This is a genomic window from Pannonibacter sp. I15F10I1 (genome assembly GCF_900185665.1).
In the GTDB taxonomy this organism is placed as follows: Bacteria; Pseudomonadota; Alphaproteobacteria; order Rhizobiales; family Stappiaceae; genus Pannonibacter; species Pannonibacter indicus.
On the sequence record NZ_FYAN01000029.1, the window covers coordinates 169,484 to 225,785 of the forward strand.

The 56,302-nt window shown below is 63.9% G+C and carries 52 protein-coding genes (2 of these 52 cut by a window edge); 36 read left to right on the forward strand and 16 right to left on the reverse strand.

Going from position 1 to position 56,302, the window contains the following annotated elements; genetic code table 11:
• The 4 genes from IF10I1_RS21620 to IF10I1_RS21635 all read left to right on the forward strand — a co-directional run.
• Positions 1-336 carry the 3' portion of a YceI family protein gene (locus IF10I1_RS21620; protein ID WP_050472086.1) on the forward strand. It extends 240 nt beyond the left edge of the window, so the window shows 336 of its 576 coding nt (coding positions 241-576); its start codon lies beyond the left edge, outside the window; it ends in the stop codon at positions 334-336.
• A gap of 60 nt (positions 337-396) precedes the next feature.
• Complete coding sequence (locus IF10I1_RS21625; RefSeq protein WP_050472087.1) at positions 397-969, forward strand: cytochrome b; 573 nt, start codon at positions 397-399, stop codon at positions 967-969.
• Positions 970-1,012: 43 nt separating this feature from the next.
• Entirely contained in the window at positions 1,013-1,567 is a 555-nt protein-coding gene (locus IF10I1_RS21630) for a YceI family protein (protein ID WP_208977306.1), read from the forward strand.
• A 191-nt stretch (positions 1,568-1,758) separates the two neighbouring features.
• Complete coding sequence (locus IF10I1_RS21635; RefSeq protein ID WP_371328552.1) at positions 1,759-3,354, forward strand: fumarate hydratase; 1,596 nt, start codon at positions 1,759-1,761, stop codon at positions 3,352-3,354.
• A 302-nt stretch (positions 3,355-3,656) separates the two neighbouring features.
• Here the strand turns inward: IF10I1_RS21635 and IF10I1_RS21640 are convergent, their stop codons facing one another.
• Entirely contained in the window at positions 3,657-4,466 is an 810-nt protein-coding gene (locus tag IF10I1_RS21640; protein ID WP_256387919.1) for an IclR family transcriptional regulator, read from the reverse strand.
• 186 nt (positions 4,467-4,652) lie between these two features.
• Between IF10I1_RS21640 and IF10I1_RS21645 the strand changes: the two genes are divergently transcribed.
• From IF10I1_RS21645 to IF10I1_RS21655, 3 genes are all read left to right on the forward strand, one after another.
• Positions 4,653-5,813, forward strand: a complete 1,161-nt coding sequence (locus IF10I1_RS21645; protein WP_186424652.1) for an iron-containing alcohol dehydrogenase — start codon at positions 4,653-4,655, stop codon at positions 5,811-5,813.
• A 51-nt stretch (positions 5,814-5,864) separates the two neighbouring features.
• Positions 5,865-6,656, forward strand: coding sequence for an N-acyl homoserine lactonase AttM (gene attM, locus IF10I1_RS21650; protein ID WP_186424653.1), 792 nt, complete (start codon positions 5,865-5,867; stop codon positions 6,654-6,656).
• A 242-nt stretch (positions 6,657-6,898) separates the two neighbouring features.
• Entirely contained in the window at positions 6,899-7,495 is a 597-nt protein-coding gene (locus tag IF10I1_RS21655) for a L,D-transpeptidase (protein WP_186424654.1), read from the forward strand.
• A gap of 109 nt (positions 7,496-7,604) precedes the next feature.
• On the opposite strand, the gene IF10I1_RS21660 is transcribed toward IF10I1_RS21655, so the two are convergent.
• Positions 7,605-7,964, reverse strand: coding sequence for a gamma-butyrobetaine hydroxylase-like domain-containing protein (locus IF10I1_RS21660; protein ID WP_122519350.1), 360 nt, complete (start codon positions 7,962-7,964; stop codon positions 7,605-7,607).
• A gap of 276 nt (positions 7,965-8,240) precedes the next feature.
• Positions 8,241-9,704: a deoxyribodipyrimidine photo-lyase gene (locus IF10I1_RS21665; protein WP_186424655.1), complete on the reverse strand. Its 1,464-nt coding sequence runs from the start codon at positions 9,702-9,704 to the stop codon at positions 8,241-8,243.
• Positions 9,705-9,881: 177 nt separating this feature from the next.
• Here IF10I1_RS21665 and moaA point away from each other — a divergent pair, with 177 nt between their 5' ends.
• A complete protein-coding gene (gene moaA / locus IF10I1_RS21670) occupies positions 9,882-10,898 on the forward strand; it encodes a GTP 3',8-cyclase MoaA (protein WP_186424656.1) in 1,017 nt (338 codons plus the stop codon).
• Between the two features lie 38 nt (positions 10,899-10,936).
• Here the strand turns inward: moaA and IF10I1_RS21675 are convergent, their stop codons facing one another.
• The 3 genes from IF10I1_RS21675 to IF10I1_RS21685 form a co-directional block, all read right to left on the reverse strand.
• On the reverse strand, positions 10,937-12,178 hold the full coding sequence (locus IF10I1_RS21675; RefSeq protein WP_186424657.1) for a multidrug effflux MFS transporter: 1,242 nt from the start codon (positions 12,176-12,178) through the stop codon (positions 10,937-10,939).
• A 3-nt stretch (positions 12,179-12,181) separates the two neighbouring features.
• Positions 12,182-13,060, reverse strand: a complete 879-nt coding sequence (locus IF10I1_RS21680; RefSeq protein WP_244284655.1) for a DMT family transporter — start codon at positions 13,058-13,060, stop codon at positions 12,182-12,184.
• Between the two features lie 147 nt (positions 13,061-13,207).
• Positions 13,208-14,404, reverse strand: coding sequence for an Mrp/NBP35 family ATP-binding protein (locus IF10I1_RS21685; protein ID WP_186392102.1), 1,197 nt, complete (start codon positions 14,402-14,404; stop codon positions 13,208-13,210).
• 213 nt (positions 14,405-14,617) lie between these two features.
• Here IF10I1_RS21685 and IF10I1_RS21690 point away from each other — a divergent pair, with 213 nt between their 5' ends.
• From IF10I1_RS21690 to IF10I1_RS21715, 6 genes are all read left to right on the forward strand, one after another.
• On the forward strand, positions 14,618-16,597 hold the full coding sequence (locus IF10I1_RS21690; protein ID WP_186392103.1) for a bifunctional 2',3'-cyclic-nucleotide 2'-phosphodiesterase/3'-nucleotidase: 1,980 nt from the start codon (positions 14,618-14,620) through the stop codon (positions 16,595-16,597).
• Positions 16,598-16,728: 131 nt separating this feature from the next.
• Positions 16,729-17,028, forward strand: coding sequence for a type II toxin-antitoxin system ParD family antitoxin (locus IF10I1_RS21695; protein ID WP_123193574.1), 300 nt, complete (start codon positions 16,729-16,731; stop codon positions 17,026-17,028).
• Entirely contained in the window at positions 17,025-17,324 is a 300-nt protein-coding gene (locus tag IF10I1_RS21700; RefSeq protein ID WP_050472100.1) for a type II toxin-antitoxin system RelE/ParE family toxin, read from the forward strand. Before IF10I1_RS21695 ends, IF10I1_RS21700 begins: the two co-directional genes overlap by 4 nt.
• 149 nt (positions 17,325-17,473) lie before the next feature.
• Positions 17,474-18,160, forward strand: a complete 687-nt coding sequence (locus tag IF10I1_RS21705; protein ID WP_050472101.1) for an SDR family oxidoreductase — start codon at positions 17,474-17,476, stop codon at positions 18,158-18,160.
• A gap of 103 nt (positions 18,161-18,263) precedes the next feature.
• Complete coding sequence (locus tag IF10I1_RS21710) at positions 18,264-18,716, forward strand: BLUF domain-containing protein (protein ID WP_186392104.1); 453 nt, start codon at positions 18,264-18,266, stop codon at positions 18,714-18,716.
• 217 nt (positions 18,717-18,933) lie between these two features.
• Positions 18,934-19,392, forward strand: coding sequence for a BLUF domain-containing protein (locus IF10I1_RS21715; protein WP_082205849.1), 459 nt, complete (start codon positions 18,934-18,936; stop codon positions 19,390-19,392).
• Between the two features lie 128 nt (positions 19,393-19,520).
• Here the strand turns inward: IF10I1_RS21715 and IF10I1_RS21720 are convergent, their stop codons facing one another.
• Positions 19,521-19,700 (reverse strand): hypothetical protein, encoded by a 180-nt coding sequence (locus IF10I1_RS21720; protein WP_094462396.1) that lies wholly within the window; start codon positions 19,698-19,700, stop codon positions 19,521-19,523.
• Positions 19,701-19,935: 235 nt separating this feature from the next.
• Between IF10I1_RS21720 and IF10I1_RS21725 the strand changes: the two genes are divergently transcribed.
• From IF10I1_RS21725 to IF10I1_RS21735, 3 genes are read left to right on the forward strand one after another with little or no spacing between them, the layout of a single operon-like run.
• Positions 19,936-20,766, forward strand: coding sequence for a sulfite exporter TauE/SafE family protein (locus IF10I1_RS21725; RefSeq protein ID WP_186392105.1), 831 nt, complete (start codon positions 19,936-19,938; stop codon positions 20,764-20,766).
• Entirely contained in the window at positions 20,763-21,515 is a 753-nt protein-coding gene (locus IF10I1_RS21730) for an AzlC family ABC transporter permease (protein ID WP_208977307.1), read from the forward strand. The genes IF10I1_RS21725 and IF10I1_RS21730 overlap by 4 nt, the downstream gene beginning before the upstream one ends.
• On the forward strand, positions 21,508-21,828 hold the full coding sequence (locus tag IF10I1_RS21735) for an AzlD family protein (protein ID WP_094462399.1): 321 nt from the start codon (positions 21,508-21,510) through the stop codon (positions 21,826-21,828). The genes IF10I1_RS21730 and IF10I1_RS21735 overlap by 8 nt, the downstream gene beginning before the upstream one ends.
• Here IF10I1_RS21735 and IF10I1_RS21740 read toward each other — a convergent pair.
• Positions 21,817-23,376 (reverse strand): bifunctional aminoglycoside phosphotransferase/ATP-binding protein, encoded by a 1,560-nt coding sequence (locus IF10I1_RS21740; protein WP_208977308.1) that lies wholly within the window; start codon positions 23,374-23,376, stop codon positions 21,817-21,819. The two genes, IF10I1_RS21735 and IF10I1_RS21740, sit on opposite strands and share 12 nt — an antisense overlap.
• Positions 23,377-23,532: 156 nt before the next feature.
• Between IF10I1_RS21740 and IF10I1_RS21745 the strand changes: the two genes are divergently transcribed.
• From IF10I1_RS21745 to IF10I1_RS21760, 4 genes are all read left to right on the forward strand, one after another.
• Positions 23,533-23,913, forward strand: coding sequence for a hypothetical protein (locus tag IF10I1_RS21745; RefSeq protein WP_019963286.1), 381 nt, complete (start codon positions 23,533-23,535; stop codon positions 23,911-23,913).
• A gap of 174 nt (positions 23,914-24,087) precedes the next feature.
• Positions 24,088-25,758 carry a thiamine pyrophosphate-binding protein gene (locus tag IF10I1_RS21750; RefSeq protein ID WP_186392107.1) on the forward strand — a complete coding sequence of 557 codons (1,671 nt, stop codon included), beginning with the start codon at positions 24,088-24,090 and terminating at the stop codon, positions 25,756-25,758.
• Positions 25,759-25,949: 191 nt separating this feature from the next.
• Positions 25,950-26,780 carry a universal stress protein gene (locus IF10I1_RS21755; RefSeq protein ID WP_186424658.1) on the forward strand — a complete coding sequence of 277 codons (831 nt, stop codon included), beginning with the start codon at positions 25,950-25,952 and terminating at the stop codon, positions 26,778-26,780.
• A 472-nt stretch (positions 26,781-27,252) separates the two neighbouring features.
• Positions 27,253-29,979 (forward strand): bifunctional acetate--CoA ligase family protein/GNAT family N-acetyltransferase, encoded by a 2,727-nt coding sequence (locus IF10I1_RS21760; RefSeq protein WP_186392108.1) that lies wholly within the window; start codon positions 27,253-27,255, stop codon positions 29,977-29,979.
• Between the two features lie 184 nt (positions 29,980-30,163).
• Here IF10I1_RS21760 and IF10I1_RS21765 read toward each other — a convergent pair whose 3' ends face one another.
• From IF10I1_RS21765 to cysG, 5 genes are all read right to left on the reverse strand, one after another.
• Positions 30,164-30,724, reverse strand: a complete 561-nt coding sequence (locus IF10I1_RS21765) for a DUF934 domain-containing protein (protein ID WP_186392109.1) — start codon at positions 30,722-30,724, stop codon at positions 30,164-30,166.
• Positions 30,725-30,781: 57 nt separating this feature from the next.
• A complete protein-coding gene (locus IF10I1_RS21770; protein ID WP_094462401.1) occupies positions 30,782-31,528 on the reverse strand; it encodes a phosphoadenylyl-sulfate reductase in 747 nt (248 codons plus the stop codon).
• A complete protein-coding gene (locus IF10I1_RS21775) occupies positions 31,515-33,173 on the reverse strand; it encodes a nitrite/sulfite reductase (protein WP_186392110.1) in 1,659 nt (552 codons plus the stop codon). Before IF10I1_RS21775 ends, IF10I1_RS21770 begins: the two co-directional genes overlap by 14 nt.
• A 101-nt stretch (positions 33,174-33,274) precedes the next feature.
• The gene (locus IF10I1_RS21780) at positions 33,275-33,565 is read right to left on the reverse strand and encodes a DUF2849 domain-containing protein (RefSeq protein ID WP_050472113.1); all 291 of its coding nucleotides are present in this window, start codon (positions 33,563-33,565) and stop codon (positions 33,275-33,277) included.
• A gap of 60 nt (positions 33,566-33,625) precedes the next feature.
• Positions 33,626-35,092 (reverse strand): siroheme synthase CysG, encoded by a 1,467-nt coding sequence (gene cysG / locus IF10I1_RS21785; protein WP_186392111.1) that lies wholly within the window; start codon positions 35,090-35,092, stop codon positions 33,626-33,628.
• A gap of 310 nt (positions 35,093-35,402) precedes the next feature.
• On the opposite strand from cysG, the gene IF10I1_RS21790 reads away from it, so the two are divergent.
• Positions 35,403-37,334, forward strand: coding sequence for an alpha/beta hydrolase domain-containing protein (locus IF10I1_RS21790; RefSeq protein WP_186415276.1), 1,932 nt, complete (start codon positions 35,403-35,405; stop codon positions 37,332-37,334).
• 69 nt (positions 37,335-37,403) lie between these two features.
• On the opposite strand, the gene IF10I1_RS21795 is transcribed toward IF10I1_RS21790, so the two are convergent.
• From IF10I1_RS21795 to IF10I1_RS21805, 3 genes are all read right to left on the reverse strand, one after another.
• Positions 37,404-38,156 carry an SDR family oxidoreductase gene (locus IF10I1_RS21795; protein WP_186392113.1) on the reverse strand — a complete coding sequence of 251 codons (753 nt, stop codon included), beginning with the start codon at positions 38,154-38,156 and terminating at the stop codon, positions 37,404-37,406.
• Positions 38,157-38,197: 41 nt separating this feature from the next.
• On the reverse strand, positions 38,198-39,670 hold the full coding sequence (locus tag IF10I1_RS21800) for an aldehyde dehydrogenase family protein (protein ID WP_186392114.1): 1,473 nt from the start codon (positions 39,668-39,670) through the stop codon (positions 38,198-38,200).
• Between the two features lie 115 nt (positions 39,671-39,785).
• Positions 39,786-40,406, reverse strand: a complete 621-nt coding sequence (locus IF10I1_RS21805; protein WP_186415277.1) for an NUDIX domain-containing protein — start codon at positions 40,404-40,406, stop codon at positions 39,786-39,788.
• Positions 40,407-40,666: 260 nt separating this feature from the next.
• Here IF10I1_RS21805 and IF10I1_RS21810 point away from each other — a divergent pair, with 260 nt between their 5' ends.
• The 14 genes from IF10I1_RS21810 to IF10I1_RS21875 all read left to right on the forward strand — a co-directional run.
• Positions 40,667-42,310 carry a TIGR04028 family ABC transporter substrate-binding protein gene (locus tag IF10I1_RS21810; protein ID WP_186392116.1) on the forward strand — a complete coding sequence of 548 codons (1,644 nt, stop codon included), beginning with the start codon at positions 40,667-40,669 and terminating at the stop codon, positions 42,308-42,310.
• Between the two features lie 66 nt (positions 42,311-42,376).
• Positions 42,377-43,330, forward strand: coding sequence for an ABC transporter permease (locus IF10I1_RS21815; RefSeq protein WP_058897931.1), 954 nt, complete (start codon positions 42,377-42,379; stop codon positions 43,328-43,330).
• Entirely contained in the window at positions 43,327-44,172 is an 846-nt protein-coding gene (locus IF10I1_RS21820) for an ABC transporter permease (RefSeq protein WP_186392117.1), read from the forward strand. The genes IF10I1_RS21815 and IF10I1_RS21820 overlap by 4 nt, the downstream gene beginning before the upstream one ends.
• Positions 44,169-45,863, forward strand: coding sequence for an ABC transporter ATP-binding protein (locus tag IF10I1_RS21825; RefSeq protein ID WP_186392118.1), 1,695 nt, complete (start codon positions 44,169-44,171; stop codon positions 45,861-45,863). Before IF10I1_RS21820 ends, IF10I1_RS21825 begins: the two co-directional genes overlap by 4 nt.
• On the forward strand, positions 45,860-46,909 hold the full coding sequence (locus IF10I1_RS21830) for a putative FMN-dependent luciferase-like monooxygenase (RefSeq protein ID WP_186392119.1): 1,050 nt from the start codon (positions 45,860-45,862) through the stop codon (positions 46,907-46,909). Before IF10I1_RS21825 ends, IF10I1_RS21830 begins: the two co-directional genes overlap by 4 nt.
• 27 nt (positions 46,910-46,936) lie before the next feature.
• The gene (locus tag IF10I1_RS21835) at positions 46,937-47,575 is read left to right on the forward strand and encodes a CMD domain protein (RefSeq protein ID WP_186415278.1); all 639 of its coding nucleotides are present in this window, start codon (positions 46,937-46,939) and stop codon (positions 47,573-47,575) included.
• 14 nt (positions 47,576-47,589) lie between these two features.
• Positions 47,590-48,189 carry an alkylhydroperoxidase domain protein gene (locus IF10I1_RS21840; RefSeq protein WP_186392121.1) on the forward strand — a complete coding sequence of 200 codons (600 nt, stop codon included), beginning with the start codon at positions 47,590-47,592 and terminating at the stop codon, positions 48,187-48,189.
• Positions 48,190-48,473: 284 nt separating this feature from the next.
• Positions 48,474-49,472: an MsnO8 family LLM class oxidoreductase gene (locus IF10I1_RS21845; protein WP_122519323.1), complete on the forward strand. Its 999-nt coding sequence runs from the start codon at positions 48,474-48,476 to the stop codon at positions 49,470-49,472.
• A 13-nt stretch (positions 49,473-49,485) separates the two neighbouring features.
• Positions 49,486-50,826: an LLM class flavin-dependent oxidoreductase gene (locus IF10I1_RS21850; protein ID WP_186392122.1), complete on the forward strand. Its 1,341-nt coding sequence runs from the start codon at positions 49,486-49,488 to the stop codon at positions 50,824-50,826.
• A gap of 10 nt (positions 50,827-50,836) precedes the next feature.
• A complete protein-coding gene (locus IF10I1_RS21855; RefSeq protein WP_186392123.1) occupies positions 50,837-52,036 on the forward strand; it encodes a M20 aminoacylase family protein in 1,200 nt (399 codons plus the stop codon).
• Positions 52,033-52,641, forward strand: a complete 609-nt coding sequence (locus tag IF10I1_RS21860) for a GNAT family N-acetyltransferase (protein WP_019963308.1) — start codon at positions 52,033-52,035, stop codon at positions 52,639-52,641. Before IF10I1_RS21855 ends, IF10I1_RS21860 begins: the two co-directional genes overlap by 4 nt.
• Positions 52,628-54,451, forward strand: a complete 1,824-nt coding sequence (locus IF10I1_RS23120; protein ID WP_186392124.1) for an amino acid ABC transporter permease/ATP-binding protein — start codon at positions 52,628-52,630, stop codon at positions 54,449-54,451. The genes IF10I1_RS21860 and IF10I1_RS23120 overlap by 14 nt, the downstream gene beginning before the upstream one ends.
• Positions 54,452-54,589: 138 nt before the next feature.
• A complete protein-coding gene (locus tag IF10I1_RS21870; protein WP_186392125.1) occupies positions 54,590-55,525 on the forward strand; it encodes an ABC transporter substrate-binding protein in 936 nt (311 codons plus the stop codon).
• Between the two features lie 69 nt (positions 55,526-55,594).
• Positions 55,595-56,302, forward strand: partial view of an ABC transporter substrate-binding protein gene (locus IF10I1_RS21875; protein WP_186392126.1) — the 5' portion only. It continues 210 nt past the right edge of the window; only the first 708 of its 918 coding nucleotides appear in the window; its start codon is at positions 55,595-55,597; its stop codon lies beyond the right edge, outside the window.

Sequence of the window (56,302 nt, forward strand, 5' to 3'; positions counted from 1 at the left end):
TTCTGGGCTGACCGTGACACCCACTTCAAGAGCGCCGATTTCTTCGACGTCGCCCAGTTCCCGGAAGCCACCTTCAAGAGCACCAAGGTGACCAAGACCGGTGAGCAGACGCTGCAGATCGAAGGCGACCTGACCATCAAGGGCATCACCAAGCCGGCCACGCTGGACGTGACCGTGACCGCCATGGGCGAACACCCGATGGAAAAGAAGCCGTGGGTTGGCTTTGCCGCCACCACCACCATCAAGCGTTCGGACTTCGGCATGGACATGTACACCCCGTATGTGGGTGACGACGTGTCCATCGTGCTGCACGCTGAAGCCGCTATCGCTCAGTAAGCATTGAAAACGCGGGGCGGTGACGTGCCGTCCCGCGCGCATGCTGCAGGGAGAATTTCCATGATACGCAACAGCACCGCAGGCTACGGCTGGGTGGCCATTGCATTCCACTGGACCATGGCCGTGCTCATCATCGGCATGATCGGTCTGGGGCTCTACATGGATGGCCTGCCGATGTCCGATCCTTCGACCTTCGCCATTTTCCAGCTGCACAAGTCCATCGGCTTCGTGGTGCTCGCCCTTGCCGTGCTGCGGCTTGTCTGGCGGTTCATGAACCCCACCCCGGCCCTGCCGGACAGCATGGCGGCCTGGGAAAAGGCTGCCGCGCATCTTGGCCACATCGGGCTCTATGCGCTGATCCTCGCCATTCCGCTCAGCGGCTGGCTGATGGTATCCGCGTCGCCCTGGAACATCCCGACCATTCTCTTCAACACCGTGAACGTGCCGCATCTGCCAGTGCCGGCCGCCCTTGGCACCAAGGAAGAGGCCGAAGGTCTGTTCAAGGCCCTGCACAGCCTGTTTGCCTGGGCGCTCGTCGCTCTGCTCGCCGCCCATATCGGCGCGGCCCTCAAGCATCATTTCATCGCCCGGGACGGCGTGCTCAAGCGCATCGTCCATCCGGTCAGGGGCTGAGCAGAGGCTCACCGCCCCGCATTCTGTCCTCATGGAGTTTCCCATGCGCAAGACTTTTGCAGCCGCCTTTACCGCCGCCAGTCTGATCCTCGCGTCCGGCGCGGCATATGCCGCCGAGTGGACGGTGGATCCGGCCAACAGCAGCATCGGCTTTACCGTCGAGCAGGGCGGCGCGCCGGTCTCCGGCAGCTTCGGTACATGGACCGCGCAGATCGACTTCGACCCGGAGAATGTCTCCGCCGCAAAGATCGAGGCCACCATTGCCACCGGCAGCGCCCAGATGGCCAATGCCCAGTTTGCCGGCATGCTGCCGGGCGCGGACTGGCTGGCCACGGAAGCCTTCCCGGAAGCCCGCTTCACCTCCACCTCCGTCACGGCCAAGGGCGGGAACGCCTATGAGGCGGAAGGCACCCTGTCGCTGCGCGGCGAGGAAAAGCCGGTAACGCTGGCCTTCACCCTCGACATCACCGGCGATACCGCCGTTGCCAAGGGCACGGCCAGCCTGTCGCGCAGCGCCTATGGCATCGGCGCCAGTGTCGGACAGGACAATCTGAAGGACGCCGTCGCGGTCACGATCGACCTCACCGCCACGCGCTGAGCCTCATCCAAAATTGCGATGCGTGAAGGGGCCGGGGCGCTTGTTGCCACCGGCCCTTTTGCCGTAAAGAAGAGCCAGCCAAAGACAGAGCTGCCCGGAGCCATGCCCACGGGTGGCCGTTTTCCAAGACCCTGATGCGAGAGACCGCCATGAATGCTCCCGTCACGCCGCCGGACTACCAGCACAGCGCCATGTTCCCGCTGGGCGAGGACAAGACGCCGTACCGCAAGCTGACGTCCGATTACGTCTCCACCACCACCTTCAACGGCCAGGAGATGCTGATGGTGGAGCCCGAGGGCTTGCGCCTTCTGGCGGAACAGGCCTTCATCGACATCAACCACTATCTGCGCCCGGGCCATCTCGCCCAGCTGCGCGCCATTCTCGATGACCCGGAAGCGACCGAAAACGACAAGTTCGTTGCCTTCGACCTCTTGAAGAACGCCAGCATCGCTGCAGGCGGCGTGCTGCCCATGTGCCAGGACACCGGCACCGCCATCGTCATGGGCAAGAAGGGCCGCCGCGTGTGGACCGACGGTTCCGATGAGAAGGCCCTCGGCGAAGGCGCGCGCGACGCCTATTTCAAGCGCAACCTGCGCTATTCCCAGCTGGCGCCGATCTCCATGTTCCAGGAGAAGAACACCTCCAACAACATGCCCGCGCAGATCGAGCTCTATGCGGAAGGCGATGACGCCTACAAGTTCCTGTTCATGGCCAAAGGCGGCGGTTCGGCCAACAAGACCTTCCTGTTCCAGGGCACGCCCTCGCTGCTGACCCATGACCGCATGATCGATTTCCTCAAGGAAAAGATCCTGACGCTCGGCACCGCCGCCTGCCCGCCCTATCACCTTGCCATCGTCATCGGCGGCACCTCGGCGGAAATGTGCCTCAAGGCCGTGAAGCTCGCCTCCGCCCGCTATCTCGACAACCTGCCCACGCAGGGTTCCGAGCTTGGCCACGCCTTCCGTGACCTTGAAATGGAAGCCGAGATCCACAAGCTGACCCAGGCCACCGGCGTCGGCGCCCAGTTCGGCGGCAAGTATTTCTGCCACGACGTGCGCGTCATCCGCCTGCCGCGCCACGGCGCGTCGCTGCCCATCGGCCTTGGCGTCTCCTGCTCGGCTGACCGTCAGGCCACCGGCAAGATCACGAAGGACGGCATCTACCTTGAGCAGCTGGAGATGCATCCGGAAACCTATATGCCGGAAGTCACGGATGAGAACCTCTCGGACAACGTGGTCAAAATCGACCTGACCCGTCCGATGCCGGAGATTCTGGCCGAACTGTCGCGCCACCCGATCAAGACCCGCCTGTCGCTGACCGGCCCGCTGATCGTGGCCCGCGACCTTGCCCACGCCAAGCTGCGCGAGCGGCTGGAAGCGGGCGAGCCGCTGCCGGACTATTTCAAGAACCACCCGATCTATTACGCCGGCCCCGCCAAGACCCCGGAAGGCATGCCCTCCGGCTCCTTCGGCCCCACCACGGCCGGGCGCATGGATGCCTATGTGGACCAGTTCCAGGCCGTGGGCGGTTCCATGGTGATGCTGGCGAAGGGCAACCGCTCCCCGGCGGTGCGCCGCGCCTGCCAGGCCCATGGCGGCTTCTACCTCGGCTCCATCGGCGGCCCGGCTGCCCGCCTCGCACAGGACTGCATCAAGAAGGTGGAAGTGGTTGCCTATCCGGAACTCGGCATGGAAGCCATCTGGAAGATCGAAGTCGAAGACTTCCCCGCCTTCATCGTCGTGGACGACAAGGGCAACGACTTCTTCCAGGAACTGAACCTGGGGTAATCCGGACCACCACCGGCACAGGCCTACAAATAACGCGGGCGGCTCAAACGGGCCGCCCGTACCTTTTTGGCAAACACTCTCCATCGTCATCCCCGACGCAGCGAAGCGGAGATCGGGGACCGGTGAGCCAAGGTGCATCGGCCCCATGTCTTGATGCCAAACAACTCGCACCCCGGCTCACCGGTGCCGGCTCTCGCGCTACTCGGCCGGGATGACGATGGAGGGGTTCTCAAACGATCAGCAGCACGGCTGCGCCAGCCGCTCCAGCCAAAATTATGTGACCGCTGGCTAAATGGTGCCCCTCACCTGCCGTGATGGCCGAGATGGCGGGAGACGTCTGCCGCGGTGGTGCGGATGCGCTCGCCGAGATCTGCGATGGCTTCCGCCGTTGCTTCGCTGCGCAGCAGACTGATGGCAATGCCCGCGATGGCCTCGCCCGAGTGATCGCGCAAGGCGGCGCCAAGGCAGATCATGCCCTCGCGGATCTGACCGTCGTCAATCGAGTAGCCGCGTGCCGCGGTTTCGGCCAGCTCCTGCCGCAGGCTGGCAAGGTCCTTCACGCTGTGCTGCGTCATCGGCTCCGGGAAGCCAGATCCGAACAGACGCTGCAACTCTTCGGGAGAAAGCTCGGACAGCAGCATCTTGCCCGTGGCCGTGAAGGGCGCGGGCAGGCGCATGCCGATGCGGAACGTGTGGCCCAGCGGCTGGTCGGAGTTGCGGCAGCCGATATAGACGACCTCCCGCCCGTCCAGCACCGTCAGGGTCAGCGTGTAGCTGGCAAAGGCCGTATCTTTCTCGAAATAGGACCGGAAGACGGACAAAACATCCAGCTCTGACAGGAAACTATTGGCCCAGCGCAGCGGATGCGGGCCCAGCCGGAACGTGCCATCCGGCTTTTTCACCAGAAGGTTCAGCTCCTGCATCACGGCAAAAAGCCCGTGCGCCGTGCTTTTCGGCAGCTTCAGGGCGCGGGTGATATCGGCTGCGGTCAAGGGCTCTGTGGAGCTTGCGACGAGATCCATCACCATCACGGTCCGGCGCAGCGCAGGCACCGTGTCGGCGGAGGGCTGGTCTGAGATGGCCTCAGCAGCTGCATTTAACGGCCTTGACAATTTTCAGCACATCCCGCCATCATAAGTTCAACACATTGATACAGGTTCAATATATTGAACTTACTGCAGGGAGGAGCAAATGGTCAATCTGAATCTTCAGCCCTCCGGCTGCAGCAAAGACCATTCTGAAAGCAAAAATATGTCCCGGCCTGCCCGGCAGCCGTCAGGGGCAATGGAGGAAACCAGATGACCATGAACCCCTTTGAATTCCGGACGGTTCCGGCCATGGAAGTGGCCTGGGGCGGTGCGCAGCGGCTGGGCGAGATCCTGAAGGCCCGCTTCTCCGCGCAGAACGTGCTGCTGGTCACCGATGCCGGGCTGGTGAAGGCCGGGCTGATCGCGCCGATTGCTGAGAACATCAAGGCCGCCGGGCTCGGCGTCACCATCTTCGACAAGGTGGTCGCCGATCCGCCGGAGCATGTGGTGCACGGCTGCGTCGATGAGGCCCGGAAGGCCGGCGTCAACATCGTCGTGGGTCTTGGCGGCGGCTCGTCGCTCGACATTGCCAAGCTGGTGGCGGTGCTGCTGCAGTCCGATCAGCCGCTGCCGGAGATGTATGGCATCGGCAACGTCAAGGGCAGCCGCCTGCCTCTGGTTCTGGTGCCGACGACGGCCGGAACCGGCTCGGAAGTGACCAACATTTCCATCATCACCACGGGCGAGACCACCAAGATGGGCGTCGTCTCCCCGCAGCTTTACGCCGACTATGTGCTGCTGGATGCGGAAACGACCGTAGGCCTGCCGAAGGTGCATACGGCAGCGACCGGCATTGATGCCATGGTGCATGCCATCGAGGCCTACACCAGCCGCCACAAGAAGAACCCGCTGTCCGATGCGCTCGCCCGCGAGGCGCTGCGCCTGCTCGGCGCCAATCTCATTGCCGCCTGCGAAGACGGCAGCAACCGCGCCGCGCGCGAAGGCATGCTGCTGGGCGCGACACTTGCCGGTCAGGCCTTCGCCAACTCGCCGGTGGCCGCCGTTCACGCCCTCGCCTATCCGCTGGGCGGGCACTATCACGTGCCGCATGGCCTTTCCAATGCGCTGATGCTCGGACCGGTCCTGCGCTTCAACGCCAAGGCCGCCGCGCCGCTCTATGCGGAACTGGCTGATGTGCTGGGTGTTGCAGGCACAGGCGATGCGGAGAAGCGCTCGGCTGACTTCGTCGCCCATATGGAGAAGCTGATGGATGCCAGCGGCGCCCCCCGCCGTTTGCGCGATGTGGGCGTCACGGACAACAGCCTCGCCATGCTGGCTGCCGACGCCATGAAGCAGACGCGCCTTCTGGTCAACAATCCCGTCGAAGTCCGCGAGGAAGACGCGCTCGCCCTCTACCGCGAGGCCTACTGATCCGCGCTGATCATTTCCTGTCAATCAGTCACAACCCATGGGAGGACCCACGTGACCGACATCAGACTGTACATGCTCCAGTCCGGCACCCTGAAGTGCAAGGTGCACAACATCAAGATGAACCAGGGCGATGGCGCGGATTACGAGATCCCCGTGCCCTTTTTCCTGATCACCCACCCGCAGGGCCACACCATCATCGACGGCGGCAATGCCATCGAAGTGGCGACCGACCCGCGCGGTTACTGGGGCTCGATCTGCGACGTCTACACGCCGGTTCTGGACAAGGACAAGGGTTGCGTCGATCAGGTGAAAGCGCTCGGCTTCGATCCGGCGGATGTGAAATACGTGGTGCAGTCGCACCTGCATCTCGACCACACCGGTGCCATCGGCCGCTTCCCCAATGCCACGCACATCGTGCAGCGCTGCGAGTATGAATATGCCTTCACGCCGGACTGGTTTGCCGGCGGCGGCTACATCCGCAAGGACTTCGACCGTCCGGGCCTGAAGTGGCAGTTCCTCAACGGCACTCAGGACGACTATTACGACATCTACGGCGATGGCACGCTGACCACGGTGTTCACGCCGGGCCATGCGCCGGGGCACCAGTCCTTCCTCGTGCGCCTGCCGAACAGCAAGCCGATCCTCCTGACCATTGATGCCGCCTATACGGTGGATCACTGGGAAGAGAAGGCGCTGCCGGGCTTCCTCGCCTCCACCGTCGACACGGTGCGCTCGGTGCAGAAGCTGCGCACCCTTGCGGAGCGCACCGGCGCCCTGGTTGTCACCGGCCATGATCCGGACGCCTGGGCCAGCTTCAAGAAGGCCCCGGAGTTCTACTCCTGAGCCTGCGGCACCACCGCACAGACACAGGAAAAGGGGCCCCTGCGGCCCCTTTTTCAGTTCCGGAACAATCCCGTCCGCACAACCGTCAAGGGTGTGATGGGCGGCACATCCCCTGCCCAAGTCTTCTCTATGGTTTTCTCATGTCTTCGCTGCGGCGTTAAGCGCGCGGAAATGTGATGTGACATAGCGTCATCACCGGAGTGGAGTGATGAACCGGCCAGAACGGGACGGAGGGGATAGAAATGAAGAGAGTTTCAAGCGCTCTGGCGGCGCTGATGATTGTGGCAGCCGCCAGTTCTGCGGCAGCGCAGGCGGGACGTTTTTTTGATCCTGCGACCAAGAGCTGGGTGGAATACGGTCCGACACAATACAACAGCGGCAAGTCACCCATCGAACGTCAGATGGTGCGCTATGACGGCCCGCACAAGCCGGGCACGATCATCGTGGATACCACCGAGCGCCGCCTCTACCACGTGCGCGAGGGGGGCAAGGCGATGAAATACGGCGTTGGCGTTGGCCAGGAAGGCATGCAGTGGGCGGGCACCCACCGCATCACCCGCAAGGCCGAATGGCCGGGCTGGACCCCGCCGCCGCAGATGCGCGTGCGCGAGCGCGCCAAGGGCCGCATTCTGCCGGTGCATATGGAAGGCGGGCCGAACAACCCGCTGGGCGCAAGGGCGCTCTACATTGGCTCCACGCTCTACCGCATTCACGGCACCAACCAGCCCTGGACCATCGGCACCGCCGTCTCATCCGGCTGCATCCGCCTTGCCAATGACGATGTGACCCACCTCTATGAAAACGTGGATGTTGGTGCGACGGTGGTCGTGAAGCGCTGAGGGGGGACATTCTCCCACCCTGTACTCAACCCAGGCGTCATTCCCGCGAAGGCGGGAATGACAGCAGAATCTGGGCCGTGTTCATTGCCCCAACACGGAGAGATGGGCCTCACCGGTCGCGGCTGAGGCCTTTTTCTTCGAGTTCGCGCAGGTACTTGCCCCAGTGGCGGTCTTCCTCGTGGGCAAGTTCGAGGAAATAGGGCCAGGTGAAGATGCCGGTGTCATGCATGTCGTCGAAATGCAGGCGGACTGCGTAGTTGCCGACCGGCTCCACCTGATAGATCAGCACGTTCCGCTTGCCCGGCACGGTCTTCTTCTGTCCCGGCCCGTGGCCCTGCACCTCCGCCGAGGGCGAGCAGACGCGCAGGTATTCCGCCGGAAAGGCATGCGTCTCGCCATTATCAAAACTGACGGTGAGGGTGCGCTTGTCGCTGGAAAGGCGCAGTTCGGTGGGCCACACGGCGGTCATTCGGGCTTGTCCTGATGGATGACGGTTCGCGCCGGACGATAGCCTTGTGGCCATAAAGGTCAAGGCTGGTGGCTAGGCACCTGCTGCGGCATGACCGCATGTTGCCCCTCCTTCGTCATACCGGACGAGAGCGAAGCCGAGATCCGGTACCGGTGAGCCAAGGTCTTTCGGCCCGCTTCCCTCTTTCACCCAACGTACACCCCGGCCCTCCGGTCCCGGCTCGCGCTGCGCTTGGCCGGGATGACTAAGGGAGAGGGACGGACTTGCTGAACCACCTCACCCCACCGCCTCAAGCCCCGCCTGCTTCACCGCGTCGTACCCCGCCAATGCCGCATTGCGGGCAGCCGTGTGATCGACGATGGGGCGGGGATAGGTGCGGCCCAGAGTGACGCCGGCCGCCTTCAGGATGCGCTCGGGCGCTTCGTGCGGGCAGTGGAGGAATTCGTCCGGCAGCTTTGCCAGCTCCGGGCACCAGCGGCGCACATAGGCGCCATCGGGATCAAATTTCTGCCCCTGCCCCACCGGGTTGAAGATGCGGAAATAGGGTGCGGCATCGGCGCCGCTGCCCGTCACCCACTGCCAGCTGGCGGAGTTGTTGGCGAGATCCGCATCCAAAAGCGTGTCGCGGAACCACTCCTCCCCATGATGCCAGTGCAGGCGCAGATGCTTGACGAGGAAGGACGCCACCAGCATCCGCACCCGGTTGTGCATGTAGCCCGTGGCCCACAGCTCGCGCATGCCCGCATCCACCATGGGGTAGCCGGTCAGCCCCTTCTGCCAGGCCTTCAGCGCCGCATCATCCCCGGCCCAGGGATAGGCATCGAAGGCGGGCTTCCAGTTGCGCTCGGGCAGATGCGGGAAATGGTAGAGAAGGTGATAGGAGAACTCCCGCCAGCCGATTTCCGACAGGAACTTGTCGCCATCCTTCTGCAGGTGCCCATGCTGCTCCGTGTGGAAGCGGGTGGCCGTCCAGATCTGCCGGGGGGAGATTTCACCGAAATGCAGATGCGGCGACAGGCGCGAGACATTGGGCAGGTCCGGCCGGTTGCGCAGCTCGCCATAACCATCGAGCCCTTCCGCAAGAAAGGCTGTCAGCCGGGCCGCCGCGCCCTTTTCGCCCGGCTGCCAGAGGTCCAGCCAGCCCGCTGCCCAGTCCGGCTTCACCGGCAGCAGCGCGAAGTCTGAAAGCGGGAGAGACAGGCTGACCTGCGGAATGTCCAGCACCTCCGGCACCGGCAAAGGCGCCGCCACGGCTTTGGCGAGCGCCGCCCGCCAGAAGGGCGAATAGACCTTGAAGGGACCGCCGGTCTTCGTCTCCAGCTCCCAGGGCTCATGCAGCAGCGAACCGTTGAAGCTGCGCACCTCGACGCCGGCAGCCATGAGATCCGCCTTCAGCCGCTTGTCGCGGGCAATCGCATGCGGCTCGTAGCAGCGGTTCCAGTGAACGGCAGAGGCCCCCGTTTCCTTGACCAGCGCATCCAGCGCCTTGCCGGCGGGCCCGCGCATCAGCACCAGCCTGCCGCCCAGGCTTTCGTCGAGTGCCGCGAGCGCATGATGCAGCCACCAGCGGCTGGCGCCGCCCATCGGGTGCGTTTCGCCGCAGTCCTTCGGGTCTTCCAGAATGAACACCGGCACCACGGCGCCTGCCTTTGCCGCCTCGAACAGGGCCGGATTGTCGGCAACGCGCAGGTCTTGGCGGAACCAGACGATCGTCGTGCGGTCACGTGGCTGAGAGGGCATGGCAAGGCTGTCCGGGATAAATATCAAGTGGTTGTTTGTACGTCATTCCCCGTCTGTGAGATCACATTGCCGGATGCCATCTTGCCCTGACGGAAAAACCGTCTACGTTATTCCCCAACAAACAGAACGAGACATCGTCGCAGACACGGCCAGAGATTGCTGATGAGGGAGAGACAGATGAATGACGCCGCGGCTTTTCCGCGCATGACCGATCCGTTCGGCCGCGACATTTCCTATCTGCGCGTCTCGGTGACAGACCGCTGCGATTTCCGCTGTGTCTATTGCATGGCGGAGGACATGACCTTTCTGCCCAAGCGCGAGGTGCTGTCGCTGGAGGAACTGGACCGCCTGTGCAGCGCCTTCATCGGAAAGGGTGTGCGCCGCCTGCGGCTGACCGGCGGCGAGCCGCTGGTTCGCAAGGGCATCATGGGGCTGATCCGCTCCCTCTCCCGCCATCTTCAATCAGGCGCGCTGGACGAACTGACGCTGACGACCAATGGCTCGCAGCTCGCCCGCTATGCCTCCGAACTGGCAGATGCAGGCGTGCGCCGCCTCAATGTCTCCGTCGATACGCTGGATGCAGACCGGTTCCGCGCCATCACCCGCTGGGGCGATCTGCCCAAGGTGATGGAGGGCATCAAGGCTGCCAAGGCGGCAGGCCTGTCGATCAAGATCAACATGGTGGCACTGAAGGGCATCAACGAGGACGAAATTGTCCCGATGCTGGAATGGGCCCATGGCGAAGGCCATGACCTGACGCTGATCGAGACCATGCCCATGGGCGAGATCGACGGCGACCGCACGGACCAGTATCTGCCCTTGAGCGAAGTGCGGGCGCGGCTCGCGGAGCGTTTCACACTCACCGGCATTCCCTACAAGACCGGCGGCCCGGCCCGCTACATGCAGATCGAGGAAACCGGCGGGCGCATCGGTTTCATCACGCCGATGACGCATAACTTCTGCGAAAGCTGCAACCGGGTGCGCATCACCTGCACGGGCATGCTCTACATGTGCCTCGGCCAGGACGACAGCGCCGACCTGCGCGCGCCCTTGCGTGCCTCGGAAGGCGATGAGCTACTGTCACGCGCCATTGATGAGGCCATCGGCCGCAAGCCGAAGGGGCACGATTTCATCATCGACCGGCGCACCAACCGCCCCTCCGTCTCCCGCCACATGAGCGTGACCGGCGGCTGAGCGGAGGCTCTTCCGCCCCCGCCTCTCCCTGCCCCGTCCTAGACCCGTTCGCTGCGGTAGCAGGCGATGACGGACGCGAGCGTCAGCGTCACGCAGCCGCCCATGACCACCAGCAGCGGCCAGACCGTGCCGGGATACATGCTCTGAGACAGCATCCAGGCCACCAGCGCCGAAACACCGGCGCCAAGGCCGATCTGCATGCTGCCGGCAAGACCTGAGGCCGCGCCAGCCAGATCCGGGCGCACGCTGATGGCACCGGACAGGGCACTGGGCAGACAGATACCGTTGCCGAGGCCCAGAATGCACATGGGCAGGAACAGCGAGAAGGGGTGATAGATACCCGCCCCAAAGAGAGCCGCAGCCAGCAGAACGGTAATCACCGGCATCAGCGAGCCGATGGTGACCATGCGCAGGACGCCGATACGTGCCGCAAAGCGGCCCGACAGGCCATTGCCGGCAATATAGCCGCCAGCCACCATCATGAAATAGAGGCCCATGGTCAGCGGCGTCATCCCCAGCACCTGCGAGGCGATGAAAGGAGCCCCGCCGAGGAAGGCGAAATAGACGGCCGAGGTAAACATGGAGGTGCAGGCATAGGCCCAGAACAGCCGCTCCCGGCTCAGCTCCCTGTAGCTGGCCAGAAGGCTGGTGATGCTGGCGGACTGGCTGCGGTCGTGATGGGTTTCATGCAGGCAGGCCCAGGCCGCGAGCGTGACCGCAATGCCGATGGCCAGCATCAGATAGAAGCCCCCCTTCCACCCGGCCACCCCATCCAGCGCCCCGCCCATGGCGGGGGCGAGCATGGGGCCCACCGCAAGGCCCATGGTGACGTAGCCGATCATGCTGGCGGCCTGTTCGCGCTCATAAAGATCGCGCACGATGGCCCGCCCGAGCACCAGCCCGGCACAGCCGCCCGCAGCCTGCACGATGCGGCCGAAAATGACGGTTTCGACCGTCGTCGCCGCAAGGCAGATGAGCGTGCCGATCACAAAGACGGCCATGCCGGTCACCACCACCGGGCGGCGGCCATAGCGGTCGGATATGGGCCCCAGCACAAGCTGCGACAGGCCCACCGCCGCCAGATAAAGCGACATGGTGAGCTGCACCTCGGCGGCCGTGCTCTCCAGCGCCTTGATCATGCCCGGCAGGGACGGCAGATAGATGTTCATCGCCAGCGGGCTGATCGTGGAGATCGCAATCAGGATCGCCACCGGAGGACGGCGCCCGCCGGAGGGCGTCTGCCCGGCACCTTGCACCTGCGCGTTCGCGGCCGCATCCATGGTTCAGCCCTGCCCCTGCTGCGCCAGCTTGCGCTCGCGGATAAAGGTGTAGACGCCCGTTGCCACCACGATGGATGTGCCAAACAGCGTCAGCGCATCCGGCACTTCGCTCCAGACCATGTAGCCAATCAGAATGGCCCAGAGAATGCTGGAGTAGCGGAAGGGGGACACAACAGCGATATCCCCCAGCCGCATGGCGATAATGATGAAGATGTAACCGGCGAGCAGGAACAGGGAGCCAGCGGCAATGATGCCGAGCTGGCGGACCGTCATCGGCTCCCATCCCTCGAAGATCACCATCACCCCGCCCAGCGCCATGACACCGAAGCAAGTGACGAGTGTGACGCCGAATGTGGGAATGGCCTGCGGCATCCGCCGTGTCGAAAGATCGCGCAGCACCATGCAGAACACGCCGCACAGGGCGACGAGCGACCATTCGTTGAAGCCGGAGACACCGGGCCGGATGATGATCAGCACACCGGCAAAGCCGATGCCGATGGCCGTCCAGCGCCGCCAGCCGACCGCCGCACCGAGGAAGATGGCAGCCGCCGCTGTCACCAGCAGCGGCAGGGACTGCAGAACCGCGGTGATGTTGGCAATCGGCAGATGGATGAGAGCCACCAGATAGAAGAAGGTTGCCCCCAGCTCGCCCAGTGTCCGCCAGCCCACGGTGGGATGCGCCAGATGCCGGAATTCCCGGTGCACCCCAGTGGCAACCGATGCGGCATAAATCAGTACGCAGGCAAAGACACTGCGCATGACGATGATCTGGCCGAGCGGCAGCTCGTCATGAATGAATTTGACGATGGCATCATTGGTGAGGAATGCAGCCATAGCCAGCAACATTGCCGTGATGGCCTTGCTGTTTTCTCGAAGATCCACGTGACAATCCTGATCCGGGAGCGCCGGGCACGGAACAGGTGCCACAAGCGGAAGACGTGGGAAATCTTTCCCGCCTTTATATGCAAAGGTCAACCATCCACCTGTGCCGCAGTGCGGGAAGCACGACAGCACAGGCGGAAAACGGCGTCAGTCGATGACGATGCGCGGCGGGGCGCGGCGGACCTCGCCTGTTTCTCCCGTCACACTGGCCCAGACCTTCGCGGCAATGTCCCGGTAGACGGCGGCATGTGCACCTTGCGGGTCTGCCACAACAATCGGCGTGCCTGCGTCGGAGTTGATGCGGATGTCCATGTCGAGCGGCACTTCGCCAAGGAACGGCAGGTTCAGCCGCTCCGCCTCCGCCTTGGCGCCGCCATGGCCGAAGATGTCGTAGCGCTTGCCTGTATCCGGGGCGACGAAATAGCTCATGTTCTCGATGATGCCGAGCACCGGCACATCGACGCGGCGGAACATGTTGAGCCCCTTGCGCGCATCGATCAGCGCCAGATCCTGCGGCGTGGAGACAATGACAGCGCCCGACAGCGGCACCTGCTGGGCCATGGTCAGCTGGGCATCGCCCGTGCCGGGGGGCATGTCCACCACCAGCACGTCCAGCTCGCCCCAGGCCACTTCCCGCAGCATCTGGGTCAGCGCCGACATGACCATCGGCCCGCGCCAGATCATGGGCGTATCTTCCTCGACCATGAAGCCGATGGACATGACCTTGAGCCCATGGCCCTCAAGCGGCTTGATGATGCGCCCGCTCACCGGCTCCGGCCGGCCGGAAACGCCGAAGAGGCGCGGCACGGAAGGGCCGTAGATATCGGCATCCAGCACGCCAACCTTCAGGCCATTGGCCTTCATCGCCAGCGCAAGATTGGCCGTGGTGGTCGACTTGCCGACGCCGCCCTTGCCGGAAGCCACGGCAATGATATGCGCCACGCCCGGCACACCTGCCTTGGCAGGCCCTGCGCCTTGCGGCTGCGGCGCGCGCGGCTGAGCAGCCGGCTGGGCATGGGAGTGGCCATGAGAGTGACCGTGAGCATGGCTGTGCGGCTGCGGCGCCGGAGCAGAGGCAGAAGCTGAACCGGAGGTGCGCTCAGCCGTCAGCGCCACCATCGCCTTCTCGACACCCGGCACGGCCCTCACCGCGGTCTCGGCCGCCTGGCGCAGCGGCTCCAGCTGGCGGGCCTTTTCGGCCGGCACCGTGATGGAAAAGGCCACGCGGCCATCGGACACAAACACATCGGACACAAGGCCAAGCGATACGATGTCACTGGTTCCGTCCGGGCCGGGAATGCGCGACAGCGCCTGATGCACTGCCGCCTTGATCTGTTCGCTCATGCTGAAGGCGTCCTGTCTGCTTGCGGGCTTGTGCGAAGCACCCCGCTCTCCTTGTGCCGTAACTTAGCCTCTCACCCGCCCCCGTCAATCGCGCCCGATGCCGCTACCGTCATTGCACCGACAAGATTGCGGGCCTACAACTTGGCCCTGCAGGCACTGAGCGGCCTGCCCTTCCCCGTTCCACAGGCTTCGGCCTTGCGAAGAGATTACGGCATGAACGAGTTGCTTTCCCCCCGTCTCACCCGGCGCGGCCTGCTGCTGGGTGCAGCTGCCACCGGCTTTGCCGCCGCCCTTCATCCCTATTCCCTGCGTGCGCAGGAAGGCACGGCGCACCTGCGCCTGATGGAGACGACCGACCTGCATGTCCACGTCTTTCCTTACGACTATTACGCCGACAAGCCGGTGGACACCGCAGGCCTTGCCCGCACGGCCTCTCTGATCCGCGCCATCCGCAATGAAGCCACCAACTCTGTACTGGTCGACAATGGCGACTTCCTGCAGGGCAATCCGATGGGCGACTACATTGCCTATGAGCGCGGCATGAAGGCCGGTGATCTGCATCCGGTGATCCAGGGCATGAATGTGCTGGATTATGACGCGGCGACCTTGGGCAACCACGAGTTCAACTACGGCCTCGAGTTCCTCGACAAGGTTCTGGCCGGTGCCAATTTCCCGGTCGTCTGCGCCAACCTTGCCAAGGGTCAGCTTTCCGCCGGTCCGCGCACCGACACCACGCTGCTGAAGCCCTATGTCATCGTCGACAAGACCATCCGGGACGGCTCGGGCAAGGACTATCCGATCCGCATCGGCTTCATCGGCTTCGTGCCGCCCCAGGTCATGAACTGGGACCGCAAGCATCTGGAAGGCAATGTCAACGCCCGCGACATCGTGGAGACGGCCAAGGCCTTCGTGCCGGAAATGCGCGAGCAGGGCTGCGACATCGTGATCGCCCTCTCTCACTCCGGCATCTCGGCGGAAACCTATGCCGGTGGCATGGAAAACGCCTCGCTGCACCTGGCCGCTGTCGAGGGCATCGACGCCATCTTCACCGGCCACCAGCATCTCGTCTTCCCCGGCACCGCCTTTGACGGCCAGGAAGGTGTCGACACGGCCAAGGGCACGCTCTTCGGCAAGCCCGCTGCCATGGGAGGCTTCTGGGGCTCGCATCTGGGCGTCATCGACCTGATGCTGGCGCGGGACGGCAACAGCTGGCGCATCACCGGCTTCAGCACCGAAGCGCGGCCGATCTACACGAAGGAAGGCCGCACGGTCACCCCAACCGTGGACAGCCAGGACGACGTGCTGGACGCCGTGAAGGCCGAGCATGAGGCGACCCTCGCCTATGTGCGCCGCCCGGTCGGCAAGACCGACGCACCGCTGCATTCCTATTTCGCGCTGGTGGCCGATGATCCCAGCGTGCAGATCGTCTCGCAGGCGCAGATCTGGTACATCACCGAAATGCTCAAGGGCACCGAATGGGAAAGCCTGCCGGTCCTCTCCGCAGCCGCCCCCTTCAAGGCAGGCGGACGCGGCGGCCCCGAATACTACACCGATGTGCCGGTGGGCGATGTGGCCATCAAGAACGTCGCCGACCTCTACCTCTATCCCAACACGGTTCAGGCCGTGGCGATCACCGGCAAGGATGTGAAGGAGTGGCTGGAGCGCTCTGCCGGCATCTTCCGCCAGATCACGCCGGGCGCGAGCGACGAGATGCTGATCGAGCCCACCTTCCCGAGCTACAACTTCGACATCATCGATGGCGTCACCTATCAGGTGGACCTGTCGCAGCCGTCGAAATATGGCGAAAAAGGCGAGGTGCTCAATGCGGAAGCGAACCGCATCGTCAACCTCGCCTATAACGGCGCACCGGTTGACCCGGAGCAGAAGTTCGTTGTCGTGACCAACAACTACCGTGCCAGCGGCGGCGGCAGCTTCCCGGGCATCAACGACAGCGTCGTCATCTTCGCCGGTCCCGACACCAACCGCGATGCGCTGGTCCGCTACATCGTCGAGAAGGGCACGATCAGCCCCAGCGCCGATGACAACTGGACCTTCAAGCCCATGCCCGGCACCACGGTCCTGTTCGACACCGGCCCCGGCGGCAAGGCCCATGCGGCTTCCGTCAAGGGCGTGAAGATCGAACCGGCAGGCGACGGCGCCGACGGCTTCGCCCGCTACCGCATCACGCTCTGAGCGGCGGCAAGAAATCCGCATCACTCCGGACGGCAAGGTGTATCGCGCCCCTTGCCGTCCGGGCTTCCTCCGCTACGTTGATAACTGTTATCAGCCCATGATATGGTCCGGGATCATGTGAAGGAACCGGCATGGCAAGCAGCGCAAATCTTGGTGACAGGCTGGAAGCCTATGTCACGAGCCTCGTGAAGCAGGGCCGCTACAACTCGCGCAGCGAGGTTCTGCGTGAAGGCGTGCGCCTCGTTGAAGAGCGGGAAAAGAAACTGGCCGCCCTTGATGCCGCCCTCAACCGCGGTCTTTCCGATGCCGATGCCGGGCGCAGCCAGCCGGTGGACGAGGTCGAGCGTGACCTTCTGGCGAAATATCAGCGCATGACGGAAGTCCAGGCAGAAGACCAAGCCGAAGACCGGGCAGAAGACCGGGGCAAGTGATCGTCCTCATCACCAATGAGGCACGGGAAGACCTTGACCGGATCGCGGGCTACATCGCGCAGGACAACCCGGTCCGCGCTGTCAGCTTCGTACAGGAGCTTCTGGAAGGCTGCCGCTCTCTCTCCGCCATGCCGCACGCCTTTCCGCTCGTGCCGCGCCATGCCGCAAGCGGCATACGCCGCCGCCCGCATGGGCGTTACCTGATTTTCTACCGGGTTGCGGCAGAGCGGATCGATGTTCTTCACATCCTCAACGGAGCGCAGGACTATGAGGACATCCTGTTTCCCGGAGACTGACGCCGGCCATCTCAGCGGCAGAGCTGACAGATCCAGATTTGATCTGTGCCGTTGCCGGGTGGCCTGGGCCGCCCTAGGTTGACATGCAACGGATCGCCGCCGGTCATTTCCGGCGGCGTTTTCTTTCACGTGCAGGAGATGTTTTGCCCATGCCGGTCATGCTCATCACAGGTGCCAACAGAGGGATCGGCCTGGCTGTTGCACGGGTTGCCCTCGCGCGCGGCTGGACGGTGCTCGGCAGCATGCGGCGGGAAGAGGATGCCGACCGGCTTGCCGCAGAACTCGGGCCTCTGTTCCGCCCTCAACTGTTTGATGTGGCGGACCGGGACGCCCTTGCCGCATCGGCCGCCTCCAGCCCGCAGGCGATTGACGTTCTGCTCAACAACGCCGGGATCATAGGGCCGGACGGGCAGGATCAAAGCTCCCTCCACATGGATTTTGACGGTTTCCTGCGCACGCTGGAGATCAACACCCTCGCCCCTCTCGCCGTGGCGCAGGCTTTTCTGCCGCGCCTGCGCAAGGCGGCCCAGCCGCGGATCCTGACCATCTCCAGCCAGATGTCCTGGATGGGCTATGCCAAGTCCGACCGGGTTGCCTACCGGGCGTCCAAGGCAGCGGTGAACAAGGTGATGCAATGCCTTGCCACCGATCTGGAGCCCGAGAACATCGCCGTCGGCCTGATCGATCCGGGCTGGGTGCGTACGGACATGGGCGGCGGCGAGGCTGACCTGACGGCGGAAGAAGTGGCCAGCGGCATTGTTGGCCTCATCGAGAATTTTGATATTACACGAACGGGACGGTTCTTCCGCTGGACCGGCGAGGCGCGCGAATTCTGAAATCTTCCGCAAAGAAAATTCCTTAAATTTTATCTGAAAGCTTAATCGAAGAAGAGAGACCTGCGTGTAAGCTCCTGATGTCGACGGGAACACGGAGGTTTCCATGCCGGGGCTCTATCACATCTGCTATCTGAGCGTTGCAAAGCTGTCTGCCCTTCAGCCCACTCCTGAACAGGGCTTCGAGGCCATCACGGCAGCAGCGCTCAAGGCCAATGCCGCTTCGGGACTAACGGGTTGCATCATCTTTACGGGGCAGCATTTCCTTCAGGTTCTCGAAGGATTGCAGGACAACGTGGAAGACACATTCGGCCGGATTTCGCGCGATACCCGGCATACGGATGTCCGTGTTCTCAGCGAGGGGCCCATTGAGGCGCGCGAGTTCCCCGAGATGGCCGTCAGCTGCGATGGCGGCCAGAGCCTGACGGCTGAGGCGCTTACGGAAATCAGTGCCGTGCTGGATTTCCCCCAGCACCAGCTCCATATCCGCGAGATCCGCACGCTGCTGTCCGTCATCACCCAGACGAGCCGCAAGCAGGACGCGCTTCTGGCGGGGTAAACCGGGAGGCGACCCCGCCTCTCCGCAGGCGGGGCTCCGCCCGGGACGGCGCCCTAGCAGGACTCTGCGCTTTACAGCACCTTCTAGTCTTAGCTGTATATAGGTTGCATTATTCCGAAATACATCTTTCGCGAAAATTTAAGTTTTAGTTCCACAGTTAACTCAGGCTGAATTTCCCCTGCGTAAGTTTCGCTCACGATTGAGCGGAGGGGATAGCATGCCGCAGCTTTATCACATCTCTTACATGAGTGACGCCAAGCCTCAAGCACTTGGCCCCGATGTATGCGGAAGCATTCGTGCGATCGGGCAGCAATGCCTCAGAAACAACGCAAGGCTTGGGCTCACAGGATGCTTGTTCTTCACAGGCGGGAAATTCTTCCAGACCCTCGAAGGTGAAACGGAAGACGTTGAGGATACGTTCGGCCGTATTTCCAGGGACAGCCGGCACAAGAACCTGCGCGTTCTGAGCGAGGGTTATATTCCGGAAAGAGCCTTCGCCGGAACAACCGTCACCGCCCCTGACTGCTGTCTTCAGCTCGCCTCCGAAGTGCTGCAGGAACTCAGCCACGCCGTTGACACGCTGGCCCTGCTCCATCTTCACACCCGCGAACTGGAAACTCTGCTGGCGGTGGTTACCCAGCCCTCCCGGCGGCACGACTTCCTGCTGAACGCCTGAGCGGCCGGGACAGCGTCCGGCCGCACGCAAAGGCCCCAAGGCTGCTGCGGCGGCCCTTGCGGCGTATCCTGCGGTCCGTGAGCGTCAAACCGCCCGCACCCGCACGGTGAAGCGGGCCACTTCCATCCTCAGCATCTCCGCACCGCGGGCAGAACCACCCGCCAACACCAGAACCCGCGCGGCTGCACCTCTGTCGCTTCCGCCGCCCGGCGGAAGCCGGTGATGCTGGCGGAGACTTCGGCTGTACCGGCCAAAACCTGCTGCACATCGCGCGCAATCTCCAGGGTGGCAGCATTCTGCTTCTCCATCACAGCTCTGCTGGCTGCGGATTGAAATCCGGTCATCTGACCGGAGACCTTCTGGCGCGCGCGATTTTCAGCAGTCCGGGGAGATCGCGCCGGACATTCCCAGCCACATTTCGAGGCCATGGAAAAAAGGGATGACGGCGCCCCAATATTGTATACAATAATGTCATATCAATTGGAATTGCCGACAAGACGGACGCGGCCAGGCATGCTTTTTTTTCAATCGGACAGAACACTCATGGACAATGCGAATATCATGGAACTGGCGTCCCTGGCCGCCGCCCTGCTGGCAACAGGCGGCATTGCAGGCATTGCGGCAGGCCTGCTCGGGGTCGGCGGCGGCATCGTCATCGTGCCGGTGCTCTACTATGTCTTCCCGCTGGTGGGCGTGGAGCGGGAAGTCGTGATGCATCTGGCGGTGGGCACCTCGCTCGCCACCATCGTTGCCACCGGCTACTCCTCCGCACGGGCGCACTGGCTGCGCGGCAGCGTTGACATGGACCTGCTGAAGCGCTGGTGGCTGCCGATTTCGGCCGGCGTGATCGCTGGCGCAACGCTGGCCGGCAACCTCAGCGGCGGTGCTCTGTCGCTCGTCTTCGGCACCGTGGCGCTGCTGGTTTCGGCCAATATGGTGCTGCGCAAGGAAGGCAGCGGCATTGCGGACAAGCTGCCCGGCACGCCCATCCGCGAGATGCTGGGTGCGATCATCGGCGGGGTTTCAGTGATGATGGGCATTGGCGGCGGCACGCTGGGTGTGCCGATCCTGACGCTGTTCTCCTATCCGATCCGCAAGGCTGTCGGCACGGCGGCAGCCATCGGCCTCATCATCGCGGTGCCCGGCACGCTCAGCTCCATCTATTTCGGCTATGGCAATCCGGACTTGCCGCCGTTTTCACTCGGCTATATCAATCTGCTTGGCTTTATTCTGATCATCCCAGGCTCGCTTCTCATGGCCCCCGTGGGCGCGAAGCTGGCGCACACCTTGCCGCCAGCTAAGCTGAGGCTCGTCTTCGCCGCGTTTCTTGCCTTCACCGGAGCCAGGATGATCTACAGCGTACTGGCAGGATGACGGACAACAGCGCCCCCATTACCCAAAGCGGCATGATGCTCGGCGTGCGGCAGACATTGCCGCTCGTTCCGGGCGTCGTCACATTTGCCGCCGTGTTCGGCACGGTCTGCGCCCAGAAGGGGCTGACGCTGGCTGAAACGCTGCTGATCAACGCCTTCGTCTTTGCCGGGGCCTCACAGTTCGTGGCGATGGAGCTTTACCGCGACCCGGTGACACCCGCCGTGCTGCTGGCGATGACGGGCATTGCCGCTGCGGTCAACCTGCGCATGCTGCTGCTGGGCGCCTCGCTGCGGCCCTGGCTGGGGGCAGCACCCGCCTGGCAGGTCTATCCTTCTCTCTATTTCCTCACCGACATGAACTGGCTTCTCGCCCTGCGCTACCGGGCAGGCGGCGGCAGCGACTGGGGCATTTATCTGGGCAGCGGGCTGCTGCTCTGGGTGCTGTGGGCGGTGGCCGTCATTCCGGGCTATTTCCTCGGCCAGCTGTTTGCCGAGCCGCAGCGTTGGGGCCTTGATCTGGTGATGCCGGCCCTCTTCATCACCATGCTGGTACCCTTATGGAAGGGACGCCGCCAGACGCTGAGCTGGGGCGTTGCCGCCGTGGTCGCCCTTGCCAGCTGGCAGCTGATCGGCGGCTACTGGTTCGTGCTGACGGGTGCCATTGCGGGCGCCATCGCCGGGGCCTATGCCAGCGACCCGAATGCCGCTGACGCTGCACCGGCAAAGGAAACGGAAAAATCCGATGGCTGAGAGCCCTTTCTCCGTCGATTTCCTGTTCTTCCTGACGGTCGTGGCCATGACCGGCGCCACCTACATGATGCGTGCCGCAGGCTACTGGATCATGGGGCAAGTGCCGCTGACCCCGCGCATCCGCCGGGGGCTGGAGGCCTTGCCGGGGGCGATCATCGTTTCCACCATCCTGCCCATCGCGCTGAAGGGCGGCGTGCCTGCCGCCCTGTGCCTCATGGTTGCCGCCGCCGTCATGGCCGTGCTGCGCAAGGATATCGTCGCCGTGGTGCTGGCCATAGCCGCAGCTGCGGGCGCTCGCGCTTTAGGGCTCTAGACCCAACACCTTGAGCGCTGCGGCCAATGTGTCCTCAAGGGCTGCGCCCGCCCCGATCACCTGCCAGTCCACCGGCCCCAGATCATAGGCAAGCTGGCGGGACACGACCTCAACTGTTGCATCCGACGCATCCCCCTTGCGGGTGCTGACGCGGGCCTTGAGCGTGGCTTCCTCTGCTTCCAGCCAGAGCCCGGTGAAAGGCAGTTCCATCACCGCCGCCAGATCCGCCACCGCCTGCCGCTCGCCCGGCCTGGCGTGGACGGCATCGAGAATGACGCTGTGCCCGGCGGCAAGCGCTGCCCGCGCCTCTGCCATCATCGCCGCATAGACCGCATCACTCGCCTCCGGCGTATAGGCGCAGGCAGGGGCGCGGCTCGTTTCCTCAAGGCCCAGCATGCGCTTGCGCAGCACGTCGCTGCGCAGCACCCGTGCCCCCGGCAGCGGCAGCAGATGCGGCGCAATCAGCCCCGCCAGCGTAGACTTGCCCGTGCCGGAGAGCCCGCCGATGGCAACAAGGCGGGGCGTGGCCGGCTCCAGCGCCCGGCAGGCCAGCGCGAAATAGGCCCGCGCCGCCTCGCGCTGCGCATCGGCCAGTGCAGCATCCTGCTGGGTGGCGATGCTGGCCGCGGCGATCTTGGCCCGGATGGCAGCGCGCATGGAGATGTAAAGCGGCAGCGCCGCCAGCCCCTCGCCCATCTCCGGCAGCTGCGTCAGATCGAGATAGCGGTTGAGCAGATGGCAGGCGGCAGGCGTCTGGCCGCGTTCGATCAGATCCATCAGCGCAAACCCCAGATCATAGAGCACGTCGCCGGTGGCAATGCCGTCATCAAATTCCACCGCATCGAAGAGCACCGGCGCGCCGTCAATCAGCACCACATTGGCAAGGTGCGCATCCCCATGCGCCAGCCGCACCAGCCCCTTGCGACCGCGCTGGAGCACCAGATCCTCGATGCGGGCCAGCGCGGCACGGGTGGCGGAGACCAGCGCCTCAACCTCATGGGCAGGAAACAATTCTGGCGCGGCGCGGAAGGCAGCTTCGTTCTGCACGGTGTAGCTGGAAAGCCCGGCAAACCACACCGCCGCATCCCGCACCGGCGCCACCGCATGGGCAGCAGAGAACGTTTTCGCCAGTGCCGAGGTGAGGCACTGCGGCAGCGGTCCTCTGGCCGCCACATGGTCCAGCGTGGCGCTTTCATCAAAGCGGCGCATGTGCACCAGCGGCTCCACAAGCTCGCCGTCTCCGCCCAGCGCCAGCGTTCCATCCGCGCGCCGCATCACCGCTGTCTCGCCCGGATAAAGCTCCGGCGCAAACAGGCGGTTGCGGGTCAGTTCCGCCGTCACCGCCCGGCGGCGCAGGGGAAGCGCGGAATAATCCAGAAACGGAAAACGCACGGCGCGCTTCATCTTGTAGGCGTCACCGCCAATCAGGAACACGGTGTTGGCGTGGGTGTCGATCCGCCGCGATCCGGGCTCCGCCCGCACCAGCGCATCGAGAAAGGCGTAGGCTTCGCTCTGATCACCGGGGTGATGGTTTTCGGACGGGGGCATGTGCATCTCCCATTTTCCGCTGCGGCAGCAGCTTTCACCATGCGGCAGATACCGGTCTGCCGAATTGATCCTGCTCAATGACCCGCCGCCGTCCTGTGCCAGTCTGGGGCCAGAAGAACCGGCAGAACGCCGGGGGAAGCAAGGAGGGACCCGCCCATGACCGCAAGCCACGGCCTGAAGAAGATAAGACTGAACCTCGCCCGGACCAAAGAGTTCCCCAATGGCTCGGCACATCATGGCTATGAATTCACCGCCCCGCTGGACGGCACGGGCCATATCGATGCCGTGGCATGGAAAGCCGCGCGCGACCATTGCCGTGTCCGCCGCTTCTGGGGCAGCGAGGAAGACGAGATCGGCCATCTGGTCCACCGCCCCGGCGGCTCCTGGGCTTTCCGCTATGACATTGACGGCGATGATGACGATGAAGCCGGTTACCGCTTCGGCTCCCATGCCTTCGAGCCCGGAGAATATGTGTCGATCCGCGACGAGGATGGTGAATTGCACACATTCCAGGTGGTCACCGTTCTTCCCGTCTGATCCTTGATGAAATTCCGGCTCCGCGCGGCTCTTCATTCTGATACGGAATGAAGTCATTGCAAAAAGCCGTGCGGGGCCGGTGTCATGTCCGGTGCCAATCACCGCTCACCTGCGCTATAGAGCAGGCAGGCTCGCGCAGTATTGCGCATCTGCACCAACAGCGGGAAAACGGATATGGCACAGAAGACCGGCGGTCAGCTCCTCGTGGAAGCTCTGGAAACCCATGGGGCGGAACGCGTGTTCTGCGTGCCGGGCGAGAGCTATCTCGCCGTTCTCGATGCCCTGCATGATGCCAATATCCCGGTCACCGTCTGCCGTCAGGAGGGCGGTGCGGCGATGATGGCCGAGGCCCATGGCAAGCTGACGGGCCGCCCCGGCATCTGCATGGTCACCCGTGGCCCGGGCGCCACCAATGCTTCGGCGGGCGTGCATGTGGCGGCGCAGGATTCCACCCCGATGATCCTCTTCATCGGCCAGATCGAGCGCGGCATGCGCGAGCGTGAGGCCTTTCAGGAAGTCGATTACCGGCAGATGTTCGGCGGCATCGCCAAGTGGGTGGCGGAAATCGACCACGCGGACCGGGTGCCGGAGTTCATCTCCCGCGCCTATCACGTGGCCACCTCCGGCCGCCCCGGCCCCGTGGTTCTCGCCCTGCCGGAGGACACGCTGGTGGAGCTTGCGGATGTGGCCCAGCCCGAGCCGTGGAAGCAGGTGGAGACCCATCCGGGCCTGACCCAGATGGCCGATCTGCAGAAGCGCCTGTGGGCGGCAGAGCGCCCCATCGCCATTCTCGGCGGCAGCCGCTGGACGGCGGAGGCTGTCGCCGCCTTCACCCGCTTTGCCGAGCGCTTCGAGCTGCCGGTCGCCTGTTCCTTCCGCCGCCAGATGCTCTTCGACAACCTGCATCCCAATTACGCAGGCGACGTTGGCATTGGCGCCAATCCAAAGCTGCTGGCCCGCATCAAGGCCAGCGACCTCGTGCTGCTGGTGGGCGGGCGCCTGTCCGAAATGCCGAGCCAGTCCTACACGCTGCTGGACATTCCCCAGCCCTCGCAGCAGTTCATTCATGTCTATCCGGATCCGGACGAGCTGGGCCGCGTCTACCGCCCCAGCCTTGCCATCAACGCCTCCCCCACCGCCTTCTGCAAGGCAGCCGAAGGGCTGCAGCCGCCGGTGAGCAACAAATGCGCAGGCACCGCTTCCGAAGCTCACGCGGATTACCTCGCATGGTCGGGCGCAAGGCCGCAGACGCCGGGCGCCCTGCAGATGGCAGGCGTCATGGACTATCTGGAGGCCAACGCCGCGCCGGGCACCATCTTCACCAATGGCGCGGGCAATTATGCCACCTGGCTGCACCGCTTCCACCGTTTCCGCCAGTTCGGCACGCAGGCCGCTCCCACCTCCGGCTCCATGGGCTATGGCCTGCCGGGCGCCATTGCCGCCAAGCTCGCCTTCCCGCAGCAGGATGTGGTCTGCTTTGCCGGTGACGGCTGCCTGCAGATGACCATTCAGGAACTGGGCACCGCCGCGCAGGAAGGGGCGTCTGTCATCGTGCTCGTCATCGACAACGGCATGTATGGCACCATCCGCATGCATCAGGAGCGGCACTATCCGGGCCGCATCTCGGCCACGAAGCTGGAGAACCCGGATTTCGCCGCCCTCGCCCGCGCCTATGGCGCCCATGCGGAAACCGTGACGGCAACGGAGGAGTTCGGCCCGGCCTTCGAGCGGGCACGGGCCAGCGGCAGGCTGTCGCTGCTGCATCTGAAGCTTGATCCGGAGGCCTTGACGCCTGCGGCCTCGCTCAGCCAGATCCGCGCCGCCGCAGAGGCCGCAAAGGGCTGAGACATTTCGTCTCTGCGTATTGCCGCACCATGGAACAATCGCCCGTTGAACGGCATTTTCATTTTGGGGCAGCAACACCTGACCAGGCGTTGACAAGACCGGAATTGACCCGTGTCAATGTCCGGTCATGCTTGCCGGCCTAGCTTGTGAGCTGAAGGGCTCATGAGGGGCCAAGCGACGGGAGACTTGAAATGGCTTTGAGAGACATTCTGATGGTGACCGATCTGTCGGGCGAACAGCAGGCCGTGAAATACGGCATCGAGCTTGCTGCCCGCTGCGACGCCCATGCGACCGGCCTTGCCCTTTCCTATGAACCCGTGGTGCCTGCCTTTGCCGCAGCGCCCGTTCCGGTCGACTTCATCGAGCAGAGCCGCCAGCACGCGCTCGCCGCTGCCCAGAAGTCTCTGGAAACCTTCAACGAGCTGGCCCGCCTTGGCGGAGTGAAGGCGGAAGGCCGGCTGGCCGAAGTCATCACCGGCGGCCCGATGGAACCGGTGCTGCGCCACTGCCGCCTGACGGACCTGATCGTCGTCGGCCAGGACAACCCGGACCAGCCGGAGCCGATGCGCGAACTGCTGATCGAAACGGCCCTGTTTGAAAGCGGCGTGCCGGTGCTGATCATCCCCTACATCGGCGCCCCCGCACCGAAATTCGAAAATGTGCTGGTTGCCTGGGATGGCAGCTCCACTGCCACCCGCGCCGTTCAGGCGGCCCTGCCGATCCTCGCGCTCGCCAAGAAGGTGACCGTGCTGATCATCAACAAGGGCTCGAAGATGGCCGGTGAGCCGGGCGCCGACATGGCCACGTATCTGGCCCGCCACAGTCTCAACGTCACCGTGGACGTGATCACCAACACCCAGACCACCGTCGCCGAAACGCTGCTCAACTATGTCAGCGACAACGGCAAGGATCTGGTGGTGATGGGCGGCTACGGCCACAGCCGCGTGCGCGAATTCCTCTTCGGCGGCGCCACCCGCGACATCCTCGCCGCCATGACCGTGCCGGTGCTGATGGCGCATTGAGGGGGCTATGCCGGATTGAAAGGTTCCGGCACGCACCAGCCTTGAACTGGAATCGGACAGGCCAAGTCCTTCTGGCATCGCCTCTCAGCCCACTCCCCCACGAGGGGCAGCGTTCATAACGGACTGTCAGCCAGGCTCCAACTCTTCTCCCCCCTTGAGGGGGAGATGCCCCCGGCAGGGGGCAGAGGGGGGTAACGGACTGTCCGCTTGTGAGAGAAGTTCTGCCGTACTGAGGCGCTGTCACCCCCCTCTGTCAGCTTGCGCTGACATCTCCCCCTCAAGGGGGGAGAGGGGCGCTGCGGCAAAACGAAGGTCCGGTCCTCTTCCGAGCGCCCGATGTAAACACTGTCCCACGAGGGGGAGAGGGAACTGAAAGGCTGTGCCTGCGACTGGCACTGTTGACTGTTGAGGCCGCACCCGGCACCCTTCGGCCGCGCAGCCCGATCACACGTCCTGCCGGAGTGTTCAGACCATGACCATCCGTAATCTGGAAGGCCTCTTCGCACCCGGCAGTCTTGCCATCCACGGGCCCAATGCCCAGGCCGCCGGATTGCCCGGCCTGATCATCAGCCGCTTGCAGGCCTCAGGCTTCCGGGGCCGCACCGCGCTGATCAATCTGGAAGCCCCGGATGAGGCCGACAGCTGGCCCATGTTTGCCAGCATTGCAGACCTGACATTCACGCCGGACCTGCTGATCTATCTCGGACCGGCAGAAGCAGCCCCGGCCACGATCGCCGAAGCGGCGGCACGCGGGATAAAGGCCGTGGCGCTGCAGTCGGCAGGCTATGAATCCTGGCCCGACGCAACGGTTTCCGCCGCCATGCAGGCAGCCCGCAGCCATGCGGTACGCCTCATCGGTCCCGGCAGCCTCGGCGTTGCCGCCCCTCACTCCGGGCTCAATCTTCTGGCCACCCGCGAGGCGCCGCAGGCCGGGGACCTGGCGCTGATCGCCCGCTCCGGTGCCGTGGTCAACAGCATCCTGTCCTGGGCCTCGTCCCGTAAGATCGGGTTTTCCGGGGTTGCCTCGCTCGGCCAGCGCAGCGACGTGGATGGCGGCGACCTGATCGACTATTTCGCCTCCGACTACCGCACCCGCGCCATCCTGCTGCATGTGGAAGCGGTGTCCAATCCGCGCAAGTTTCTCTCTGCCGCAAGGGCTGCGGCGCGCAGCAAGCCGATCATCCTCATCCGCTCGGGGCGCAGCCGCGATGCGGTGGCCAGCGGCAACACCCATGCGGGGCGGCTGACGCGCGCCGATGCGGTTTATGAAAGCGCCCTGCGCCGCGCCGGCATCCTGCGCATTGCCGACCTTGACGAGTTGTTCGAAGCGGTCGAGACCCTGACCCGTTTGAAGGTGCCGAAATGCCAGAGGCTCGGCGTCATCGCCAATGGCCGCAGCCTTGCGACTCTTGCCGCTGACAAGCTGCAGGACGGGCGGGCGGAACTGGCCGAACTGGACGGCGAAACCCTGGCCAGCCTTCAGCCGCTGATCCGTCCGGGCACCCAGCCCGGCAACCCGCTGACCCTGCCCGAAGGCGCCGCGCCCGAGGCCGTGGAACAGGCGGTCACCGCCATGCTGGCAAGCACGGCGGTGGACGGCGTTCTGGTTCTGGCGGCGCCCAATCCCTTTGTGCCGGGGGAGGATGTGGCCCGCGCCATTGCCAATGCCGCTGACAAGGACAAGCGCCGCCTTGGCCGCCGCAAGGCCGTTGTCGCCGCCATGGTGGGCGAAGATCCGCTGCCGCGTGCGGCGCTCGATTTCGCCCGGGTGCCGGTTTATGGCAGTCCGGCGGAAGCCGTGCGCAGCATCCTTTACCTGAAGCGCAGCGCGGAGGCACAGGAAGCCCTGATGGCCGCCCCGCCGAGCCTGCCGTCCGACTTCTCGCCCGATGTGGAGGACGCCCGCGCCATTGTCACCGCCGCCCTGAAGGAAGGACGCAGCATGCTGGACCCGGCGGAAACGGCCGCCCTGCTCTTTGCCTACCGGGTGCCAATGATCGAAACCCATCTCGCCCGCACCATCGATCAGGTGCGGCAGATGGCGGGCAGCCTGCTGGAGCGCTACCCCGCCTGCGTGGTCAAGGCCTGGTCCACTGCCCTGCCCTTCAAGTCCGATATTGACGGCGTGCGCCTTGGCATCGAAAGCGCTGATGCCGCGGCGCAATCGGCACAGGAACTGATTGATCTGGTCGCCCGCACCCATCCCAAGGCACGGATCGAAGGCTTCACCCTGCAGCCGATGCTGGAGGCCAAGCATGGGCTGGAGCTGTTTGCAGGGCTTGGCGATGATCCTTCCTTCGGGCCGGTGATCGCCTTCGGACAGGGCGGAACGTCCGTGGAAGTCTCCGGCGATGTGTCGCTGGAACTGCCGCCGCTGGATCTCAATCTTGCCAACCAGCTCATCCGCCGCACCCGCGTATCGCGCCTGTTCCAGGCGTTCCGCGGGCATCCTGAGCGGGACATGCAGGCCGTTGCGCTCACCCTGATGAAGCTGTCGCAGATCACCATCGACCTGCCGCAGGTGCGGGAGCTGGACATCAATCCGCTGGTGGCCCTGCCGCAGGGCGTGCTGGCGCTGGATGCGCGCATCGTGGTGGGTGAAGCGCCGGTGAAGGCCGGACGCACAGGCTCTTCCCGCCTTGCCATCGCGCCCTATCCGCAGGAGTGGGAACAGACGCTGACGCTTAGAGAGGGCGAGAAGGTTTTCGTCCGCCCCGTCCGCCCGGAAGACGAGGATCTGTTCCGCGCCTTCTTCGAACAGGTGTCGCCGGAAGACCTGCGCCTGCGCTTCTTTGCACCGGTGAAGGACTTCGACCACCGCTTCCTGTCGCGGCTGACCCAGCTCGACTATGCCCGTGCCATGGCGCTGGCGGCGATTGATCCGGAGACGGGCGATCTTCTCGGCGTCGTGCGCCTGCATGCGGACCCGGACCACAAGACCGGCGAATATGCGGTGATGGTGCGCTCGGACCTGAAGGGCCGGGGACTTGGCTGGGCGCTGATGAAGCTGATCATCCGCTATGCGGAGGTGGATGGCATCGACACCATCAAGGGCGAGGTGCTGAAGGAAAACACCAGCATGCTGACCATGTGCGAAGACCTCGGCTTCACCATGTCCACCTCCCCCGACGACCCCGCCATCGCCCTCGTCACCCTCTCCGTCAAATCGGCAGCTGCGACGATGGATAGGCCGGGGTGAGGGAACGGGAAAACCTCAATCTGGTCATCCCGGACGCAGCGGAGCGGAGATCCGGGACCGGTGAGCCAAGGTCTCTCTGGAGGTGATCCATTCAAACATTCTGCACCCCGGCTCACCGGTCCCGGATCGCGCGAGGCGCGTCCGGGATGACATCGGAGAAGTTGGGATGCGGGACTGAAAGCCCTCACTCCACCACGGCGCCCGTGGTGAGCTTGCGCTCGCTGTTGGGGCGGCGGGCCCAGGGGCGGGTGCCTGCGGGGATTTCGGTGACGGTGCCGACCGGCTGCAGGTAGTGGGTCACTTCCGGCCAGATGCCTGCCTTGAGCGCGGCTTCCACATGCGGCTTGGTGATCTCGAAGCTGGAGACGCCGCAGCGGAGCATCAGGGGGATCTGGTCGAGGATGAAGTCGCCGATGGCGCGGATGTCGCCCTCGTATCCCATCTGCTCGCGCAGAATGCGGGCGGAGGAAAAGCCCCGGCCATCGCTGAACTTGGGGAACTCCACGGCAATGCGCGGCAGGCGCGCGGCGAAGGGCGCCAGCGCCTCAACGTCATCACCCGGGCTCACCAGAACGGCGATATCACCGGCCAGCGCCAGAAAGGCATCGGGACCGGCCAGAAAGCGCGCCTGCGGCACCAGCAGCTTCACGCCCTCCGCAAAGGGATGGGCCGACAGCCCGGCGTCCTTGTCGAGGCGTTCCCAGCTTTCCTGCGTGAAGCCGCCGTTGGCGTAGATCGAGGTCATCAATTGCGTCCTTCGCAAAATTCATCAGGCATCCGGTTCCGGCAGCCTCATCAAGCCTTACAGGCCGGAGGAGCCGAGAGACAGGTGAATGCCGCATTCGGTCTTGTCCATGCCGCGCCAGCGGCCCGAGCGCGGGTCCTCGCCCGGCGCCACCTTGCTGGTGCAGGGCAGGCAGCCGATGGAAGGGTAACCCTCGGCCACCAGCGGATGCGGCGGCAGATCATGTTCCTTGGCATAGGCCAGAATATCCGAAGCCGTCCAGCTGGCCAGCGGATTGACCTTCACCCGGCCCTCTTCCACCTCGAACACCGGCAGCGCGGCACGGGTGCTGCTCTGGAAGCGCTTGCGGCCGGAAATCCAGGCATCAAAGCCCTTCAGCGCGGTGGCCAGCGGCACGACCTTGCGGGCATGGCAGCAGGCATCCGTATCCACCATCCACAGCATGCCGCCGGGATCTGCCGCCGACAATGCCTCGGGATCCGGACGGACATCAAGCACGCCGGTGAGGCCAAGCCGGTCCACCAGCAGGTCGCGGTAACGCAGGGTCTGCGGGAAATGCTTGCCCGTGTCGACGAAGATCACCGGCGCTGACGGATCGATCTCCGACACCATGTGCAACAGCACAGCCGAATCCGCCCCGAAGCTGGAGACGAGCGCAATGCGCCCCGCATAGTGATTGCGGATGGCATCGCGCAGGACCGTCTGCGGGCTCTCGCCTTCATACTGCCGGGCAAAGGCCAGCGCTTCCGCGCCAAGCCCCAACTCCGGATCGAAGGCGAGGCCGCTCAACTCAGTCAGTGCCATAGAGGGCCTCCTTGAACGGATCTTCGCCAACGCGGCGGTAGACCTCCAGGAAGGTCTCCTGCGGCGACTGGCGCAGGCCGAGATAGGCATCCACCAGCGTCTCGATGGCATCGACCACCTCTTCCGAGGAAAAGCCGCGGCCGATGATCTCGCCGATGGACGAGCTCTCGCTGGCCGAACCGCCGAGCGTGATCTGGTAGAACTCCTCGCCCTTCTTTTCGAGGCCGAGAATGCCGATGTGGCCCACATGGTGGTGGCCGCAGGCGTTGATGCAGCCGGAGATCTTGATCTTCAGCTCGCCAATCTCGCTCTGCCGCTCCGGCGCGCCGAAGCGCTCGGAAATGCGCTGCGCCACCGGGATGGAGCGGGCCGTCGCCAGCGCGCAATAATCCATGCCCGGGCAGGCGATGATGTCGGTGATGAGCCCGGCATTGCCTTCGGCCAGACCGTTCTTCACCAGCACGTCGAAGATTTCCGGCAGATCATCCAGCGCCACATGCGGCAGGATGACGTTCTGCTCGTGGCTGATGCGGATCTCGTCAAAGGCATAGGCCTCGGCAAGGTTCGCCACCACATCCATCTGCGCGTCCGTCGCATCACCCGGAATGCCGCCAATCGGCTTCATGGAGATGGTGATGCTGGTGTAGCCCGGCACCCGGTGCGGGTTGAGATTGTGCGCAACAAAGCGTGCGAAGGCAGCATCGCCCGCCACGCGGGCTTCCACCTTGGCGCTGACCGCATTGCGCGGCTCCAGGGCCGGAGGCGCAAAGTAGGTTTCGATGCGCCGCACTTCCTCATCGGGCAGGCGCAGCACGCCATAGCGGATCTTCTCGAACTCGGCCTCGATATCGGCCTTCAGCTCTTCAAGGCCGGTCTCGTGCACGAGGATCTTGATGCGCGCCTTGTACTTGTTGTCGCGGCGGCCATAGAGATTGTAGACGCGCAGGATCGCTTCCGAATAGGCCAGCAGATCCTCTTCGGGCAGGAAGTCGCGGACCTTGCGGCCGATCATCGGCGTGCGGCCCAGCCCGCCGCCGACGAAGACGGTGAAGCCGGTCTCACCCTTATCGTTGCGGGTCAGCTGCAGGCCGATGTCATGCACCTGCACCGCCGCGCGGTCATGCGGGGCGCCGGTGATGGCCACCTTGAACTTTCGCGGCAGGAACGAGAACTCCGGATGGAGCGAGGACCACTGGCGCAGGATCTCCGCATAAGGGCGCGGATCGGCAATCTCGTCGGCAGCAGCACCGGCGAAATGATCGGCCGTGACATTGCGGATGCAGTTGCCGGAGGTCTGGATGGCGTGCATCTCCACTTCCGCCAGCTCTTCCAGAATGCGCGGTGTGTCCTTCAGGCTCGGCCAGTTGAACTGGATGTTCTGGCGCGTGGTGAAGTGGCCATAGCCCTTGTCATAGGTGCGGGCGATGTGTGCCAGCCGGCGCATCTGGCGGCTGTTGAGCGTGCCGTAGGGAATGGCGACGCGCAGCATGTAGGCGTGAAGCTGCAGATACAGCCCGTTCATCAGGCGCAGCGGTTTGAACTCGTCCTCGGTCAGCTCACCGGACAGACGGCGGCGCACCTGATCGGCAAACTGTGCGGTGCGCTCCTTGACGAAAGCCTGATCAAATTCATCGTAGCGGTACATGTTGCGTCTCCAGGGCGGCAGCCGGGCTGCGCCGAAAATCTGTCATCTGGCGGGGCGGATGCCGGTGCACCGGCCCCTTAACTCTAGTCAGGCCGTTCTACTCAGGCACGGGCCTGCTTGCCGAGGGCGGGATGGGTGGTGGGGCCGGCGGCGCGGATCTTCTCGCGCAGGCGCTCCGGCACCCGCTTGCCGTCCTCGTCCTTGATCTCGATGTCGTAAGGGTCGACGATCTCGCGGGCAGCGACCGACTTTGCCGCCAGTGCCAGCGCCTCGGCCACCGCGTCCTTGCCCTCGAGCAGACGCGCCTCGCCGATCAGCTCGACCCAGGCGCCGTTTTCGCCCTGAAACACGACCTCGCCGTCGATCAGACGGTTGGCGGTGATCACCTTCATGCCTCTCTCCTCATCAGGCGCGGGAGGGCCCGCTGCCTGCAAAATTCCGGCAGGCCCGCGTCAGGCCGCCTTGACCTCTCGTGCCGCCGCCGCAATCGGCTCGGCCTTTTCCATCACGCCATGGCCCACAGCCTCGCCGATTACCATCAGCACGGCGCCATTCACATCCTTGCGCCCGGCCAGCTGCGGCAGGTCGGCCAGCACACCGGCGAACTGGCGCTCGTCCGGATGGGCGGCGTTCTCGATGATCGCCACCGGCGTCGTGGGCTTCAGCCCTGCCGCCATCAACCGCACGGAGACGGCGGCCGCCACGCTGCGCCCCATATAGACCGCAACGGTGGAGCCGCGCAGGGCAAGATTGGCCCAGTCTGGCAGAGTTTCACTCTCGGCATTGTGTCCTGTCGCAAACACCAGCGTGGATGCAACACCGCGCAGGGTCAGCGGAATCTGAGCAGAGGCCGCTGCCGCAAAGGCTGCCGTCACGCCCGGCACCACCTCGAAGCCGATCCCGGCCTCGCGCAGCGCTGCCATTTCCTCACCCGCACGGCCGAACACCAGCGGATCGCCAGCTTTCAGACGCACCACCTTGTGCCCGGCTTCGGCCAGTTGCACCAGCACCTTGTTGATTTCGCCCTGCGGCACCGAATGGGCACCCTTGCGCTTGCCGACGGAAATGCGCTGCGCATCGCGCCGGCCCATGGCAATCACCGGGTCCGGCACCAGCGCGTCATGCACGATCACATCCGCTTCCTGCAGCAGCCGCTGGGCGCGCAGGGTCAGAAGATCCTCGGCACCGGGGCCCGCTCCAACAAGCCAGACAAAGCCGCGGTCATCCGTGGCGCTGTTGAGCAGGCGCTGTGCCTCGGCGCGGGCGGCATCGGCACGCCCGGCGTAGAGATTGGTGGCAACGGAACCGGAAAAGAACCGCGCCCAGAAGCGGCGGCGCAGCGCGCCATCGGTCAGCACCTTCGCTGCCGTGTCGCGCAGGCTTTCGGCAAGGCGGGCAAGGTCGCCCGTGGCACGAGGCAGCATGCCTTCAATGCGGGCGCGGATGTGGCGCGCCAGCACCGGGCCGACGCCGGTGGAGGTGATGGCAACGGCAATCGGCGCACGGTTGACGAGAGCACCCGTGTAAAAATCGCAAAGTTCCGGCTTGTCCACCGCATTGGCCGGCACGCCGAGAATGCGCGCCGCCTGCACCACGGCCCGGTCCAGCGCCTCGTCCTCGCGAGCGGAAAACACCAGCGCAGCGCCATTGAGATGGCGCGGGCGGAAATCTTCCGCCACATGGGTGGCCCCCACCGTCTCCATCACCTCGGCCAGTTCCGGCTCGATGTGGGCGGAAACGACCTCGATCAGCGCATTGGTCTCGCCCAGCAGCCGCACCTTGGCCGCCGCCTCGCCGCCATGACCAACCACGACAACGCGCCGGTCCGCGACCTTGTGAAAGGCCGGGAACACGTCAAGGCGCCGGTGGCGCTTGTTCTCGCGGGGCTCGCCGCCGGATGCTGACCCGGTACCGGACATGAAGGCACTCCTGCATCAATGATGACACGCACAATAACGGTTGCAGGGCGATTATGCCGGGCATCGTTTTTCAAAGCTTGAAAAGGGGGAGAAAAAGAATCCTCAGTTCGCAGGTTCCACGAACAAGATCGCTTCCCCTCCTCCGGAACAGGCCGCCCGGCGCCACCGCCCGCCCCCCCTGTCCGGGCGTCTCAGGCTCAGTTCCAACGCCTGCGCCGGAGTCTTGTATGCAAGATTATTGACTCTGTGCGCAAAAATGCCTCACGATCATGCACGCTTGACAGTCTCAAGCGGCATGGGAGGAAAAATCATGAGAGGAAAACATGCTCTGCCAGCGGTTCTCCTGGCGGCAACAGTGCTGCCGGGCACCGCAGACGCCCGCGTGACCGGGTTCCAGATCCAGTCGGCCAGCCCTGCCTTCGAGGGCGCTGCTTTCGCAGATACGGGCACCTATGAGCGGATCGACGCCATCGCCACCATCGCGGTTGACCCGGATGCACCGGCCAATGCCGGAATTGCCGATCTGGACAAGGCGCCCCGAAATGCCAGGGGGGAAGTGGAATTCACCACCGAGGTCTTCATTCTGCGCCCGGCCGATGCGGCCAAGCAATCACCTGTCCTGTTCTATGAAGTGCCCAACCGGGGGCGGAACCTGAGTTTCACGCTGCTCAACCGTTCGGCAGGAACTGGCGTGCCCGCCAAGGCCGAAGATGCCGGAGACGGCTTTCTCATGAACCGGGGCAGCACGGTGGTCTGGAGCGGCTGGCAGTTTGACGCGCCGGAGGCAGGCATCAACATCACCCTGCCGAAGCTGCCAGGCGTCACGGGCATGTCCCGTGAGCAGATGATCTTCGACAAACCCGGCGAGACGGGAAAAATCCCCCTCACCTATCCGGCGGCCGATCTCGATCCTTCGAAAGCAACTCTGACCGTTCGCGCAACGCCGGATGCCGCGCCTGCCGCGCCGGAGGGTCTCACCTTCAAATATGTCAGCAACACCGAGATCGAGATCACCCGCCCTGCCGGACTCGATTCTGGGGCGATCTATGATTTCGTTTATCCGGCCGAGGGCGCCGTGCCCGCAGGCCTTGCGCTTGCCGCCACCCGGGATGTGGTCTCCTTCCTGCGCGGCAATGACGGCCATGACGCAGAGAACCCGCTCAACGGCATCAAATATACGGTCGGCATGGGCATTTCGCAGTCCGGCCGCTTCCTCCGCGACTTCATCTATCAGGGCTTCAACGCGGATGAAGGCGGGCAGCAAGTCTTCGACGGGGCGATGGCGCATATCGCAGGCTCCCGCAAGAGCTACACCAACTACCGCTTTGCCCAGCCCGGCCGTTACTCCCGCCAGCATGAGGACCATGATTATCCGGGCGACCAGTTTCCCTTCACCTATGCCCTTACGACCGATCCACTGACAAACAGACGGGAAAGCATTCTGAGTGCCTGTACCGCAAGCAATACCTGTCCGAAGATCATGCACACGGACACTTCGACGGAGTTCTGGCAGGGACGGGCCTATCTGGTGTCAGCTTCGCCCGAAGGGGAGACGCTGACGATGCCTGACAATGTCAGGCTCTATTTCCTCGCCGGTGTGCCCCATTTCAACGGCTGGGGCCTCAAGCCGGAAATGAGCCAGACCTGCATCCACCCCACGAACCCGCTGAGTGCGGCGCCGGTCATGCGGGCGCTTTATGCCGCGATGGAGGACTGGGTGGCGGAAGACAAAGCGCCGCCTGCAAGCCGCTATCCCACATTCTCAGAGGAAACTCTGGTCAAGGTGGAAGATCTGAAGCTGCCGGTCATTGGCGGTACGGCAGCCCAGCCGAAGTTCAACACGCTTCGGGTGATGGACCATTCCGTGCAGCCACCGGCTCGGGGCGCTGCCTATGCCGAATATGTCCCGCCAGTTGACAAGGACGGCATTCCTCTGGGTGGCATCCGCTTGCCCGTCATTGCTGCCCCGCTCGGCACCTATATGGGCTGGAACCTGCGCGCAAAGGACTTTGCCGAAGGTCAGCTGTGCAGCCTGGCCGGAAGCTACCAGCCTTTCCCGGCAAAGGCCGATGCCAATGACAGCCGCGATCCAATCGAGGCACGCTACAAGGACCAGCAGGCCTATCTGGATGCCGTGAAAGCAGCTGCCGAAGATCTGATCGCCGAAGGCCTCATGCTGCCGGAAGATACGGATTACGTACTCGAAAGCGCCAGAACAGACGCGAGCGCTGTCTGGAACTGAATGGTGGCACTTCTGAAAACAGAACCGGCGGCCGTCTGGCCGCCGGTTCCTTTTTGAAGGCCTGTATCCTCAGATGCAGCGGCCGCCGTCGACTTCGAGGGCGACGCCGGTGATGAACTCGGCGTCGTCAGAGGCGAGCCACAGAGCCGCGTTGGCGATGTCCTGCGGGGTGGAGAGGCGGCCGAGCGGGATGGAGGCGCGGAACTGGGCGCGCTTTTCCGGCGTGTCTTCGCCCATGAAGAGATGCAGCATGCCGGTCTCGCCTGCTACCGGGCACAGCGCGTTGACGCGGATCTTCGCCGGGGCCAGTTCCACCGCCATGGACTTGGTGGCCGTGATGGCCCAGCCCTTCGACGCATTGTACCAGGTGAGGCCCGGACGCGGCCGCAGGCCTGCGGTGGAGGCCGTGTTGATGATGACACCGCCGCCCTGCGCTTCCATCACCGGCACAACGGCAAGCGCCGCCAGATAGATCGCCTTGGCGTTCACATCGAAGATGCGGTCGAAGGTGTCTTCATCGACGCCCAGCATGGAGCCGTTGCGGTGGGAATAGCCGGCGTTGTTGACGAGGATATCGAGGCGCCCGAAATGCCCGGTGGCAGCCGTCACCACCGCCTCCACATCGGCCCGCACCGTCACGTCTGCCGTCACCGCAATGGCGGCTTCGCCGATCTCCGAGGCCACACGCGCTGCCGCTTCGCCGTTGAGATCGGCAACGATGACCTTCGCCCCCTCGCTGGCAAAGAGCTTGGCCATGCCCTCACCGAAGCCGGAGCCTGCGCCCGTGATAACTGCCACCTTGCCCTTGAGCCGGTCTGCCATGAATTCCTCCCTGAATTGCTGACTTTTTTGAAAGGTCCGCGTCAGCCGTGACGCAGCACCAGTGTCTTGGTTGCCGAGAAATCGTAGAGCGCCTCAAAGCCCTTCTCGCGGCCATGGCCGGACTTCTTGAAGCCGCCGAAGGGCAGCTCGATGCCGCCGCCTGCGCCATAGGCATTGACGAAGACCTGCCCTGCGCGCACGGCCTTGGCCACCCGCACCGCCCGCTGGGCATCCCGCGTCCACACGCCTGCCACGAGGCCAAACTCGGTGCCATTGGCAATGCGCAGCGCCTCTTCCTCATCGCGGAAGGGAATGAGCGACAGAACGGGGCCGAAGATTTCCTCACGCGCAATCACATGGTCCACGGGCACCGGACCAAAGACGCGGGCAGGCACGAAATGGCCTTCGCTGGAGGCATCCGGCGCAATCGCCCCTTCCGCAATCAGCGGAATGCCATCGGCCAGCGCCCGGTCCACAAAGGACTGCACGCGCCGCAGCTGGCCCGCATTGATCAGCGGCCCAAGGTCGAGATCGGCGCTGTGCGGGCCGGACACGAGGGTGCGGATGCGGGCGCGCAGACCCTCCACCACCGCATCCCAGATACCCTTGTGCACCAGCACGCGGCTGCCGGCCGAACAGGTCTGGCCGCAGTTCTGGATGATGGCATTGACGATGACCGGCAGCGCCGCGCCGAGGTCGGCATCGTCAAAGACGATCTGCGGCGACTTGCCGCCCAGCTCCAGCGTGCAGCCGATGTGGTTCTTGGCCGCTGCCGTCTGGATCATCACCCCCACTTCCGGCGAACCGGTGAAGGTAAGGTAATCGAGCCCCGGATGGTTGGAGAGCGCGGCCCCGGCCTCGGAGCCCAGCCCCGGCACCACGTTGAAGACACCCGCCGGGAACCCAGTCTCCAGCGCCAGTTCGGCGACGCGCAGGACGCTGAGGCAGGCGTCTTCCGCCGGTTTCAGCACCAGCGTGTTGCCCATGGCCAGCACCGCACCGGCTACACGGCCCATGATCTGTGCCGGATAGTTCCAGGGAATGATGCCGCCGACAACGCCATGCGGCTCGCGCAGGGTCATGGCCAGAAAGCCGTCGGCGGTGGGGATCGTGTCCCCCATCACCTTGTCTGCCGCTCCGCCATAGAATTCGAAGTAGCGGGCCAGCGCGGTGATATCCGCCTTGCCCTGCTTCAGCGGCTTGCCCGCATCAAGGCTTTCCAGCGCGGCAAGCTCGTCATGGTGCTCCGTGACCAGTGTCGACAGCTTCATCAGCAGGCGGCCACGGTCTGCCGCCGTCAGCTTCGGCCAGGGGCCGGTTTCAAAGGCCTTGCGGGCGGCTGCCACGGCACGGCCTACTTCCGCCGCATCACAACGCGGGATGAGGGCAATGACCTTGCCATCCGAGGGGCACAGGCTTTCGAAAACCTGCCCGTCCGGCGTGAACACCCGCTCGCCATCGATGATCGCCGCCGGCTTCAGCACATCCCCTGCCGCAATGGTCCGTAATGGCATGATTTCCTCCCTGCTCGCGTAGCTGAAAGGCGGGTGCCGTTGTCCCGGTGCCGCCATTCTCCCCTCCGCGCTGTTACATGATTTGCACGCTAACGGATGAAAATCGCCGGTGCAATCAATCCGCGCCAGAAAAGAGATCCGGCTCCATCAGCATCAGATGCTGCAACAGGATCAAGGCCTTGGCATCGCGGATTGCACCCTGCCGCCAAAGCGCAGCCGCCTGCGCACAGGTCAGCTCGTGGACGGTGATATCCTCACCCTCCTCGACCAGACCGCCGCCGCCATGGCGCTCAGTCCCGGCATAGTCGCACAGAAAATGATCTACCCGGCTGCCCAGAATGCCGGGGCTGGAATAGCTGGAACAGGCGAGCTTCAGCCCCTGCGCCTCAACGCCGAACTCTTCCATCAGCTCGCGCCTTGCCCCGTCCTGCACGTCCTCGCCCTCCTCGAGCCGGCCTGCACAGACCTCCCAGGGGAAGGGGTCATCCTGATCGGCCATCACGGGCACCCGCAACTGTCGGCAAAGCAGCAGGCACTTGCGCCTGCGGTCCACCGGCAGGATGGCCACCACATTGCGGCCATAGCGCACCACCTCGCGCACGATGGTCTGCTGCGCGCCATCGCTGCGGGCCTGATCCACGGTGATCTCCTCCACCGTGCAGCGGCCCTCATAGACCATCCGGCGGGCGCGCACGGAAATGCGCTTGCGGCGGGCGGTATCATCTTCGCTGTTCATGGGATTTCCTGACGGAGCGATTGAGACTGGACGGGGAGCCTATCAGGCTACGCTCATGAGGCAACCGCCTGCATGACTTGCAGGACCCGGCAATCACTGGAGCACCCACCGGGTGGGAGAACAAATCGCCTGCAGGCCCCCTCTTCAGGAAAAGAGATCAACTGCCGCCGCAGATATAAATGATCTATAAATTCTATAGACTTTTATCTCCAGCTGACGATCCTTTGAGATCAGAAAACCGGTCTCTGGGAGATATCAGCATGGTCATCAGCCAGCTCACGAAAAATGCAGGAATTCTCAAGGCTTCCTTGGCGGCAGCACTCATCGGTACGGCACTGGGCAGTGCTGCGGCAAGTGAGCAGCCCAAGCAGGGCGGAACGCTGGTCTACCTTGAGCAACAGCCCCATACGGTGCTTTACCCGCCGGCGGGCGGATTTTATCCCAATGGCGGCATTCTCAACCAGATCACCGACAAGCTGACCTGGCAGAATCCGGAAACGCTCGAAATCGAGCCCTGGATCGCAGAATCCTGGGAAATCAACCCGGACTACACCCAGTTCACCTTCAAGCTGCGGCCGGGCGTGACATTCTCCGACGGCACTGCCCTTGATGCCGCCGCAGTTGCAGCCAATTTCGAGGCTTTTGGCAAAGGCAAGAGCGAACGCAAGTTCCCGGTTTCGGAAGTGGTCAACAACTTCGACCGCGCCGAAGTAATCGATGATCTGACGGTCCGCTTCCACTTCAAGAAGCCCAGCGCCGGTTTCCTGCAGGGAACTTCGGTGATCGGCTCGGGACTGGTGTCCCTGTCCACGCTGGACCGGAACCTTGACGAACTGGGGGATGCAACGCTCGTCATCGGCTCCGGCCCCTTCGTCGCCGTCAGCCAGGAAACCGGCCGGGAACTGGTGCTCAAGGCACGTGAGGACTACAACTGGGGTCCGAAGAACCTCGCCCATCAGGGGCGCGCCCATCTGGATGGCATCCGCTACCTCATCGTGCCGGAAGATGGCGTGCGCATTGGAGCGCTTCTGTCGGGACAGGCCGATTTCGTCCGCCAGATCCAGGCCTATGACGAGCCGCAAGTGACGGCCCGCGGATACCAGATCCATGCTGCAGCGACACGCGGCGTCAACAACTCGGTTGTCTTCCGTCCAGACAATCCGCTCGTGGCAGACAAGCGCGTCCGGCAGGCCTTGCTGCACGCCACCGACCGTGAAGGCATCATCAAGACGCTGTTCTCGGACAATTATCCCGCAGCGCGCTCCATCATTGCCTCCTCGGCCCAGGGCTTCACCGATATCAGCGCCAAGCTGACCTACGACCCGGCAAAGGCAGCCGCTCTGCTCGATGAAGCCGGCTGGAAGCTGAACGCAAACGGGCTGCGGGAGAAGGACGGAAAGCTGCTGGAGCTGACCGCCTATGAATCCCCGCCCCAGCCCCAGAACAAGGCCACCCTCCAGCTCATCGCCCAGCAGTGGGGCGAAGCCGGGGTGAAGTTCAATGTGCTGGCCGGAGACGCCGGCAGCCGGGTGCAGGACAGCCTTGATCCGCAGAAGACACCCGTCTCGCCGGGCATGGTGGGCCGCGCCGATCCGGACGTGATCAAGAGCCACTACCATTACGAAAACCGCAATGTCCTGCTTCAGACCGGCGGCGTCAGCACCAAGGTCGAAAGCTTCCGGGACGACAAGCTCAATGGCCTGCTCGAAGCCATTGCGGCCGAAACCGATCCGGCAAAACGCCTGCAACTGGTGGCCGATGTCCAGAACTACGTCGTCGACGAAGCCTATGCCGTGCCGATCTTCGAGGAGCCGCAGGTCTACGGCAGCGCGCCTTACGTGAAGGGCATCCAGTTCGAAGCCGTTGGACGCCCCTGGTTCTACAGCGCCTGGCTTGACCGCTGAGGCCTGCGCCGCCGCCACGGGAAAGCCTGAGGCGGCGGCTTGTTCCGATCAACTGGGAGCACTTTCATGTGGACCAGCATAGCGCGCCGCTCAGGGCATTCCCTGTTCGTCCTCTGGGCGGCATTCACCCTGTCCTTTGTCCTGCTGCAGGCTCTGCCCGGTGATGCGGTCCTGATCCGCTTTCTGGGGGGCGATTTTGGGCTGACGCCGGACCAGCTGGCGGAACTGAGGGTGCTCTACGGCGCCGATGCGCCCCTGTGGGAGCAATATCTCACGACCCTCAAGGGCTTCCTCACCGGGAACTTCGGCTACTCGGTGATATCCGGCACACCGGTTGCCGCCGAGATCGCCACCACGCTTCCCTTCACCCTCAAGCTTGCCGGACTGAGCCTCGTGGCCGCCGTCATCCTGGCGCTCGCCATTGCCTGCCTTGCCAGCCTGTCGCGGTTTCAATGGCTGCGCAGCCTGCTTGAAAGCCTGCCATCGTTTCTGGTCTCCGTCCCCGTCTTCTGGCTGGGGATCGTCCTCATCCAGATATTCTCGTTCCAGCTCGGCTGGGTTCCGGTGATCAATCCGGGGCCGGTTGAGAAGCTTCTGCTTCCCGTTCTTGCCATTGCAGTGCCTGTCTCTGCCCCCCTCGCCCAGGTCCTTCTGCGCAACATCGAGGAAGTTTCACGCAGGCCCTTTGTGAAAGTGGCGAGGGCCAAGGGCGCAAGTGAAGCCTACATTCTGCGACGGCATGTAATCGGCAACGCAATCCTTCCCACACTGACCATCGCTGGCCTGCTGTTCGGAGAGCTGGTCGCAGGTGCGGTCGTGACGGAAACCGTATTCGGCCTGAACGGACTTGGCAGACTGGCCGAGCGTTCGGTCCGGCTGCAGGACACAGCCGTGCTGCAGGCCATCGTCGTCATCACCGCCTTTGCCTTCCTGACAATCAACCTTGCGGTGGACCTCATCTACCCGCTCGCCGACCCACGCCTGAAGACGGCGCGTGCGCCCCGGAGGCTGACACCATGACAAGCTTCAGCATCAGTCCTGCAGCCACCGTTGGCCCTGAGGCCGCCAAGCGCCTTCCGCTGACGCTGCTTGTATCGCTGGCAATCCTGATCACCGCCGCTGCCTGGGCCGTGGCGCCTGACCTCTTCACGAGCTACAGCGGAACCGTAGGCCTCAAGGGCAACCAGCTGCAGCCTCCCTCCGCGACCCATCTTCTGGGCACCGACGAACTCGGCCGCGATCTTCTGGCGCGCATCATCCATGGCACGCGCTATTCCCTCTCGGGCGCCTTCGTCGCCGTATCGATAGGCCTCGTGACCGGATCTCTGATCGGGCTGATCGCCGGAACGTCCGGCAGCCGGGTGGATGCCTTGCTGATGCGGATGATCGACGTGCTCCTTGCCGTCCCGACCCTCCTGCTGTCGCTGGCCATCATCATCATCCTCGGTTTTGGCCACGTGCAGGCAGCCATAGCGGTGGGGGCTACGGCAATCGCCAGCTTCGCGCGTCTCATGCGCTCCGACGTGATCTCGGTCTGGCGGGCAGACTATGTGGAAGCCGCCTTTGCCAGCGGCGCCCGCACGCCTGCCGTTCTGTGGCGCCATGTGCTGCCCAATGCCCTGACATCGGTGCTGGCTTTGGCTGCCCTGCAATTCGGCTGGGCCATCCTCCAGATCTCGACGCTCGGCTTTCTGGGATACGGCGCGCCGCCTCCCACGCCCGAATGGGGCCTGCTGATCGCAGAAGGGCGCAACTACATGATGATCGCCTGGTGGCTCACCCTCTTCCCCGGCGCCGCGGTCATCCTTGTCGTTCTTGCCTCGAACAACATCGGCCACATCTTGCAAAGGAGGCGGGGATGACTTTCGCAGCACGGATCAATGCCCCCATCACGCCGGACGCTCCCCTTCTTTTTCCGAAGGAGGTCCTGCGCACCGAGGGGCTTGGCATCGCCTATGGCACCAGACAGGCCGTTCACAACATCTCCTTCTCGATCAAGGCTGGCGAGACCGTCGCTCTTGTGGGGGAGTCAGGCTCCGGCAAGTCGACAATCGCCCAGGCGCTGATTGGCCTTTTGCCTGCGAGCGGCCGGATCACAAGTGGCCATATTCTCCTGGGCGGAGACGACATCACCCGCCGCAGCCAAAGGCAGCTTCAGGCCCTGCGGGGCACGCGGATCAGCCTTGTTCCGCAGGATCCCGGCAGTTCGCTCAACCCGGTCAGAACCATAGGGTCCCAGGTCGCGGAAATGTTCCACCTCCACACGGATCTTGCCGCAGCGGCGGTCAAGACCGAGGTGATCAGTCTGCTGGAGCGGGTCGGAATACGCCAGCCTGAGCTGCGTTTCAGCCAGTACCCGCACGAGCTGTCTGGCGGTATGCGCCAGCGTGTTCTGATCGCCATGGCCATTGCCCTCAGACCGGATCTTATCATCGCAGACGAGCCGACCAGCGCGCTGGATGTAACTGTCCAGAAGCGCATTCTGGACCTCATCGACACGCTGCGGCACGAGACAGGCACCGCCGTTCTCCTCATCACCCACGACCTGGGAGTGGCAGCCCAAAGAGCAGACAGAATGCTGGTGCTCCAGGCCGGTGAAATTCAGGATTCCGGTCCGGCGCGGCAGGTCATCGATGCCCCCCGCTCGCCTTACACGCAGCAGCTGCTTGCAGATGCCCCCGCCCTTGCAGCCCCGGTGGTCCGCCAGCCGGTTCCTGAGGGCAGCGGCAATGTCATCGAGGTTTCGGGCCTGCGGAAGATCTATGCTTCGGCAAAGGGTTCACCCGTGGCAGCAGCGGAAGACATCAGCTTTTCCGTTGCCCGCGGAACGACCCATGCCCTCGTGGGGGAATCCGGCTCGGGGAAAACCACCACGGCCCGGATCATCGCCGGATTGCTGCGCCAGGACGCCGGCACGGTCAGCATCAACGGAACCGCCACCAGCTCGCTGGCGGCAGAAGAGCTGCGCCGTTTCCGCCGCCAGATCCAGCTGGTGTATCAGAATCCCCTTCAGTCGCTCGATCCCCGGCAAACGGTGCGTCAGATCATCGAGGAGCCTCTCCTCAACTTCGAACGCCCTTCCCGCGCCGAACGGCTCCGGCAGGTGGAAGAACTGGCCGAGCGTGTCCAGCTGCAACCTCACTTGCTCGACAGGCGGCCTGCGGCTCTCTCCGGCGGGCAGCAGCAGCGTGTGGCGATTGCCAGAGCTCTCATCCTGCGCCCCTCCATTCTCGTGCTCGATGAAGCTGTCTCTGCACTGGACGTCACCGTTCAGGCCCGCATTCTGACGCTTCTAGGCAATCTCCAGCGCGGGCTGGGGCTCACCTACCTCTTCGTCTCGCATGATCTGGCGGTCGTACGGGCCATTTCAGACACCGTGTCCGTCTTTCAGGCCGGACGCATTGTCGAGCAGGGCACCGTAGCCGAGGTCTTCTCCAACCCGCGTCAGCCCTACACCCGCGAACTCATCGAAGCCATCCCGGCAGTTGGCAAGTCTGGCGCAGAACGGGTGGCACCTTTCACTGCACGCTCCATCGAAGGCACCGCAAAATGACTTCATTCACCACCAAAAGGCTCGGGTTCTTCACACGGCTTCTCGATGATGTTCCGGCGGGAGAGCGTTACAGGCTTGCGCTGGCGCAGATCGAGGCCGCAGAGCAGCATGGCTATGACACGGCCTGGATCGCCCAGCATCATTTCGACCCGGATGAAGGCGGCCTGCCTTCCCCCCTCGTTTTCCTGGCCCATGTGGCAGCCCGCACCAGAACCATCCGCCTTGGCACCGGCGTCATCACCCTGCCGGTGGAAGACCCGCTGCGCGTTGCCGAAGACACAGCAGTGCTGGACCTTCTGTCGGGTGGGCGGCTGGAGATCGGCCTGGGCACCGGCGGAACACCGGCCACATTCACTGCCTTTGGCCTCGCCCCCGAAGAACGGGGGCAGGTTCATGCCGTCAAGCTCGCAAAGCTGCGCAATGCCTGGAACGGGCAGGAAATCACGGATGGCCGCCGCCTCTATCCGGCTTCACCCCAGCTCAACAACCGTGTCTGGCAGGCCACTTTCTCGGTCGAAGGCGGACGCCGTGCAGGCCTCGCCGGTGACGGACTGATGCTCTCGCGCACGCAGCCCCGGCCGAAGGACAGGCCCTTTCTGGCTCTGGACGACATTCAGAACCCGATTATCGATGCCTATCTCGAAGCCCTTCCCGATGGCGTGGAGCCCCGAATTCTGGCCTCCCGCAGCATCTTCATCGCAGACAGCCGGAAAGAAGCCCTGCGCCATGCCGAAACTGGCCTGCGCCGCGTCGCCAAACGGTTCGAGGCTTCCGGACATACGCTGAGGGGCAACTCGCTGGAAGACCTGCTGGCAACATTCGACACGCATACGGGCACCCCGGACGAAGTCAGCGAAAGCCTGAGCCGCGACACATCGCTCGAGCGGGCCACGGACGTGTCGATGCAGGTCCATTCCATCGACCCGCCGCATGAGCTGATCCTGCGCTCCATCGAACTGCTGGCCGAAGTCACCGCCCCCGCACTGGGCTGGCGCTCTCCCGTCTTTGCCCAGGAGCGCATCTTCTCGGGCTTGCGGCCCTTCTGAACAGACTGACAAACAACGGAGGCACTGATGACGACCACATCAGAAGACATTATCGGCGAACTTGCCGGCATCGAACCGGGCTCTGCGCTCAGCCGCATCCGCCAGAACCGCGCTGTGGCCCAAGCGGAAGCACAGCTGGCCTATACATTGCTGGTTGAGCCGGAAATCGCGGGCGACGTCTCCTTTGCCGAGCGGCACGCCGTCGCCTACTTCACAGCCCTGCTTCATGGCGCCCCTGCGATTGCATCTCACTACCGCGAGATCCTTGAAGGATCGGACCCGACCGATGGCCCCCTGCGCCGTGCCGTGAAGGCGACCGCAGCCGTAAGCCGCGCGTCCGGACCTTATGGTGCCTATCCGCAAGGGCCGCTGAGCCGCGAGAACACGGAAGGGCACGGTCTGGAAATCCCGCCGGAGGCTGCTGTCATCCTGGGCGCCCGCCTCACCGCAGCCCTGCATCACGTCCACCTGCTCGTGTTCCATCCCCGCGATGCAAGCCCATCAGCGCTGCAGCGCCTGCTTGATGCCGGCTGGACGGAAACCGGGATTGTCATCCTGTCACAGCTCGTTGCCTTCCTGAGCTTCCAGATCCGGGCCGTCACCGGGTTCAAGGCGCTTGCAGCCGCCCGTCAACGCCGCCTTGAGCGGTCCATTCCAGCAGAGTGAAAGGCAGGATCATCATGGGAAACACTGTTCTTACCCATCCCGGCAACACCGAACCGGTTGTCTTCACCCGTGAAGAACTGGGCTGGCTCCCCTGGCTGGAGCCTCTGCAGGAGGAGCATCTGACAGAGAAACACTGGACAGGCCTCGTGGATCGTGCGCGGTCACGCTCGCCCTACTTCATGCTGCTCGCACGAGATCCGGAAGTGCTCGGCGCCCGCACCCGGCTCGACAAGGATGTTTTCTACAACACGTCCGGCGGACTTGCGCGTGATGCAAGGGAACTGGCGGCAGCCGCAGTCTCGCGGGTCAATGGCTGCATCTACTGCGCGTCGGTTCATGCCCGCTTTGCGGCAACCTATTCCAAGCGGGCGGACGATATCGACCGTTTCCTTGAAACTGGTTCGGCAGAGGGGCTGGATCCCCGCTGGACCGCTGTCGTGGAAGCCGCCACAGCTCTGACGCTCACCCCATCGTCCTTCACGGCAGACAATGCCGAAGCGCTTCTGGACGCTGGCTTCGAGGAAGAAGAAATCGCCGACCTCATCTACGCCAGCGCATTCTTCAACTGGGCCAACCGGCTCATGCTCTCCCTCGGCGAAGCTTCGGCAAACTGAACGAGCTGAACGGCTGGCAGCGGTGCAGGTCCGCTCTGCCGGCCATTCAACCGTCCGAAACAACGGCCCCACGCCCTTGCGCTGATGACGAATTGCTGGGCGGCAAGGTCAGGATTTTTGCCTCCCTGCCCTCTCTGAAAGCAAACAGACTTCCCCTTTCAGCCCCTGAATATGGAATGGACGCCCGCTGTCCTCGCGCTTATCGTCTACAAATAAAGTAGACAAATACAACTCCGGACTGCAACTGCACGACACCTGCCTCCGGAAGCGCCGTGGACATCCCCATGACATTCAGACTGAGTATCCTCGACAAGTCCCCCACCGGCGAAGATGGCAACGCCACGAGGGCGCTCCAGACCTCGCTGGCGCTCGCACGCCTGGCGGACCAGCTCGGCTATCACCGGATCTGGTTTGCGGAGCACCACGGTGTTCCCGCTCTGGCTGGTTCCGCTCCCGAGGTTCTGATCGCCCATGTTCTGGCCATCACGTCACGCATACGGGTTGGTTCAGGCGGGGTCCTGCTGCAGCACTACAGCCCCTACAAGGTAGCCGAGACATTCGGCGTTCTTGCAAATCTGGCACCGGGCCGGGTGGATCTTGGCATTGGCCGGGCTCCCGGCGGCATGCCTGCGGGCCGCAGGGCACTTCAGTGGGAGCTGGCAGCCGAAAAACGGCCATTCGAGCAGAAGCTGCGTGAGCTGGACCATTTCATCCGGGGAACGCTGCCGCTTGGCCACCCGCTTGAAGGGGCTCAGGCGCTTCCGGCAGCTGCAGCCCTGCCTCAACTGTTCCTGCTGGGTGCAAGCGCGGAAAGCGCCCGGCTTGCTGGCAAACTTGGCTGGAACTACGGCTATTCCGGACACCACAACGGTGACGCCAGCCTTCTCAACGAGGTGAAGTCCACCCATGCACGGGCTGGCGGCCGGACCTTTTCCGTGGCCGTGAGTGTCGTGATTGCCGGATCTGCATCAGAGGCGGCCCGCCTGTCGCAGGAGGCGCGTGTCTTCAAGGTGACCCTCCCGGATGGCCACAGCGTCAACCTGCCGAGCGAGGATGCCGCCCGCGAATATGCCCGCCAGTCCGGAGAGGACAATTACACCCTGCAGCCCCTGACGCCCCAGCTGATTGCCGGAACGCCGGCCCAGGTTCTGGACAGGCTGGACGAGCTGCACCGGACCCAGGGCATCGATGAATTCGTGCTTGATCTTCCAACCACAGGAGCCAGGGCCCGGTTTGAGGCGCTCGAGGCTCTCGCGACCCACCGCCATCTCACCGCAGCCTGACACGGAGACACCCATGACCAGCAAATCCATTCCCTTCGGCATCATGCTCCACGGGCCGGGCGGCCACATGAATGCGTGGAAGCATCCCTCATCGACACCTGACGCTTCGGTCAATTTCGACTACCTGCTCAAGACTGTCCGCAAGGCGGAAGCGAACGGAATTGCCTTCGGCTTCGTCGCCGACGGGCTCTACATCAACGAAAAGTCCATTCCGCATTTCCTCAACCGGTTCGAGCCGCTGACCGTTCTGTCTGCCCTGGCGGCGGTGACCAGCCGTATTGGCCTTGCCGGAACCGTCTCCACGTCTTACTCCGACCCCTATACTGTCGCCCGGCAGTTTGCCTCGCTGGACCTGATTTCGGGCGGGCGCGCTGGCTGGAACGTGGTCACGTCGCCGCTTGAAGGTTCTGCGCGGAACTACAGCCGAGCCGAACACCCTGACCATGCCCTGCGTTACGAGATTGCCGGCGAGTATCTCGAAGTGGCTCAGGGCCTCTGGGACAGCTGGGACGAGGACGCTTTCCCGAGGGACCGTGAAAGCGGGACATTCTTTGACCCGCAGAAGTTCCGCAGGCTCAATCACGAAGGCACCTTCTTCAAGGTGGAAGGTCCGCTGAACATCCAGCGCTCGGCGCAGGGACAGCCTGTGATCTTCCAGGCAGGCTCATCGGATGCCGGCATTGATCTTGCCGGCCGCTATGCCGATGCGGTCTTCACGCACTCGCCTTCCCTTGAGGAGACCCGCGATTTCACGAACAAGGTGAAGGACGCAGCACAAAAATTCGGGCGGGAGCGGTCTAGCGTCAGGATTTTCCCCGGCATCGGACCAATCGTGGGCCGCACCAGGGAAGAGGCTCTGGAAAAATACGAGGTCATCCGGGGCCTTCTGTCGCTGGAAGAAGCGCTCGACTATCTCGGCCGCTACTTCGATCATCACGACTTCCGGCAGTACGATCCCGACGCTCCCTTCCCGGAGCTTGGTGACATCGGGCGCAACAGCTTCCGCTCCACCACCGACCGGATCAAGGCCGATGCGAAGGAGAAGAACCAGACCCTTCGTGAAGCCGCTCTGGCAGCCGCGACGCCCCGCCCCGGCTTCCTCGGAACTGGAGAGGAAGTGGCCCGCGAGATCATCCGCTGGATCGATGCTGGAGCATCCGACGGCTTCATCCTCGGCTTTCCGGTGCAGGCACAAGGACTTGATGACTTTGTGGAGCTTGTCATTCCGGAACTGGAAAGGCTTGGCAGGTTCCAGCGGGAACTGACCGGAACAACCCTGCGCGCAAATCTGGGGCTGCCCTTCAGGGAGAGCCGCCACTCTGAGCGCCTCTCCAGCCGGACAGCAGCCGAGTAGGACCAGCCACATGACCCTGACGACCTTGAGAACAGCCGCCCCCGCGGCTGAACGGGACCTCTTTGCCGCAACGGTCCCCGGTTTTGCCGAACTGCGGCGGGAACTGCACCAGGAGCCGGAACTGTCCGGCTCCGAAGTCCGCACATCTGCCCGGATCGCCGCCCTGCTCAAGGCATGGGGCTACGAGGTGGAAACCGGCGTTGGCGGACACGGTGTCGTGGGAACGCTCGTGTCCGGTTCCGGCAGCCGCAAACTGGGGCTCCGGGCCGACTTTGATGCGCTGCCAATCCACGAGCAGACAGGCCTGTCCTATGCCAGCCGCACCGAAGGCGTCATGCATGCCTGCGGCCATGACGGGCATACGGCCATCCTGCTGGCTGCCGCATCCTGGCTGGCCCGCACACGCGGCTTCGACGGCACGCTGCGGCTCATCTTTCAACCGGCGGAGGAAACCGCTTCCGGGGCCAGAGCCATGCTCTCGGACGGCTTGCTCGAACGTTTCCCCATCGACGCCATCTATGGCCTGCACAACTGGCCAGGCCTGCCGGAGGGCCAGTTCGGCTTCATCACGGGTCCGGCAATGGCGGCTGTCGATCAGGTAAGCCTGACGGTGAAGGGCCGCGGCGGGCACGGGGCGGCACCGCATGAGGCTATCGATCCGGTCGTCATCAGCGCCTATGCGCTCACCGCCCTGCAGTCGATCGTCTCGCGCAATGTCAATCCGCTGGAGAGCGCCGTGGTCACGGCAGGGTCGATCCATGGCGGGTCTGCCTCCAACATCATTCCTGACGAGGTGGACCTGAAGCTGACCCTGCGCAGCTTCACACCGCAGACACGCGACCTCCTCGGCGAAAGGGTCCAGACCCTGCTGCGGGGTGTGGTTGAAGGGCTCGGCGGTGAAGCAGTCCTGTCTTACAGGCGCGGCATTCCTGCCGTCACCAACCATCCGCAGGAAACGGAGGCAGCGCGCCGTCTCGCACTCGCCCTATTCGGCACTGAAGCCGTCGAGCCGGATCTTGCGCCCCGCATGGCGAGCGAGGACTTCGCCTTCCTGCTCGAAGCGGTGCCGGGCAGCTATCTGTTTGTCGGCACCGGGCCCGGCGCTCCGCTGCACAGCCCGCTCTATCAGTTCAACGACAGCATCATCGAACCGGCTGCCTGGTTCTGGGTGCAACTGTCGCGGCATTACCTTTCAGGAGGAAACGCATGACCAGTGAACAGCTGATTTTCTCAAGTCCAGCCCATCCACGCGCCCTGCCCCTCGTGGAGGATCTGATCCGCGAATACGACAGCCGTTATGGCACCGTGTTCAACCCGGAAGGGGCAAGGGCGGAGCTCTACCGTTATCCGCCGGATGCTTTCACTCCGCCAAACGGCAACTTTCTGCTGGTGCTGCGCGAGGGCGAGACCGTCGCGGGCGGCGCATTCATGCGCAAGGACGAGCGCACTGCCGAACTGAAGCGCATCTGGACACGCCACGATCTGCGCCGTCAGGGCCTCGCCCGGCGGATTGTTCAGGCTCTGGAGGATCAGGCCGCACGGCAGGGATACACACGGATCTATCTCACCACGGGGTTCCGACAGCCCGAGGCGGCGGCGCTCTATGTCAGCATGGGCTACAGGCGGCTGTTTGATCCTGAGCTGGATCCGGCGCTTTACCGCTCGCTTCCCTTTGAAAAGCACATCGGCAGCGAGGCCGGAAAACCCGGAACCGCCCCTTTCAAACAACCTGAGTTTACCCCTGAAGAAGCCGCTGCACTGCTTCAGCAGCACGCACTTGCCGTGAGGGAGGGACTTTCACATGACCGCAACTGACATCGGCTCCCTCCCCCGGGACACTCACACCGGCAGCGCCGCCGGCCTGACGGTCGTGCCCGTCCGCAACTACGGGCGCATCGCGGGAACTGCCCTGAGTATTGTCATTCTTGGCGCCGTTCTGAATTCCATTCTGGGCAATCCTCGATGGGGCTGGCCGGTCTTCGCAGAATGGTTCCTCGCCGAGCCCGTCCTCGTCGGACTTGGCAGAACGCTGCTTCTCACGCTGCTCGGGTCGGTCTTCGGCTTTGCACTCGGCACGGTGCTGGCGCTTGCCCGGGTCTCATCCTCGCCGCTGCTGGCGGCAACAAGCTGGTCCTTCATCTGGCTGTTCCGCTCGCTGCCGCTCATTGTGCTGCTGCTGCTGCTCTACAACATCGGCTATCTCTACGAGCGGATCGTCCTCGGCGTCCCCTTCACGGACATCACCTTCTACAGCTGGCAGACAACCAATCTCATCACGCCTTTCGCAGCCGCTGTGCTTGGCCTCAGCCTCAACCTGGGCGCCTTTTCGGCGGAAGTGATCCGGGGCGGCATCCTGTCCGTTGATCAGGGGCAGCTGGAAGCAGCCGCAGCCCTTGGCCTGCCGAAGCGGCGCCAGTCCTTCCGCATCGTTCTGCCGCAAGCCATGCGTGCCATTCTGCCGACGGCCTTCAACGAGATCATCGGTCTCGCCAAGGGCACGTCGATGGTCTACATCCTTGCGCTCCCCGAGCTGTTCTACACGATCCAGATCATCTACCGCCGCAATCTCGAGGTCATCCCCCTGCTGATGGTGGCAACGGTCTGGTATCTGATCATCCTCTCCGTCCTCTCGGTCATCCAGCATTACGTCGAGCGGCATTATGCCAGGGGCGCGGTCCGCACCCTCGCGCCTGACCTGCTCACCAGTCTGGTACGAACTGTCCTGCCCACGAAATGGCAGCAGGGCCGCGCTGCAGCCAGAATCAATGCCCCTGCTGCCGGCACGGACAAAAATGCGGCCATCGCACCAGTCAGCGCACGGGCCATCACACGCAACGCGCTTCTTCCGGGTGCAGATCTGCCCAGAGGCGGTGAAATCCTGATCGAGAACATTTCCAAGTCCTACGGACAGCTGAAGGTTCTGAACAACATCTCGCTCAGACTTCCATCGGGTAGCGTAACGGCGATCATCGGCCAGTCAGGTTCCGGAAAGTCCACCCTGCTGCGCACCATCAACCATCTGGAGCGCGCGGACAGCGGGCATGTGCAGATTGATGGCCGCTACATCGGATACCGCCGCGAGGGCAACAAGCTTTACGAGCTGCCCGAGAGCGAAATCCTGCGCCAGCGCACGGATACGGGCATGGTGTTCCAGAGCTTCAACCTCTTCCCCCATCTGACCGTGCTGGAGAACATCATTGAGGCACCGGTCAGCGTGAAGGGCCTGCCGAAGGCAGATGCGAGGGAACTGGCGCTTGCCTTGCTCAGCCGGATCGGACTGGCAGACAAGGCCGGAGCCTATCCCCGGCAGCTCTCGGGCGGCCAGCAGCAGCGCGTTGCCATCGCCCGCGCCCTCGCGCTGAAACCCAAGGTTCTGCTCTTTGATGAACCGACATCAGCACTCGATCCGGAACTGGTGCAGGAAGTGCTGGACGTCATCAAGGATCTGGCAAGATCAGGTGTGACGCTTGTCATCGTGACCCACGAAATCGGCTTTGCCCGCGAAGTGGCAGACACCGTGGTCTTCATGGATCAGGGGCGGATCATCGAGCAAGGGCCGCCTGCGCTGGTCCTGTCAGACCCGCAGCATCCCCGCACCCGGGACTTCATCGCCAAGGTCCTCTGAGCCCTCGCAGCTTCAGCATCAAAACATGTCCCCCGGACATGACGCATTCCGGCCGCCCCAGGTGGCCGGGACCGGGGGAGCGCATCCTCCAACACCAAGCCACACCGCATTTAGATACCTAACCATGGAGCATTACGCATGAAACACCTGCTCACTCTCACCGCAGTTGGCCTGTCACTCGGCCTGTCACTCGCCGTGCAGCTTCCCGCGCTCGCGGCAGGGCCGGATCTCAGCCCGGAACAGGCCGGGCGCATCCGCGCCGAAAAGGTGCCGGAAGCGATCGCCCTGATCCCGAAGGACTACAAGTTCGTCACGCCGGGCAAGCTGACCGTGGCCCATACGGCTGCCCGCCTGCCCTTCGGCACCTTCGCAACCGACAACGAGACAGTGATCGGCTCCGAGCCGGATCTGGCGCAGCTTGTGGCTGACTCGCTCGGACTGGAGCTTGAATCAGTCGGTGTTGCCTGGGCCGACTGGCCGCTCGGCATCGTCTCCGGGAAATATGATGCCGTCGTCTCGAATGTCACCGTCACGGAAGAGCGCAAGGAGAAGTACGACTTCTCGACCTACCGCCGTGACGACCTTGGTTTCTGGGTCGCCAATGCCAGCGACATCAAGGAGATCACCCTACCCGAGCACGTAGCAGGCAAGAAAATCATCGTTGGCTCCGGCACCAATCAGGAGCAGGTTCTGCTGCGCTGGATCGAGGAAAACAAGGCCAAGGGCCTGCCTGATACAGAGGTTCAGTATCACGACGACGACGCCGTGCGGGAACTGACACTCCAGTCCGGACGCGCCGACGCCTATCTCGGCCCCAACGTTCTGGCCGCCTTCGAAGCCCAGCTCAAGGGCACGACACGCCTTGTGGGCAATATTCCCGGCGGATGGCCGCTGACGGCCGAGATCGCCGTCGTCACCCGCAAGGACTCCGGCCTCGCAGATGCCGTGACCGCAGCGGTCAATGCCCAGATCAAGAACGGCAATTATCAGAAGTATCTCGCCCGCTGGAACAACACGGCCGAGGCCATCAGCGAATCCCGCACCAATCCTCCCGGCCTGCCGAAGAAGAACTGACGCTGCCCGGCACGGAGGCGGCGGGGAATCCCACAGCCGCCTCCGTTATTTGAATTCACGGAGTCCATCATGAAACAGTTCTTCCATGCGCTTGCCCTGCTCACCCTGTCGGTGGCACCGGCGCTTGCCAGCGACGTGTTTGACCTCAGCCCCGACGCACCAGGCAAGGTGCGCCGCGAGCCTGTTGAGGCCGCCATCGCAGCCATCCCTGCCGGTTACAGCTTTGCCAATCCTGGCTATTTCACCGTGGCAACCACCGGCGCTACGGCACCGCTTTCCACCTATGCGACGGACGCAAAAACGCTGGTTGGTGCAGAGCCCGATGTCGCCCAGCTTGTTGCCGATGGGCTCGGACTGGAGCTTCGGCTTGAAGCTGTTGCCTGGCCGGACTGGCCGCTGGGCATCGTGTCAGGCAAGTACGACGCGGTGATTTCCAATGTGGGTGTAACGGAGGAACGCAAGGAGAAATACGACTTTTCATCCTACCGTCAGGGCCTGCACGGCTTCTACGTCAAACAGGACAGTCCGGTTACATCGATAACCGAACCGGCAGACATCGCTGGCTTGCGCATCATCGTCGGGGTTGGCACCAATCAGGAGCGCATCCTGAGGGAATGGGACGCGATCAACGTGAAGGCCGGATTGGCCGGGGCCGATCTCCAGTCCTATGACGAAGAGGCAACGCGTCTTCTCTCGCTGCTGTCTGGCCGCGCAGATGTGATCGTTCAACCGCGCGCTTCCCTGATCTTCATTGCAGCCCGCGACCGGAACATCCGG

Coding starts and splice junctions, on each gene's coding strand:
- IF10I1_RS21625 (WP_050472087.1), top strand. CDS start 397: ATGATACGCAACAGCACCGCAGGCTACGGCTGGGTGGCCATTGCATTC.
- IF10I1_RS21630 (WP_208977306.1), top strand. CDS start 1,013: ATGCGCAAGACTTTTGCAGCCGCCTTTACCGCCGCCAGTCTGATCCTC.
- IF10I1_RS21635 (WP_371328552.1), top strand. CDS start 1,759: ATGTTCCCGCTGGGCGAGGACAAGACGCCGTACCGCAAGCTGACGTCC.
- IF10I1_RS21645 (WP_186424652.1), top strand. CDS start 4,653: ATGACCATGAACCCCTTTGAATTCCGGACGGTTCCGGCCATGGAAGTG.
- IF10I1_RS21655 (WP_186424654.1), top strand. CDS start 6,899: ATGAAGAGAGTTTCAAGCGCTCTGGCGGCGCTGATGATTGTGGCAGCC.
- IF10I1_RS21660 (WP_122519350.1), bottom strand. CDS start 7,964: ATGACCGCCGTGTGGCCCACCGAACTGCGCCTTTCCAGCGACAAGCGC.
- IF10I1_RS21665 (WP_186424655.1), bottom strand. CDS start 9,704: ATGCCCTCTCAGCCACGTGACCGCACGACGATCGTCTGGTTCCGCCAA.
- moaA (WP_186424656.1), top strand. CDS start 9,882: ATGAATGACGCCGCGGCTTTTCCGCGCATGACCGATCCGTTCGGCCGC.
- IF10I1_RS21675 (WP_186424657.1), bottom strand. CDS start 12,178: ATGGATGCGGCCGCGAACGCGCAGGTGCAAGGTGCCGGGCAGACGCCC.
- IF10I1_RS21685 (WP_186392102.1), bottom strand. CDS start 14,404: ATGAGCGAACAGATCAAGGCGGCAGTGCATCAGGCGCTGTCGCGCATT.
- IF10I1_RS21690 (WP_186392103.1), top strand. CDS start 14,618: ATGAACGAGTTGCTTTCCCCCCGTCTCACCCGGCGCGGCCTGCTGCTG.
- IF10I1_RS21695 (WP_123193574.1), top strand. CDS start 16,729: ATGGCAAGCAGCGCAAATCTTGGTGACAGGCTGGAAGCCTATGTCACG.
- IF10I1_RS21705 (WP_050472101.1), top strand. CDS start 17,474: ATGCCGGTCATGCTCATCACAGGTGCCAACAGAGGGATCGGCCTGGCT.
- IF10I1_RS21710 (WP_186392104.1), top strand. CDS start 18,264: ATGCCGGGGCTCTATCACATCTGCTATCTGAGCGTTGCAAAGCTGTCT.
- IF10I1_RS21715 (WP_082205849.1), top strand. CDS start 18,934: ATGCCGCAGCTTTATCACATCTCTTACATGAGTGACGCCAAGCCTCAA.
- IF10I1_RS21720 (WP_094462396.1), bottom strand. CDS start 19,700: ATGGAGAAGCAGAATGCTGCCACCCTGGAGATTGCGCGCGATGTGCAG.
- IF10I1_RS21725 (WP_186392105.1), top strand. CDS start 19,936: ATGGACAATGCGAATATCATGGAACTGGCGTCCCTGGCCGCCGCCCTG.
- IF10I1_RS21730 (WP_208977307.1), top strand. CDS start 20,763: ATGACGGACAACAGCGCCCCCATTACCCAAAGCGGCATGATGCTCGGC.
- IF10I1_RS21735 (WP_094462399.1), top strand. CDS start 21,508: ATGGCTGAGAGCCCTTTCTCCGTCGATTTCCTGTTCTTCCTGACGGTC.
- IF10I1_RS21740 (WP_208977308.1), bottom strand. CDS start 23,376: ATGCCCCCGTCCGAAAACCATCACCCCGGTGATCAGAGCGAAGCCTAC.
- IF10I1_RS21745 (WP_019963286.1), top strand. CDS start 23,533: ATGACCGCAAGCCACGGCCTGAAGAAGATAAGACTGAACCTCGCCCGG.
- IF10I1_RS21750 (WP_186392107.1), top strand. CDS start 24,088: ATGGCACAGAAGACCGGCGGTCAGCTCCTCGTGGAAGCTCTGGAAACC.
- IF10I1_RS21755 (WP_186424658.1), top strand. CDS start 25,950: ATGGCTTTGAGAGACATTCTGATGGTGACCGATCTGTCGGGCGAACAG.
- IF10I1_RS21760 (WP_186392108.1), top strand. CDS start 27,253: ATGACCATCCGTAATCTGGAAGGCCTCTTCGCACCCGGCAGTCTTGCC.
- IF10I1_RS21765 (WP_186392109.1), bottom strand. CDS start 30,724: ATGACCTCGATCTACGCCAACGGCGGCTTCACGCAGGAAAGCTGGGAA.
- IF10I1_RS21770 (WP_094462401.1), bottom strand. CDS start 31,528: ATGGCACTGACTGAGTTGAGCGGCCTCGCCTTCGATCCGGAGTTGGGG.
- IF10I1_RS21775 (WP_186392110.1), bottom strand. CDS start 33,173: ATGTACCGCTACGATGAATTTGATCAGGCTTTCGTCAAGGAGCGCACC.
- IF10I1_RS21780 (WP_050472113.1), bottom strand. CDS start 33,565: ATGAAGGTGATCACCGCCAACCGTCTGATCGACGGCGAGGTCGTGTTT.
- cysG (WP_186392111.1), bottom strand. CDS start 35,092: ATGTCCGGTACCGGGTCAGCATCCGGCGGCGAGCCCCGCGAGAACAAG.
- IF10I1_RS21790 (WP_186415276.1), top strand. CDS start 35,403: ATGAGAGGAAAACATGCTCTGCCAGCGGTTCTCCTGGCGGCAACAGTG.
- IF10I1_RS21795 (WP_186392113.1), bottom strand. CDS start 38,156: ATGGCAGACCGGCTCAAGGGCAAGGTGGCAGTTATCACGGGCGCAGGC.
- IF10I1_RS21800 (WP_186392114.1), bottom strand. CDS start 39,670: ATGCCATTACGGACCATTGCGGCAGGGGATGTGCTGAAGCCGGCGGCG.
- IF10I1_RS21805 (WP_186415277.1), bottom strand. CDS start 40,406: ATGAACAGCGAAGATGATACCGCCCGCCGCAAGCGCATTTCCGTGCGC.
- IF10I1_RS21810 (WP_186392116.1), top strand. CDS start 40,667: ATGGTCATCAGCCAGCTCACGAAAAATGCAGGAATTCTCAAGGCTTCC.
- IF10I1_RS21815 (WP_058897931.1), top strand. CDS start 42,377: ATGTGGACCAGCATAGCGCGCCGCTCAGGGCATTCCCTGTTCGTCCTC.
- IF10I1_RS21820 (WP_186392117.1), top strand. CDS start 43,327: ATGACAAGCTTCAGCATCAGTCCTGCAGCCACCGTTGGCCCTGAGGCC.
- IF10I1_RS21825 (WP_186392118.1), top strand. CDS start 44,169: ATGACTTTCGCAGCACGGATCAATGCCCCCATCACGCCGGACGCTCCC.
- IF10I1_RS21830 (WP_186392119.1), top strand. CDS start 45,860: ATGACTTCATTCACCACCAAAAGGCTCGGGTTCTTCACACGGCTTCTC.
- IF10I1_RS21835 (WP_186415278.1), top strand. CDS start 46,937: ATGACGACCACATCAGAAGACATTATCGGCGAACTTGCCGGCATCGAA.
- IF10I1_RS21840 (WP_186392121.1), top strand. CDS start 47,590: ATGGGAAACACTGTTCTTACCCATCCCGGCAACACCGAACCGGTTGTC.
- IF10I1_RS21845 (WP_122519323.1), top strand. CDS start 48,474: ATGACATTCAGACTGAGTATCCTCGACAAGTCCCCCACCGGCGAAGAT.
- IF10I1_RS21850 (WP_186392122.1), top strand. CDS start 49,486: ATGACCAGCAAATCCATTCCCTTCGGCATCATGCTCCACGGGCCGGGC.
- IF10I1_RS21855 (WP_186392123.1), top strand. CDS start 50,837: ATGACCCTGACGACCTTGAGAACAGCCGCCCCCGCGGCTGAACGGGAC.
- IF10I1_RS21860 (WP_019963308.1), top strand. CDS start 52,033: ATGACCAGTGAACAGCTGATTTTCTCAAGTCCAGCCCATCCACGCGCC.
- IF10I1_RS23120 (WP_186392124.1), top strand. CDS start 52,628: ATGACCGCAACTGACATCGGCTCCCTCCCCCGGGACACTCACACCGGC.
- IF10I1_RS21870 (WP_186392125.1), top strand. CDS start 54,590: ATGAAACACCTGCTCACTCTCACCGCAGTTGGCCTGTCACTCGGCCTG.